Origin of the sequence: Natribacillus halophilus, assembly GCF_900100185.1 — a bacterium.
In the GTDB taxonomy this organism is placed as follows: domain Bacteria; phylum Bacillota; class Bacilli; order Bacillales; family Marinococcaceae; genus Natribacillus; species Natribacillus halophilus.
Genome location: NZ_FNEN01000003.1, coordinates 81,117 through 137,691 on the forward strand (window position 1 = coordinate 81,117; position 56,575 = coordinate 137,691).

Consider the following 56,575-nt stretch of genomic DNA (forward strand, 5'->3'; position numbering starts at 1 on the left):
GGCTCCGCGCACCCCAAAATCAGAGAATCACCAAAATGGGGGGCGATGGCCGGCTCCGCATACCCCAAAATCAGAGAACACCAAAATGGGGAGCGATGGATGGCACCGCAAAACGTTCAAAGGGCTGTCCCCTCTCGGGTGACAGCCCTTATCTTTTACCCTTCATACGTCTGAAAAGCGATCGTGGCGTTGTGCCCGCCAAAGCCGAACGAGTTATTTAACGCGACCGTCGCGTTGATGGGTTTCTTTTCGTTGGCCGCGTAATCGAGATCACATTCCGGGTCAGGGTTGTGCAAATTAATGGTCGGTGCTGCCATCTGAGCCCTGAGGGATTGTATGGTGAAGATGGCTTCGACCGCACCTGTGGAGCCCAATAAATGCCCGGTCATCGATTTCGTGGAGCTCACCACAAGATCGTGGGCATGATCGCAAAATACCTGCTTGATCGCCGTCGTTTCATATTTGTCGTTAAATGGGGTGCTCGTTCCGTGAGCATTGATATAGCCTACATTTGTTTTTTCAATCGCCCCATCGGATATCGCCTCTTCCATTGCTCTGGCTGCCCCTTCTCCATCCGGAGCTGGCGCTGTCATGTGGTAAGCATCGCCTGTGGAGCCATATCCGATAAGTTCGGCATAAATCTTGGCCCCCCGCGCTTCTGCGGATTCCAACGATTCCAGAATAAGAATGCCGGCCCCTTCGCCCATGACAAAGCCATCCCGTTCGGCATCAAAGGGACGAGAAGCTTTCGCAGGGTCGTCCGTAGTCGTAATCGCTTTGGCAGCGGAGAAACCGGCGACCGCCATATTCGTGATCGGCGCTTCCGTGCCCCCGGTAATCATGGCGTCAGCGTCACCTCTTTGTATGACTTTGAAGGCATCGCCGATGGAATTCGTTCCTGATGCACACGCGGTAACGGAACAAGAGTTCATTCCTTTCGCCCCTGTCAGAATCGATACTTGTCCCGCAGCCATATCGGGAATCATCATCGGTACGAAAAATGGACTGACCCGCCTGGCACCTTTTTCCATGAATTGTCGGAATTGTGCCTCATAGGTACCCATGCCCCCAATTCCCGAACCGATCCATACACCCACGCGCTCTGCATTCTGATCGCTAATTTGCAAATCGGCATCTTCCAGCGCCATATAGGCAGAAGCGACCGCATACTGCGTGAAAAGGTCCATTTTCCTGGCCTCTTTGCGCTCCAAATAGTTTTCTACCTGAAAATCCTGGACTTCACCGGCAACGTTAACCGGAAATTCTTCTGCATCCAACCTTGTCAATGGGCCAATGCCCGTTTCACCGGCAAGGGCACGCTCCCAGGATTCATCCAGATGATTTCCGAGTGGATTCACCGTCCCCATGCCCGTGACTACAACCCGATGCTTCATCTTTATTCTCTCCTTTTAGAAAACTTGTCTGATCGTTATAATCCCGAGACTCGGCCTACCGTCCCCAGCGCAGGGCTAATCCGCCCCATACAAGACCGGAGCCGAATCCGACCATCACGACTAAATCCCCATCCTTGATTTTACCACGATTTATCTCTTCAACAAGAGCGATCGGAATTGAAGATGAAGACGTATTTCCATATTTATGCACGGTTGAGGACATTTTTTCCTTAGGCAGTTCCAACCTTTCCCGCGCCGCTTCCATAATGCGAATGTTCGCCTGGTGGGGGACGAGAAAATCGACATCATCTTTTGTAAGATGAGCTTTTTCCAACATATTCATGCATGTATCGCCCATTTGCCGTACTGCGAATTTGAATACTTCACGTCCGTTCATATAGAGGTACGGGTCTGCTTTAATATGCTGGGCGCCACTCCCGTCAGCCCCCAGTTCAAAGGACACCAGCCCGCGATTATCACTTACGGGACCGACGACGGCCGCGCCTGACCCGTCACCAAAAAGAACCGCCGTATTGCGGTCTGTAAAATCCGTAACTTTGGACAATTTTTCCGTACCGACGACGAGGATCCGTTCATAACTACCGGTGGCGACGAATTGGCTGGCGGTAACAACCCCGTAGGCAAAACCTGCGCAGGCGGCACCAATATCCATGGCTGCGGCATTTTTCGCTCCCAGACGCTCCTGAATCAATGCTGATACCGACGGGAATGGATAATCACCGGTTACGGAAGCAACGATGATCAAGTCCAGGTCTTCGGCTCTTTCCTCCGCGTGTTCCAGGGCACGAACCGCAGCAAAATAAGACATATCAGAGGTGTCCACGTCGTCATCGGCAAAAACGCGTCGTTCAATCCCTGTACGCGTGCGAATCCACTCATCACTCGTGTCCAATGTCTCTTCAAACTCTTTATTTGTGACTTCCCGACCTTCAGTATAACTACCGATCCCGTAGATGCCGGCTTGACGCATACTATTCCCCTCCCAGGTAAGATTTTGGGTTCGTATTATGACCTAGTCTTAATTTTAACTTACTTCCTTAGGCTCCGCAACATGAAAAAACCGTGCCTCTTCGACAGAGGGGCACGGTTTTTCGTTTGCTTACCAACCATAAGGCGGGCGGGGAGGTCCGTAACCGGGACCGGGACCGAACCCTGGAGGCGGCTCAGGGACCGCTGGCTTTTTATAAATCGGACCATAGTTGGGCCCATAGTTAGGGCCAAAACTTGGGCCATAGTGTGGCCCGTAGCTGATAGGTGGCGGCGGTCCACCATATCCATATCCGCCAAATGCACCGCTTAGAAGCGGCGCTGCCGCGAGACCGGCAACAAATGGAAGAAAAAAGCCTATTCGTTCTTCCCCGGCATATGGATCCTGGGGGTAAGGACGATAAACAGCGTGTCGATACGGCTCGGCAGGATACAACGGAAGCATCAGTCTCTTCCTTTCTAAAGAAAACTTGGCTTAAGCCTTAGTTGTGCTTATCTGCCAACATAGGCTACTGCCGTAGTTTATGACAGCTGCACGTGGGAGGTGATAGCGCTCAGCGTCTCATTCTGGTTGCGGGCGATATTTCATGTATATATATTCGGCGACAAACGCCAGGATAAGGGCGACGATAACATTGACGGTCTCGGCAAAAGGTGCATAACTTATCAAGGTCAGATAGACGAAGAGTGCCACTACGGTAAAGATCAATACACCAAAGATCAAGTGCATGTCATCAACCCCTCGTATAGTATATTATTGGTTCATTGTAACAAAAAATCCCCTGAAAAGGGGATAACAGATCTAGCGCATCACCGCCTGCAAAATCGCTTTTTGCACGTGCAGACGATTTTCCGCCTGGTCGAAGACGACCGATTGTGGACCGTCAATCACCTCGGCGCTCACTTCCTCGCCTCGGTGGGCAGGCAGGCAATGCATAAAGATAGCTTCTTTTTTAGCCAAAGACATCAACTCTTCGTTGACTTGGTAACGTCTAAATGCCTTGTTTCGTTTATCTGCCTCTTTTTCCACGCCCATGCTTACCCAGACATCGGTATAGACGATATCAGCGTCTTGCAATGCTTCCCGGGGATCGACGACATGCGCCACCTTGCTTCCTGTTTGCTCGGCAATGGCTCGCGCTTCTGCCCAAACATCCGCCTCGCCTTCATATCCTTCGGGCGTCGATAACGTGATGTCCATGCCGAGCTTGGCTGCAATGATCATCACTGAGTGGGCGACATTGTTGCCATCCCCGACATAGACGAGTTTACGCCCGTTCAACTGGTCAAGATGTTCCTGAACGGTCAGCATGTCGGCCAACGCCTGGCACGGGTGATACCAGTCTGTAAGCGCGTTAATCACCGGCACCTCGCTCTTTTCGGCGAGACGCTTCACCTTTTCATGATCGTTGGCGCGGATCATGATGCCATCGACGTAACGGGAGAGCACCTTCGCGGTGTCATCAACCGGTTCCCCGCGCCCGATTTGCAAGTCGGTACTGTTTAAAAACAGCGCGTGGCCGCCAAGCTGGGTCATCCCCACCTCGAAAGAAACCCTCGTCCGCGTGGACGCATTTTCAAAAATCATCCCGAGCGAGCGGCCGGCTAACGTTTGCTGAGTGGCCCCCTGTTGCTGTTGCTCCTTAAGCCGGCGCGCGCTTTCCAGCAGTTGTTCGATTTCGCCCGTGGCATAATCCGCCCACGTTAAGACATCTCTGCCCTGTAAAAATTGGCCCACGACCACTTCCGGGTTTTTTTCCATTTCTGTCACGTCCTTTGTTGGTTGCACTAGAAAGTTGATTTATACTTTCTCATCTGCCAAATCTAACTGCTTCCAGGTTTCCGCGGCCCGCACTTCATGTTTGTTGCTACGGGCTTCTACCAGCTCGTGTAGAGTTTTTGGGTCGGTCACGATCATTTTCCGGCTTCGTTCCGCTGCCAGGCGTTCACTGGCAAATTCCCGGCTGCCGGCGGAAGGAATACTGATATAGAGAAGTCCGTTTTCCTCTTCCAGCCAGTCGTCGAAAGCATAAGTTTCGGTATTATAGAGGGTGAAGCCCATGTCCTCCAACGCTTTAAGCACCGGTTCACAGGCTGCTTGCTGACCGCCCGCAATATGGTAAAAAATGCTGCCTGTTTTCTCGTAAATGGCGGGCATTTGACCATCTTTCCAGGCAAACGCCTGCTTCATCGCTTCTTCTTTGGTTTCGCCAAAGCTGAGCAGCTCGCCGGTCGATGTCATTTCCGCGCCTAGCAACGGGTCCAGGCCCGGTAATTTTTCTGTAGAAAAAACAGGAGCTTTCACGGCATAATAGGACGTCTCCGGCGCCAATCCCCTTTTATCTCCAAACACTTGGACCCAGTCATATCCCAACAACAACTGCACCGCTTGCTCGATGAGGTTATTCCCGCTCGCTTTCGCGAAAATCGGTACCGTCCGCGAGGCCCGGGGGTTTATTTCAATCACATACAAGGTCCCTTCCGATAAAACGAATTGAATATTGAAGGGTCCGACGAAATCCAGCTGCCGCGCCATTTTTTCCGCATAGGTAACGATTTGCCGCTTGTGGGTATCCGAGAGGTCATAGGGCGGGGTGATCGCGATCGAGTCGCCGGAATGAACCCCCGCTTTTTCGATATGCTCAAATATGCCCGGAATATAGACGTTGCTGCCGTCTGTGATAACATCGACTTCCAGTTCCTTGCCGGCAAAATAAGCATCGATAAGAATCGGATAAGCGATTCTATTATCCTCTGCCTCCACATACGCTTGCAATGCTTGTTCCGATGTGAAAATGGACATCCCCTGGCCGCCGATCACATAGGACGGGCGTAATAAAACGGGATAGCCGATGTCCCTCGCTTTAGCCATCGTATCCTCGGCATCGACACCTGTCTGCCCGGGGATATGCGGAATGTGAGCCTTTTGCATAAAATTATAAAAGCGGCCCCGGTCTTCCAGTTGGTCAATGACGTCAAAGGAGGCGCCGTACAGTTTTAATCCTGCGTCTTCAAGCGCTTCCGTCAGGGCGATACTCGTTTGCCCGCCCAGTTGCAGCAAAACGCCTTCCACTTGTTCCCGTTCGGCAACATGAATGACGTCTTCTGCCGTAAGCGGTTCAAAATAAAGCTTGTCGGCGGTCTCGTAATCAGTGCTCACCGTTTCCGGATTGTTGTTCATCATAATCGCTTCGTAACCGAGCTCTTTAACCGCTTGTGCCCCGTTCACCGAACAATAGTCAAACTCGATCCCCTGTCCGATACGAATCGGTCCCGAGCCGACGAGCAGGATACCGGGCTTATGATCGTTAACGCTTACTTCATCTCTCCCGCTATAAGTCGAGTAATAATACGGGGTTTCCGCCTCGAATTCACCCGCGCACGTATCGACGATATGATAGGCCGGAATGATACCTTCCCGGAAACGATAGTCTCGTAACTCGGCTTCTTCCATGCCCCAACACGTGGAGAGCCAGTGATCACTGAATCCGTCCTTTTTGAAAGTGGCCAGCTGTTCGCGCTCGAGCTCGGCAAACGAGGTCGCTTCCGCTCTTTTCTCACCTGCGATCAGGCGCTGGAAATGATCGAGAAAGAAACGGTCGATAGACGTGATCACCGCCAAGTGCTCGCTCGTGTATTCGCGCCTCATTAATTCGAGGATATAGAAAAAACGGCGGTCATCGGCATTCGTCAGGGCCGCTTCGAGATCAGCGGCGGCCATCTCATCGACGCCCGGCCACTTCAAGCCGTCGAGATTGATTTCCAACGATCTTACCGCTTTTTGCAAGGCTGCTTGCATGTTTCGTTCAATCGCCATCACTTCGCCGGTGGCTTTCATCTGGGTGCCGAGCGTCCGGTCTGCGTCCATGAATTTGTCAAAGGGCCAGCGAGGGAACTTGACGATGGCGTAATCGAGGGCAGGCTCGAAGCTGGCGTACGTATGCGCCGTCACCGGGTTTTTCAGCTCATGCAGGCCATACCCGAGCCCGACTTTTGCCGCCAGGCGGGCGATCGGATACCCCGTAGCTTTGGAAGCAAGGGCGGAGGAACGACTCACACGCGGGTTGACCTCGATGAGATAATATTGATCGCTGTAAGGATCAAGGGCAAACTGAATGTTGCAACCTCCGACGATGCCGAGCGCCCGAATCACTTTCGTCGAAGCGGAACGCAACCGCTGATAATCGTCATCGCTTAACGTCTGCGAGGGGGCAACGACGATAGAGTCCCCGGTGTGAATGCCGACCGGATCGATATTTTCCATATTGCAAACGGTGATACACGTATCGTTGGCATCACGCATCACTTCGTACTCGATTTCCTTGAAACCGGCGATGCTTTTTTCCACGAGACATTGCTCGATGGGGCTCGCCTCGAGGCCGCCGGTGACGATCGTTTCCAGTTCGGCTTCATCCTTCGCAATGCCGCCGCCCCCGCCGCCAAGTGTATAAGCCGGGCGGACGATAATCGGATAACCCACCTCCGCGGCAAACGTCACCGCTTCTGCGGAAGTCGTCACAATCGTGCTCTCAGGAACAGGTTCATGCAAAGCCTGCATCAGGCTGCGGAAAGCCTCGCGATCTTCCCCCTGTTGAATGGAAGACATGGGGGTGCCGAGAAGTTCGGTGCCAAAACGTTCCAAAATCCCTGATTCATGGGCAGCAAGCGCCAGGTTCAGGCCGGTTTGTCCGCCCATCGTAGCGAGCAATCCATCCGGACGTTCTTTTTCGAGCACACTTTGCAGGGAAGCGAGTGTGAGAGGCTCAAAATAAACCTTATCCGCACAGGTATCATCGGTCATGACGGTGGCCGGGTTGTTGTTGATGAGGACGACTTCGCAACCTTCTTCCCGAAGTGCCAGACATGCTTGCGTTCCGGCATAGTCAAACTCGGCAGCCTGCCCGATGACAATCGGGCCCGAACCGAGCACGAGGATTTTTCTTAAGCTTGTTTTCTTAGGCATGAATGGTCACTTCTTTCTCCTCTGCGATCATTTGGAAAATCGTTAAAAATAAGTGCTGGCTATCTTCCGGCCCCGGGTTCGCTTCCGGATGATACTGCACGGATTTGATCGGCAACCGCTTATGGGCCAACCCTTCCACGGAGTCGTCGTTGACGTTGACGTGAGTGACGACTAAATCCGTCCCTTCCAGCGATGCTTTGTCAACGACGTAACTGTGGTTTTGCGCCGTCATATCCACGCGGCCCGAAGCCTTCTCCAGCACGGGCTGATTGGCACCGCGATGACCGAATTTCAATTTCGACGTATCTCCGCCGAAAGCGAGCGCGATCAGCTGATGCCCGAGGCAAATGGCGAATGTAGGGTATTGCATGATCGCGGCTTTAATCTCTGGAAGCTGCTCCTCCAGTTGCTTCGGGTTACCCGGACCGTTTGTCAGAAGCAATCCATCGGGTGCAAACGCCTGGATCGTTTTAAGATCTGTATCAAAAGGTACGACCGTCACTTTCGCTCCATGGGCGCAGAGGGCATCCACCATAGCCTTTTTATGGCCAAAGTCCACGAGTACGATATGCGTGTCTCCCGAACCGTGCGTTTCAGTTTCACTCGTGGAGACCTCATTAACGAGCGGCTTCTCTTCGATGGATGTATAATGATTCCAGACGACCGTATCCGGATCGGTCGTCATCACCGCGCCCATCGCCCCCGACTTTCGGATGGTTTTCACGAGGGCACGTGTATCAACGTCTGTGAGAATGGGAACACCTACTTTTTCTGCATGTGAGGCGAGCGTCTCTTCCGACTGATAATGATACCCATCACTCGCGCATTCCCCCATAACGAGGGCGCGGGGATGCCACTCCTCACTCTGGTCCTTCCCGGGATGAACACCGTAGTTACCGATGAACGGGTAAGTGAAGATGACGATTTGGCCGCGGTAAGAAGGATCGGTGGCAACTTCCTGATATCCGGTCATTCCTGTAAAAAATACCGCCTCCCCGAAAACATCCGTCCGTTCCTCACCTATGAATTGTCCCGAAAAAATATCGCCGTTTTCCAGAACGATATACCCTTTCATCGTAACCATCTCCTTTACGCCGTCGTTTTCACCGTTTCTTTAATGGCTTCTGCCACGATTTCCAAACCTGCCGTTAACCGTTCCGAGCTGATCGTAAGCGGCGGTAGCAGCCGAATCACTTTTTCCCCGGCCGGCAGGGCGACCAACCCTTTTTCCTGCATGTTTGTAAGCATGGAAGCGACCGGTTGCTCACAAGCAATACCGATCATTAACCCATCACCGCGAATTTCCGTCACCTCAGCAACGTCTTTCAGCTGCTCGTGCAACGATTGAAACGCGCGTTTGCTCTTTTCTTCGACACTGTCGAGCAGGCCGGGCGTGTTCAAGACTTGTAAAGTACCTGCAACCGCCGCCATCGCAAGGGGATTGCCGCCAAATGTCGTGCCGTGACTGCCCGGACCGAAATGGCCTTCCAGTTCTTTCTTGCCGATCATGGCGGCGACGGGGAATCCATTTCCCAACCCTTTGGCTGTGGTAATGATATCCGGGGACAAGTCAAATTTCTGGTAGGCAAAAGGGACGCCGGTTCGGCCCATGCCCGTTTGGATTTCATCGATGATAAGCAAGGCGCCGTGTTGTTTCGCCACTGCTTCGGCCTTTTCCAGAAAAGCTTTGTGTGCCGGGATGACGCCGCCTTCTCCCTGGATCGTCTCAAGTACGATCGCGGCGGTGTCCTCACTTACATAGGTTTCCAGTTGGTCGCTCTCGTTGAAAGGGGCGTACGTGAAGCCTTTCGGGAGAGGCGCAAACCCTTCCTGGATTTTCGTTTGCCCGGTAGCAGCCATGCTTCCGTACGTCCGACCATGGAACGATTGCGTAAAAGACACAATCTCCGTTCGACCCGTCGCTTTACGCGCAAGCTTGATCGCCGCTTCATTGGCTTCCGATCCGCTGTTGGCGAAAAATACCAAATCCAACGCCGTGATCTTCGCCAGTTGGCCTGCGACTTGTTCTTGTTGTTCATACTGAAAAAAATTGGACCCGTGCCAGCCCCGATGCAGTTGTTTTTCCACGGCTTTGACAATGTCCGGGTGATTGTGTCCCATGTTTACCGTCCCGATGCCGCTCATAAAATCGATAAAGGCCCGGCCATCGGTTGTTGTAATCGTATCTTCATGAGCCGAAGCAAATGTTAAGTTCCAGCGCTTATATGTGGGAAACGTGTGTGTCGCCATCTTTTTCACCTGCCATTGCCTTTACAATTGTCGTTCCGCCTTCTCCTTCACCGCCGATGATCGTTACTTTTTTGACAGAACCTTTAAGAGATTGAATCGCCGCTTCGACTTTCGGAATCATTCCCCCGTAAATCGTGCCTTTCGCGATCATGTCATTTACTTCTTCCTCGCTGATATAGTCAAGTGGCTCGCCATCCTGTAAAATGCCCGGAACGTCGGTCACGAACATCACTTCTTCCGCTTCCAGTGCCTGGGCGTAATGGGCGGCAGCCGTATCCGCGTTCATGTTTAAACGCATGCCGTTCTTACCGGCGACGAGCGGTGAGATCACAGGTGTGAGCCCGATGGCTGTCACTTGCTGAATGAGCGTGGGATTGACTTGCACGGCTTCTCCGACAAGTCCCAGCTTTTTTTCATCGAGGAGTTTCGCTTCGATCATAGGGCCATCGCATCCGGATAAGCCGACGCTATTTAAACCGGCAGCCTGCAGTTTCGCGCAGATCATGGGATTGACTTTACCGTTAAAGACCATATCCGCAACGTTCAGCACTTCCCTCGTCGTTCGCCGCAAACCGTTGACAAACGTCGTTTCCACCTGCATCGTCTCGAGCATTTCATTCACTGCGGCTCCACCACCGTGAACGATCACGGGCGTCTTTCCCTGTTCGCGCAAATGAGCCATTCGTTCGTAAAATTGATCCGAAAGTGTGTCAACCGTCGCCCCGCCACATTTGACAACCACGTAAGATCGGCTCATGTCCGGTACCCCGCGTTAATGCGGACGTAATCATACGTCAGGTCGCAACCCCATGCTTTGCCGGTGCCGTCGCCGAGATGAAGATTGACGTCAATGAAGACTTCATCTTGTTGCAAGTGCGCGGTAACCGCTTCTTCCGAGAAATCGACAGGTTCGCTTTGGGATAGCGTCATATACGGACCGATGGCGATGTCAATCGTTTCCGGGTCAATCGTTACGCCGCTATAGCCAATTGCGCAAATGACACGTCCCCAGTTGCCATCAGTGCCAAAAACTGCAGTTTTTAAGAGATCAGATCCGACGATTTGTTTGGCAATCTTTCCCGCGTCTTCATCCGTCGGCGCCCCTTGAACATTCACTTCCACAAGTTTCGTCGCTCCTTCGCCATCACGGGCAATCTGCTTGGATTGTTCAATGCAGACACATTCGAGGGTCTGCATAAAATGAGTCCAGTCCGGGTGACCCGGATGTAAAGGCTCGTGGCCGGCTTGCCCGTTCGCGAGCGTCAACACCATGTCATTGGTGGACGTGTCTCCATCAATCGTGATGCGATTGTACGTACGATCGGTGATTTCGGAAAGTGCCTGCTGTAAATAGTCAGGAGCGATGTTCGCGTCAGTTGTGACGAAGCTGAGCATCGTCGCCATATTCGGATGAATCATGCCGGAGCCTTTGGCGACTCCGCCGATATGAACCGTTTTACCGTCAATTTCGGTGGCATAACACGTCTCTTTCGTGCACGTATCCGTCGTTAAAATCGACTCGGCAAACGCATTGGCCGCTGCGCGATTCGTCTCCGGCTGCAACTGCGCGATGCCGGGAAGGATGTTTTCCATCTGCAGACGTTCGCCGATCGTTCCTGTTGAAGCGACCGCTACATCGAGGGGATCCAGGTTTAACGCCTGTGCGGTTTGATCCCGCATGTCATACGCATCCGCGACGCCCACTTTACCCATACAGGCATTGGCCTGCCCGCTGTTGGCGACGACCGCGCGTAATGTGTCTCCCGCGGCAATGCTTTCTCTCGTGACATCCAGGGGTGCTGCCTGAATTTGATTCAATGTATACACCGCCGCGGCCGAGGCGGGTACATCAGAGACGATCACACCCAGGTCTTTACGTTTTCTTTTCACTTTTGCATGGAGGCCTGCCGCTTTAAAGCCGGCAGGCGTATGGACGCTTCCATCCGCGATCTTTTGCATGCATCCTTTGACTGTCGTGCTGCTCGCCATGTTCTTTACCCTCCCATTTCTTATGGATAGATCGGAAATTGCTCCAGCCCTTCGGTTGCATCGAACCCTTTCATGATATTGGCATTTTGCAGTGCCTGCCCCGCGGCTCCCTTGACGAGATTGTCAAGCACGGAAACGATGGTGAGCCGGTTTGTACGGGAATCATAATCAAGGAAAATATCACAGTAATTGCTGCCGTAGACTTCTTTTGCCGCCGGAAAGCCTTTTTCACGCACGCGTACGAAAGGGTGACGTTCATATGCATGTTTATATACATCCAGCCATTCCCGTGCGTTCAGTTCCGATGTACATTCAGCATACATCGTTGCCATAATCCCCCGGCTCATCGGAACGAGGTGAGGGGTGAAAGTGATCGCCCCTGCTTCCGGACTCCATTCGGCGAGCAGCTGCTCAATTTCCGGTGTATGCTTGTGCGTATTCACTTTGTATATTTTCATAGATTCATTCATTTCGCTGAAATGCGTGATCGATGACGGGTTTTTACCGGCGCCGGTTGTGCCGGTCTTCGCATCAATGATGACTGATTTCATATTGATGAGCCCGCGTTTCACGGCAGGTGCGAGCCCGAGGAGAATCGCCGTCGGATAACAACCGGGATTGGCGGTAAGTTTTGCGCCGCGAATCGCTTGCTCATTCCATTCCGATAAGCCATAAACCGCCTGCTCGGTGAGCGAGGTATCTGCTGCCTCCCGTCCATACCAGGCTTCATATACACGTTTATCTTTTAACCTGAAATCCCCGGATAGGTCGACGATGGCCGCCGCCCCTTCCAGCAATCCTCCGGCAAGTGTGGCTGCCACCCCGGGCGGCGCCGATAAGAAAACAATGTCATATTCATTGGCCAGCTCGTTTGTATCGATCGGTTGCAAGCGACCTTTATACACATCCTGAAGGTGCGGATAGGTTGACGTTAAAGGTTCTTCCGCCTGCGTGGAGGAGAACACCGAGATCTCAGTGACATGCCGGTGCTGTCGCAATAACCGAATTAATTCAATGCCGCCGTATCCTGTTGCTCCGACAATCGCCACTTTCATAATGTTGCACCCCATTTAATATTTATGCATTTTCATGTATTCATTGTAACGGTGGATAAACATAAATTCAAGTGTATTTTTATAATTTGGGTGGCTTGAACTACTCCACCTTAATTTCTGACGACATTTGAAGATGGAGATTCCTAAAAACACCTTCGTAACCGAAAGTTTTGATTAGGCTATCCCCGCAGTCCCTGCGGTTAATCGTAATGCTTCATTACGAATGTTTTTACTTGCGTTAATATCTCTATCGTGGTGCGTGTGGCATTCGGAGCATTCCCACGTACGCAACGCAAGATTTTTAACGTCTTGGTTTCGATGCCCACAACTTGAACAAAGTTGGCTGGAAGGGAAGTTTTTGGCCACCGTTATCACCTGCTTTCCATACCATTTTGCTTTATATTCAAGCATGGTGCGAAAACGCGACCAACTTACCTCACTAACCGCTTTGGCTAAGTTGTGGTTTTTCAGCATATTCGATACTTGCAAGTCTTCAATACCGATCATGTCGTGGTTTTTGACAATGTCAGTAGAGATTTTATGCAAGTAATCATGACGTGCGTTTTCAATTTTCTCATGAAGCCGTGCAACTTTAATGCGCTGCTTATGCCAGTTAGACGAACCTTTTTGTCGCCTTGCAAGGATGCGTTGCGCTTCGGCTAACTTATTTTCTAATGTACGGAAAAACTTAGGATTCTTGTGAATGGTGCCATCCGAAAGAATGGCGAAGTCTTTAATCCCAACGTCAACGCCAACAGATTCACCTGTTTTTTGTAATTCTTCTGTTTCTGTTTCGGCGAGAACGGAAACAAAATATTTGCCACTTGGTTTACGTTTAATGGTCACGTTGAGTATACGACCTTTGACCTCACGACTTTTGGCGAACTTAACCATACCAAGTTTCGGTAACTTGATTTTGTTATCAAATATCGAAATGTTGCCGTTTGTATGTTTGGTCGTGTAAGATTGCACTTTATTATTTTTGGATTTAAAACGTGGTGCTTCGTTTTGTTTTTTGAAAAACCTCGCATACGCGTTCGCGAGGTTTTTTAGAGAGGATTGAATAGCAATGCTATCCACTTCTTTTAACCAATCCAATTCTTTCTTTAGTTGCGTTAATTGGGAAGAGCAAGCATTGTAGGTTAAGCCCTTTCCAGTTTCTTGGTATTCGCTTTTCCATTTACTCAAAAAATGATTAAACACGAAACGACTGCAACCAATGGTTTTAGCGATTAAAATTTCTTGTTCTTTAGTCGGATAGATACGAAACTTATAAGCTTTATTGACGATCATTGTTGTTCACCCCCCACAAACATTTGTTTGTTTTTATTATACTTTATCCTTTATATTTTGTCTAATTTTTTCGGGCAATAGCCCGAAGGCGATTCATCCCCCACTTTACACTTCGTCAGAAGCAGGGGTCTTCTCGCCTAAAACCGATAAAAAAAATAGAAAGACTTGATTTTGCCGAGAAAAGCGAAAATCATTGTCTTTCTAATGTTATCAGCCAAACCGTTTATTCTTTCTGATCTTGCAAAATTAAACCTGCCCAGGGAATAGCAACCCTCTTACAGGACATCTATTTTTCGTTCCAGCTTACTAATTCTACGGTCATGTTCTCCCCACTTCGTATATTGATACGTTTGCTCTCCCTCAATCTCATGCGTTTTCCCCTTCACCGTCGTCATATCCTCTCGCACAGAGACAAGCTCTTTCGTAATGACATCGGTTTTGCGCTCAATATCAGGGATCCGATCTGCTTTTTCTTTAACTTCTGCTAATGTTATATCCATTCCTTCGACCTTCGTTTCAAGCCCTTTGACCTTCGTTTCTATTCCTGTAACCTTCGTTTCAAGCCCTTCGACCTTCGCTTCTATTCCTGTAACCTTCGTTTCAAGCCCTTCGAACTTTGCTTCCATATGAGACATTCTTTTCCCCGTATCAGTCACTTTTTCCAATATCGTTTCCAGCATTTTTCGATCATCCACCATCCATCGCCCTCGTTTCTTTCAATTTTTATACACGTTCAACAATCTACCTCCATTCTACAATATATCTACTCAATATTGAATAAGATTTCAGCATCCTAATCGTGAAAAAAATCCCAACCCACACGGACAGTGGGATGAGATTATACCCGAACATATACTTTTCCTTTCATAATCAGCCGTGCTGTCCTCTCCAAACCTACATAAGAGACTTCAGTTTCATCGTCGGTCAGGGAGACCATCACTTCCGCGATACCATCCGGATGTCCAATACGTACAACTTCGCTTTGCTGCGTACTTGTCAGTCGGTTGGGAATCGTACCCGGGAGGCGTGTCGATGCAGCAAGATTATACAAACCGCTTCCGGCAAACGTTCGATGCACCTTGCCCATTGATATCATTTTCGCCACGATATCAATATCCTTCTTGTTGATCGTTGTACCCGATGCAGAAACGTAAGTCTGAGGGGGTGCAACGAGCGTTACTTTGGGAACGGCAGGCGCTTTTCGCGCCTCATCAATCGACTCCGCCATGCCGGCCGCAACCGCTGCTTCGCTCCGTACGGTTTCCAGTGCTGCCAACACGTCTTCATTGCCGTTAATCAAATCATTACCTTCCGTCCCATCGAGATGAAAAGCACTTGCTTTCAGGTGGACGAATGGATTGACGAGGTCAACGAATGAATAAGTCCGGTCATTCTCCTTGCGTACATTGCCCAGTGGCAAAGTTTTGCCGGTCTTTCCGCCACCGGGATCGAGAATATGAACGGAATATTTTGCCCCAGGTCTCGCGGTTCCAGGCATTTGATAGGCACCTTGAACTTTAGCCTCATCGTTTGGCGATCGGCACATGAATCGAGATGATTTTTCCAATGTTTGTATTCGATGCTCGAACCGTTACACCAATACCATTGGAGGGATTCACCAGCTGTTCATTGACGGCAAACGCACCGACGGCAGCCATCAAGTTCCCGCACGTCCCCTTATCATCGACGATTTCCTGACCGATGCCAATTTGGTAAAACGTATAGTTCACATCCGCATCTTCTCGTTCAGAAGGAGAAATCACGACAACCTTGCTCGTATGGCTTGTCCCGCTGCCCAGGCCATCAATTTGCGACGGGTTATAGGCATCAACAGCTTCCAGAAAAACCTGCTGTTTCTCCCATTCTTTCGTAGGTAAGTCTTTCTCGTGGAAAAACAGCCCACGGCTCGTTCCTCCACGATAGACACTACAGGAAATGGCATATTGTGCCATCAGCAACCCTCCTGATGCATATATTGTGTTGGTGTCGGCGCGTTTTCATGACTTATTCTGTCACTTTAACATCTGAGTAGATGCTCATAACTGTTAAATGGTATAAATACCCATAAAATAGGCAATGACGAGCATAACGATACTAAAACCCCAGATCCAGAAAAAGGAATACCTAATATGCTGCCCCATATTAGCGCCGGCAAGCCCAATAGCGAGCCATACGGCGGGTGCAAACGGGCTGACGAACGTACCGATAACATTTCCGATGATCATCGCGTAGGCGGTTGAAGCAGCGGGCACCCCGAATTCGGCAGCGGTCGCTTCCACGATCGGCAATACCCCGAAATAGTAAGCATCCGTACTCGTCAGTAAATCCATCGGTACACCGAGGATGCCGACGATGACGTGTATAAAAGGCCCGACAGTTTCAGGAAGAATACTAACCATGGCCAGGGCAATGGAATCAAGCATCCCTGATTCATTCATGACACCGAGAAAGACACCGGCGGCAAGAATGACTGCGGCCATCATCAAGGCAGCAGGTGCATGTGCGCGCACACGGCCCATTTGATCGCTGACGCTTGGATAGTTTATGGGTAGAGCAATCGCTACACCGAGCATGAAAGCAAATTCTGGAGGAACAACATCAAAAAGCATGAGACCTACGACCGCAATGGTCAGCGCAAGGTTGACCCAAATCATGGCCGGGTGCTTCACCGGCTTTTCCTCAGCTGCGTCTGCCTCTTCCTTTTTCCTTCTGGAAAAGTCATCAGCAATGGCTGTCACATCAACACTGTCATTGCTCTCAATTTCTCCGTTTTCCACCCGCTTGGCGATCCGTTTCTTTTCCCGCATACCCAGAAAGGCAGCAAACCCAAGGGCGAGGATAAAGCCGACAATTTGCAAAGGGATTAATGGATACCACAATTGATTGAGGTCGGCGTCAAGAACAGAAGCCGTTCGGGCCATCGGCCCTCCCCAGGGAACCATATTCATGATGGCTGCACTTAACGATACAATCAGCAACAGTAAATACTTGCTCATGTTGAGCTCTTTGTATAATGGAAGGAGCGCCGGGATCGTCAAAAGAAACGTCGTGGCACCGGCACCGTCGAGGTGTGCAAATGTACCAATCACCGCTGTACCCATCGCTACAATGACGACGTTCCCTTTCGTGAGGAGAATCATTCCCCTGACAAGCGGATTAAACAATCCACTATCCTGCATGATACCAAAGAAAATAATGGCGAAGATGAACATGATGACAACATCCATCACCTGTTCGGCACCAGAATCAAAAAATTCCCGTAAATCCTCAAACCCGAATCCTAAAAGCAATGCACCCACAATCGGGATGAGCGTCATGCCTACAATCGGGCTGATTTTCCCCCAGATAAGCAACCCGACGATCGTGAAAATAATCAATAAACCTACGATTGTCAGTGCAACTGAAAAATCTTGTTCCATCTCTCTGTCACTCCCTCATACAGCTGAAAGCGGATACAATCCCCATTTAAAAAAAGCGATGATGCACCCCTTTTGATATATCTACTATCAATAAGTGAAATCTAGCATATATATTTACAGCACAGAAAGATTATACTCATAAGCGATATAATATTCATTATGTTGATTTTGTTCATTTTGTTTAAAAACACACCTTAGCCGAGGTGTGTTTTTCCAAAAATATAACGACGCTCCGGTCTGCCTACATCACCATATTTAAGCTCGGTTTTCACCGCATTGATCGATACCAAATACTCGAGATAGCGCCTGGCTGTTGAGCGGCTCGCTCCTATTTTCTCACCAAGGGTTGCAGCTGTTATACCCTGATCTTTCGTTTTCTTCAATATATCTTCAATGTTATTTAAGGTGATTTCATCAATGCCTTTTGGCAACTCATAATTGGAAGGCTTTGTGGCCTGCTTGCCATCGGCTGATCCGATTAAACGGTCGATGTCTGCTTGATCCATCTCTTCTTTATCGTTGAGCAACTGCCGTTGCCGGTCGTATCGCTCAAGCGTCCATGCAAACCGTTCAAACTCAACTGGTTTTACGATATAATCGAAGGCTCCGCCCCGCATTGATTCTTCAATGATGGACACTTCCTTGGCAGCGGTCATCATAATCACATCCACCTCGTGATAGTGATTGCGGATGGTCCATAATAGCTCCAGCCCTTCAACATCCGGAATATATACATCGAGCAAAATGAGGTCGGGCAGCGTTTGGCTATTATTTAGTTGCTCCATCGTCTCTTCCCCGGTTTTGGCTATCCCAAAGGCCGTGAACCCTTGCATTTTTTCTACAAATTGCCGGTTGATGTCAGCAACCCGAAAATCGTCTTCTACAATGAGCACCTTATAATTCTCTCTCATTCTATTTCCACCTCTATTTAGGGATGGTGACGACGAAACAAGCTCCGCCAAGTTCGCCATCTTCCAGTAAAACAGTACCGCCTATTTCCGAAATCATTTGCTTGCTTAAAGCGAGTCCGATGCCTCTATGCGACCCTTCTTTTGTTGAGAAACCCTGGTTGAAAATTTGATCCCCCAATTCCGTCGGGATGCCGGGACCTGAATCTTCAATTTCAAACACGAGGTCGTCGCCCAAATCCGTAAAGAAAATACTTACTTGCCGTTTTGACTCCGCTTCCGTTTTTACGGCTTCCAACGCATTTTCCAGCAAATTGCCCAATACCGTTGAAAGCGTATCTTTATTCTTTTTTGATAAATGGTACGTTAACTTACTTTCCGGATGGATGGTCATGTCGATGCCCAGTTCATTCGCCTGGTTCAGTTTGCCGAGCAATACAGCACTGATCATCGGATCAGGAACTTTTCGAATCAGGAATTGGATCCATTCTTGTTGCGTATGGCTCTCTTGCTGGATGAGTTCGATCGCTTCTTCTTTTTGATCCAGCTGCAAAAGCCCTGAAATGGTGTACAATTTATTCGAGAACTCATGCGTTTGCGCCCGCAGTGCTTCGGTATATTGTTTGATTCTCCGCAATTCCTGTGTTAAGCGTTCAATTTCCGTCTTGTCCCGAAAAGAGGATACCACCCCAATGATCTTATTTTCATAAAAGATCGGAACGCGATTAACATAAACGTTATGGTTCCCGATCAACATTTCCTGATCATATTGGCTTTCTCCACTTTCGAGCACTTCCGGCATCCTCGTATCCGGCAGAACGTCCCGTATGTGTTTGCCAACATACGATTCTGTCTCTTTTTTGTTTGCCAAAAACAACCGTTTCGCGGTTTGGTTCATTAACGTGATCAGCCCGTTTTGATTGACGGCAATGATGCCTTCATGGGTAGATTGGAGAATGCTTTCTTTTTGCAAAAACAAATGGGAAATTTCTTCGGGTTCCAGGTCAAATAGTGATTTTTTGATATGATGGGCGATCATGACAGCCCCCAAAATCCCCACGGTAACGGTCAGTAATAAAACGTACCATAATTCCTGCGTATAATTTGCAATAATGCCCTGAATGTCGTCCACCATAAACCCGACGGAAACCACGCCGATAATCTCCCCATCGTCTGAAAAAACGGGGACTTTCCCGCGCATGGACGGCCCCAGGGAACCTACGGCTTGAGAGACATAAGACTCGCCGTCAATTAACGCGCGATCATTATCATCACCGACCATTCTTTCCCCGATGCGATCCGGCAAAGGATGGGCATAGCGGATCTCATCCGTATTCCCGACAACGATGAATTCAGCCCCCGTATCCTCTCTGATCGGCTCTACGATCGGTTGAATGGTCGAAGCGGGATCTTCTTCAGCAAATGCTTCGCGTAATTCCGGTATGTTTGCAACACTTTGCGCCACATTTAACACGCGTTCTCCCATTTGGTCTTCCAGGGAGTCGGTAAAAAAATAATGTACAAAAAGACCTACAATCGCAAACATCCCAAGGATCAATGCGCAAATAAGCAATATCATTTTTACCTTTAAATTGATAGTCACTTTTGGTTTGGCAAGATTCTTTTTTATGTGTTTGCTTTTGAGGCTGTTCATATCTATGGCGGGCTCCTTGTGATTAATTCGCTCTAAGACGGATTATACATTGAAGACATCCGAAATGATAACCCTTCGATTTCTGGTATAATAACAAATAAAGGATGAAAGGGATTGATACACATGGCCATGCCAAATCCTGTTAACCGTTACACTTATCGTGATTATTTGCAATGGGATGACGGTGAACGCTGGGAGTTGATCAATGGGGTGCCGTACAACATGTCACCTGCGCCTTCCAGAGTTCATCAAAAAGTACTCGGAGAGATATTCAGGGCATTCGGGAATTACTTGAATGATAAGTCCTGCGATGTTTATTTGGCCCCCTTTGACGTACGGCTCCCTTCGCAGGATCAGGCAGACGACACCGACAACGTCGTACAACCGGACATTTCCATTATTTGCGATCCCGACAAGTTGGATGACAAAGGGTGTAACGGCAACCCGGATTTGATTGTGGAAGTGTTGTCTCCGTCAACGGCAAAACACGACCGTCTCCGCAAATTTGAGTTGTACGAGGAAAATGGGGTACAGGAATATTGGATCGTGGATATCAGCAATGAAACCGTCGAGGTGCTTTCGTTAAATCAAGGCCAATATGAAAGGGATAACGTCTACGGAAATGAGGATGAGATAACCACCCATTTGTTTGAATCTTTTTCGTTGGATTTAGGGGCGGTGTTTTCCTGAACAAACATTAAGCATGGATCAATCCGCGATCCATGCTGCTCTTCCCACATCTAACTCTGCACCGCTCCGATATCTTCCAGAATCGGTTCCGTATCATCTTCCAGGCCATCATATTGGCGAATGACCTGGCCTTCCGGGTCGACTAAATAAAACTGTGTGGAGTGAATGATATCCCCCGATTCCTGGTCCGGTTCGACGACGGATAAAAATGATTCTTCCGCTAAAGTCTCGATCTCTTCTTCTTCGTACCCTGTAAGAAAATGCCAGCTGGAAAAATCGGCATTGTAACTTTCACCGTACGATTGTAATTGTTCGGGATCATCGAACTCCGGATCGACCGTAAAGGACACTAACGTCGTATCCAGACCTTCCGTTTCCAGATCACCCTGCAAGCTTGCCATATTCGGCGTCATGATATTACATACCGTCGGGCAGCGCGAGAACACCATGTTCGCCACCCAATACTCGCCTTCCAGTTCTTCATTGGTCACCGTTTCTTCATGCTGGTTCGTATAGGAAAAATCATTCACATATATTTCCGAGTCTGATAGATCTGTTCCATTCTCCGCTGCACCCGATTGATATAACCATCCGCACCCGCTGCTGAATAAAAGCAGCGCGGCGAAAGCAAGGGTTATTTTTTTCATCTGTTTTTCCTCCTCAACGATCACCTATTCTCACATGTTCCGGGATGTCGCTGATCGATGGCTCCCCGCTATCCTGATGGCTGTCTTTTTGCAGCCACTCCTTAAACGAAACGCCAATCGCCATGGCGTATAAAATTTCCTGAACCACTTTCATTAAAATGCCTGCCAATTGTTGATCGGTATAGGGGGGCAATTGCCCGAGAATGCCCATCCCGCCAAACATATCGGAAGAAACGCCTGCATTCGGAGGCAAACAATACGCCATGACGCTTTGCCAATACTGCATATCCGTGTACGTATCAAAGAGCGCGTAACCCGAAAAAATAATCAGGGCACACGCAGGTGTAATCAAAAGACCGTTTCCGAAAATATAAAAAATCCGGGGAAAATCATGGAGATATTGCTTTGACGGCAACGGCGCGATCATATGCCACCACATCATCCAGGCGGCGATGAACATCGCTATTTCATACAGACTGTGAACACCGGGGTTAAGCATTAAGTAATCAAAAACGACCGGAATATGATAAAAGGAAAAAAGAGCATTAAACACAAACAGACATGTTATCGGATGAAACATGACGTTTCTTAACGTGTAGGCATATTTTCCTAACCCTTCGAAAGCCGCGTGCAAAAACCATTTCGGCAAAGCGATAATCATGAGCGGTACTGTGAAAAAATAGGCACAGACCATTTGAATCATATGGATCGTGATCGTCATATGGCCTATACTGTATAAAGGGCTGCCCCACCCTAAATAAAGGCATAAAAGGGCTAGTCCGAATAAAAAATCATGTTTCGGCCGCGGTTTTTGGCCCCCTTCAAACCGAACATACCACTTACGTGTCAGTATTACATACAGGGCTGCCACGACGGCTAATACGATGATGAGCTCAGGTGTCCATAACGCTCGAAAAGTCAATTGTTCGAACATGTCACCCATCCGAAGACCTCCCAAAGTCCATTTCACGTTATATGATAACACATGTAACGAGCGTAAATTCTGAACAAGTTGTTAACGTTTGCTGGATCGTATAACTTGCAAACCTATGCTAACATAAATTATTGTTTCCATATACAATACGATACATTCGTCATTTACATGGATCATGGGAGGTCAAAGTCGCAATGGAAATATATGAGCTACTGAAAGAACATACGGATGAACATATCCATAAAACAGCCGATCTCCTTATGGGACAGATGGCGTCCATCGGCGGCCCGAACGCCTATGACAACATAATCACTGTCATCCGTGCCTCCATGGCAGAAGGCTCAAAAGCACATACGTTTGTGGCCGAGGATAATGGCAGAATTTTGGGAACGGCTTTTCTGAATGTACAGCTAAGTCTCATGAAAGGCGGAAATTTTGTTTGGTTGAATGATCTGTTTGTCCACGTGGATCATCGAAATCAAGGTATCGCGAAAAAGCTGCTTCTGCATATCGTGCACTGGGCAGAGCAACATGACATGAAAGGGATTGAGCTGGAAACAGGCGTCAATAACCAAGCCACAAAAGCCCTCTACAATTCGCTCGGGTTTTACGATGTCGTTTCCAAAAGATATGGCTTTCAATTTTGAGCTTGATGACGAAGAGGCTTTCGCACAGCAGCGAAAGCCTCTTTCTTTTAGCAAAAGGAATCTTTCGATTTCGGTACCGACAAGCCAAACAGGGGACGTAGATAAAGGGCCAAAAATGTTCCCGCGAGAGCCATAATGCCCCAAATATAACCATGAGCACTGAAGGAAGCAATACCGCTAAAATAAGCACCGATGTTGCATCCAAACGCTAGACGGGCTCCGTAGCCCATCATCAACCCGCCGATGACAGAAGCCGCCGCGTTTTTGAATCTGATTTGCGTAAAGCGAAAGAGCCCTCCGGCCGCTGACGCGAGAAATGCACCGAGGATGACACCAAAATTCAGTACCGTGGTCGTATCCGTAAAAATGGAGGTTTGAAGCGCGGCTTCATCGCCCTGCCAGAAACCCCAGCTCGCCGCGTCAAAACCAAGGGCGTCCGCCGCTTGCGAACCCCACAGCGTAAAAGCGTATGTGACGCCCCACGGGCTTTCACTCGTCAGCAACGTAAGCGCGTTGAGAACAGCCAATACAATCGCGGCTGCGAACAAAGGCCAGGCACCGCGAAAGATTCTCTTCCATCCGGAGATCGTAGGTTTGGGCGCTTCTGTCGGCGGGTTCTTTTTCTTTTCAATGACTTTCGTTAGCCAGGCAATCCCGCCAAAGATGGCCAATGAAACGACGAGCGCTCCGCCATACCCGAGACCCGTGGATGTTGCCAACGAGAATGGTTCCGCGGTCGGCATATCCTCCATCCAGAAGTCAAAATGGGCGGCACCAATGACCGAACCGACGATGAAAAAGAACAACGTAATAAACATGACAGAGCGTCCGCCGCCAACGGCATAAAGCGTGCCTGACGCACACCCTCCACCCAGTTGCATACCGATACCGAACATAAAAGCACCGACAAGCAAGCTTACGCCGACGGGAGAAACATTCCCGGAAGCATCACCGCCAAAAAAAGCAAAACCGGTAGCCAGGATAGGAGCAAACAGCGTACAGGCCACCGCGAGCATCATCATATGTGCGCGTAACGACTGACCGTTGCCAACGGAAGCCAACCGCCTGAATGCGGAGGTGAAACCGAAACGGGCATGAAAAAGGGTGTAGCCAAGCCCGAGGCCAATAATCAGCAGTATAGGCTGGACGATATGTTGCGTGACAAGAAGGAAAGTCGCCAACGCCAACGTAACAATGAGTCCGCCGATCACCAATTTGCTCTGCGGCCGGTTGAGAGCAGGCGCACTTTTGCTTTTAACGACCGATTGCTGCTCTGAAATGGGTTGAGCATAAGTCGACATATATTAAACCTCTTTTTCTTATTAATTTAATCAGGATTATGATCATACTATATGAGCGAAATGAAAAAATGTCAACCCTTAAAACGCTCGTTAAAATCCTTATATAATCGTTTATGTCGTCCGGGGGACACTTTTGAAGTTGTACTTTGATCAGCGTGTTCCTCCCGGAGTGCTCGACCTACGTTTGAGGGATTACAACGCGCTTCTGATCCCTCTCGGGGGAGCTCGACCTCCGTTTGAGGGATCACAACGCGCTTCTGATCCCTCTCAGAGTAGCTTGACCTCCGTTTGAGGGATCACAACGCGCTTCTGATCCCTCTCAGAGTAGCTTGACCTCCGTTTGAGGAATCACAACACGTTTTGGGCGCAAATCTTCTTGAGTTCCTCATGATTATGGCCGATGCCTAACCGCTCCCTAAAAGAAGAACGCGGGTCATCAACCGACGTCTCCTACATTTCAATCGTAAACGAACCGGAAGGTTTTGATGGAGAATCATCCTCATCGACCCTCGCGACCGTAACAGCCACGTCCCCTTTATATCTTGTCCCTTCCGTGAGATACAGCGCGGGGATGTCTTCGCTGAAGTTCGTTTCTTCCCCCGGATCCAGCATTAACGTCCCGATGACCTGATTGTACATCATCTCGCGGGAAGAGCGGTAAACCGGTTGATCCTTCTTGCCTTTTTCATACAACCTTACCTCGATGCGCTGGGTTGTATTGAACGTAAGCTCAACAGGATCATCCTCTCCGTTTCCAAGCGTAGCTTCAACGTTGATCCCGCCCTTGTCTTCACTAGCCGCCACTTCAACATAAAGACCTTCTTCCATCGTTTCTTCCCCTCCCCCCTGCGATGGCTCTCCCTGGTCACAAGCCGCGATGAACAACACCGCCGCGACGGTGAATATAAACCGCATCCTCCCCCTCCTCGGTTAATCATCTTTTCTAAACGAACCGACAATATCAGACGTGGGGACTATATTTGTAAACGCTTCGGGGTCAGTTGCTTCTGTGACCTGTCGCAACGTATAAAGTTCATAACGGGTAATCGTGATCATGAGCACTTCTTTTGCAGACTCGTCATACCCCCCTTTAGCGTTCATGCGCGTAATCCCCCGGGTCACATGGGCATGAATCGCTTCCCGTAACTCATCTGCTTTTTTCGTGACGATAAAGGCTGTACACTTGACGTGTCTCGTATGTACCATATCGATGATTCTGGATGTGGCGTAAATGGAAACAAGTGTAAACAATGCCTGATCCCAATTATATGCAAAACCTGCAGCAACGATAATCAGAGCATTTAAACTAAAAAAATAAACACCGAGGGGACGGTCGCTCATCCTTGCCAGCACAAGGGCGATAATGTCAAGGCCGCCGGCCGAGGCTCCGTACCTTAACGGCAATGATATACCAACCGCCGTGATGATCCCGCCAAAGACAGCATTGAGCATAATATCCTCGGCAAGCTGCTGGAACGGCACCACTTCCAGGAAAAACGTCGTTAAAGCCACATGCAAAAAACTATAAAAAGTAAATAGACGCCCGACCTTCTTCCAGCCGAGAATAGCGACGGGAATATTCAATAATAGCAGCATAACCCCGGTGGAAAGGGGTAGGAACCCGGAGGCAAGCTGCGCAACCCCGGTCATACCGCTCGCGAATAAGTTCGACGTCTCCAGGAAAAAATTAAGGCCAATCGCTACAGTAAAGGCACCAAAGATAATGATGCCGATTTTCTGCAGTTCCATCCATAGGGTCGTTTGTCTCGTTATCACTTTCGGACACCTCGTGTATCATTATTCGGGTACACACCCCAAATAAGCAAGGGTAACCCCTTGCTTACAACTCTGTATCCATGACCTTAATGATGGCGTTGCACTTGCTCATTGTCAAGTGATCCCGGTTGGCCGTCCTCGGCGTGTTCCTGATTATAGTAATCAACAGCATAAGTGGAACCTTCCGCAACCATTTCGTTATCGTCGATATCCATAGGGTTAGGATGACCGATACGTTCCTCTAAAGGAACTTCCTCTCCTTCCTGTCCGGTCAGCTTCGCCCATTGTTGCTTCGCGGCGCCCGTAAGTTTCGCCCGTTGATCCGGATTTTTCATTAAATAACCCGCACTTACAGCCGCGGCCGCGGCCGCACCCCAAAATATCTTTCCTTTAGCCATAATCTTCATACCCCTTTCTGAATCGTTTGTATATCTAACCTTTCCCTACTATTGAAAGATTAAACGTCAAATCAAGAATTTAAGAAACCGCATCCCCTTAAGAGATGCGGTTATCGGACACCTATTTATACAGATCAGTGGTATCCTGCACGCGTTTTTCCTCGCCTGTCTTCGTTTCCCCTTCCCAGGAGAGCATGCCGCCGTCAAAATTAATGGCTCTCTCAAGTCCCTGTTCGTTGGCATAGCGGGCCACCTTTTGACTGCGCCCTCCGCTTCGGCAAATAAACACATGCGTTTTGTCTTTATCCATCTGCTCAATATGGTCCGGAATTTCACCCATGGGCAAAAGCGGCACGCCCGGGATATGTCCCCGATCGTATTCATCGGGCTCACGGACATCGACAAAGGCGATGCTCTCATCATTCAGCTTTTTCGCTACTTCATTATGATCCCATTGGGGGATTCCATCTTTTTCACTTCTCATTTCATAACCACCTTTTTTCTAGGTTTCTTCCCCATTTTCCTGATAACGCAAGCGAATGAGGCGGTACGTGTGCATGACGATCACTTTGCCGACAGCGTATGCCGGAACCGCCAACAGCAAGCCGACAAAACCGGCGATATTGCTGGCGACGAGCAAAACGAAAATCACTGTCACCGGATGGATTTTTAACTTGTGACCCATGACCTGCGGAGAAATGAAGACACTCTCAAATTGCTGGATGATGACGACAGCTCCGACGACCAACAAGGCTGTTAACCAGCCATCGAAAATAGCCACAATCACCCCGGGCGCCGTTCCGATCCACGGCCCGATAAACGGGATGAGATTCGTTAACATCGCGATGATCGCCAGAATGAGTGAATAATCCAGGCCGATGATTAAATAAGCGATGTATACGAGCACCCCTACACAAAAACTAACAATAATTTGGCCTTGAATAAAGGAAGCCAACGCTGTGTCCATGTCGCCGAGAATGCGCTCGCCTTCATCTTCCTGTTTGCTCGGCAACAGGCGCAAAATCTGCTTCGGCGCCTTTTCCCCTTCTTTCAGCATATAGAAAAGCACAAACGGCACGATGACGATCACGATGACCACGCTCGTCACTGTGCCCACGACATTCATGATATTATCTCCGATGTTTCCCAGAGAATCGGTGATGTAACTTCCGATCGTTGATGCGATCTCCTCGAGATTAATCGTTTCATCTTCCAGGATGTTTTGCACGAGCTCCGTTTGCATAATCGTGTTGAACCATCCCTGCATTTCCTGAAAAAACAGCGGGGCTTGCTCTACGAGACTGTTAAACTGGTCCTGGATTTCAGGTCCAATCAAAAAAGCAAACAACGTGACAAGACCGATAAACGCTAAGTATATGAGCAAAATCGCTATGCCTCTCGGCATCCAACGATGCAACACATTCACGATCGGGCGGAATAAATAGAATAGCACCCCTGCGACCGCTATCGGAGCAAAAACCGTTTGCAGAAATACGACAATCGGTGAAAAAATAAAGTCAACCAACGTACCCAGATAAACGATCAGTAAAATCAGCGCAATCGCATAACCGATCCTGAAGTATTTCCCCTGCGGCATAACATCACCACTTCTTCCCCAACAAGATTATTTTCTCCCCGTAAACGTTTGCTATTATGCATTATACGCTTATCCACGAACACTAACAACTTTGGCAGACAAGAACTAAGTTGAAAAGAGCACAAAAGGTGCTATTTTCCGGAATAAATCCTTTGACTTTTATGTTACATTTTGATTAAATTAAAAGGAACTATATGATAAAAAGGGGGAAGTTGACTATGAAAAAGAACAGGCTCTTGATGACCATGTTCCTGGTACCGGCCTTGGCCCTGGCCGCTTGTAATGGCGAAGGAGAAGCGCCGGAAGTGGACGATGGGGATCTTCCTGACGGTGACGGCGACGCCGAAACCGATAACGGTGATGATGGTGACGAAGAGGACGGCGGTGAAGAAGCTGCCAATGGTGACGCCCTGCAAATGGGGACCGGTTCTACCGGCGGAACGTACTACGCCCTTGGCCAGGAAATGGCGAACGTCATGAATGAACATACGGACCAACAAGTCAACGCGGTGGCCACGGACGCATCAGTGGAAAACATCGCGAGGGTCTCCGATCAAGATCTGGAGTTGGGTATGACGGTGCATATCCCTGCCATTGACGCCCTTGAAGGAGAAGGTGATTTTGACGGCCAAGTAATGGATAACTTCGGTTTCATGGGCTACATCTATCCGGAAACGAATCAAATCGCCGTTCTTGCCGATGAGGGGATTGAATCTATCGAAGATCTGGAAGGGGAAAGGGTTAACGTTGGTCCCCCGGGTTCTGCTTCCCATGCAGCCTCTGAAATGATCCTTGAAGCAAATGGCCTCGAAGAAGGAGACTATGAAGCCTATGAAGAAGGCTTCGGCGACGGTGCCAGCATGTTGCAGGACGGAAACGTAGATGCCACTTTCGGCTTGCTCGGTCTCCCGGCCGCCAACATTGAAGAATTGGCAACACAGCAAGATATTGATTTACTCGGCATCGATGACGAAGTCCTCGATGATATTGAAGCGAACAGCGAATACGAGCGCATTACCATTGAGTCCGATGCTTACGACTTCCTTGAAGAAGACATCGAAGGCATTGCCGCCTACGCGGTGCTCATCGGGTCCCTGGATGATGTCGATGAAGACACTGCCTACGAGATCGTCGAAGGCTTGTATGAAAATGCAGACGACGTCTCTCACGCTCAGGCTGAGCATATGACGATGGAAGACATCATGCTTGGTTCAGAAGATCTGCCACTGCACCCGGGGGCTGAACAATATTTCGAAGAAAATGATCTATTGGATCAATAAATCATTATGTTAAAGTTGAAGGGCTGGGCAAGCTGCCCGGCCCTTTCTTTAACTTCATAATCATCTCCGGCAAAGGCAGAATACATACTCAGCCTTTAAAGAAAACTTGGCTTATCGCCAAGCCTGGCGAAAGCCTTAGTTGCACTTATGCATGATAAGAAAGTTATACACAACCATTATTGGAGCAGCGCAAACCAATCAGTATAACCAACATATGTCACGATTATACTTTTTGCGCTAAATCAGTTGTTTTCATGGTAGATGGTGGCTACCGGCAGCGTAGCCACATTGTTTCTTATCTGCCAAAAAAGGTGGTGTTTTCCGTGGCCGATCATACACATACTGATCATGAGGAACTGACTGAAGAAGAAAAGCGAGAGCTCATGGAGAAATATGATAAAGAATCCAACAATCGTTACGAACTCGGTAAGTGGATTTGGGTTATCGCGATTCTTGGTATATCATTAACCTCTTTTCACCTGTATACAGGACTAACGGGCTCTTATGGCGCGTTGATCCAGGGGGCTATCCACCTCGGCAGCGCACTTTCAATGATCTATATTTTGTACCCTGCCAATCGACAGGCGAAGAGAAAACCCGGTGTTCCCTGGTATGACGCACTTTTATCCATTATAGCCCTTTTCTCTTACCTCTATGTCGTCTGGAATTATGATCGCCTCGTCAGCGATGCTCTGATCTTCGGCTTTGAGCCATTGGACATGGTTATCTCACTCTTGGCGATTGTTCTCTTACTGGAAGCAACCAGGCGCGCGGTAGGCATGCCGATCGTGATCATCGCGATTTTGGCGCTGTTATACGGCGTGTACGGAAGTGCCAACTGGCTGGGCGTTTTTTCTCACGCCGGCTTTTCCTGGACGGGCATGTCCACACAGTTACTGTACTCGACAGAAGCGATTTTCGGCACACCGATTCAGGTGTCCTCGACGTTTATCTTTCTGTTTCTCTTTTTCGGTGTTTTACTCGTTCGCACGAATATCGGCCAGTTTTTTAACGATATTGCTTTCCGTTTGACGGGGCGCTATACCGGCGGGACCGCGAAAGCGGCAGTGGTGGCCAGCGGTCTACAGGGGATGGTTACCGGCAGTTCGGTTGCGAACACGGTAGGTTCAGGGTCCTTTACGATTCCGATGATGAAGCGGGCAGGCTTCAAGCCGGAATTTGCCGGGGCCAGTGAGGCGACCGCCTCCACGGGGGGGCAGCTCATGCCTCCGATCATGGGAGCGGCCGCGTTTATTATGGCTGAATATGTAGGTATCCCATATAATGAAATTATCGTGTATGCGATCATCCCTGCCGCCCTCTATTTTCTCGGTGTGTTTCTCGGAATCCATTTTAACGCCAAAAAAGATGGCATCGTCGGCCTGCCAAAATCGGAGCTGCCTTCGATCGCTTCCTTTGCGAAACGTTTTGATATGATCGCTCCCCTGGTGACGATTATCGGACTTCTTTTGGCCGGCTACACGCCTACATATGCCGCACTTTGGGGCATTGGGGCTGCATTTGTTATCAGCTTTCTGCGCAAGGATACACGCCTCAGCCTGCTCGGCATTCTACAAACGATGGAGCAGGGCGCACGCGTAGCGCTCCCGGTCATCGCTGCCTGTGCCAGCGCCGGCATCATCGTTGGCATCGTCGTGTTCACCGGACTCGGTGGCATACTCGCTAATGGGATTATTCAAGTCGCCGGCGGGAACTTCTTCCTCGTCTTGTTCTTGACGATGATCGCCTGTATCATTCTCGGAATGGGATTGCCGACGACAGCCAATTATGTCGTGACCGCCTCGGTCGCTGCACCCGCGATCCTGGCATTTGACGTTCCTCCGGTTGCCGCGCACATGTTCGTGTTTTATTTCGGCATTGTCGCCGATATTACACCGCCGGTCTGTCTGGCAGCTTACGCCGGAGCGGGGATCGCGCGAGCCAATCCGATGAGAACAGGTGTCACGGCCTTCAAGTTGGCGATCGCAGCGTTTATCATTCCGTATGTTTTCGTCGCGAACCCCGTTATTGTGCTACAGGGCGACTGGACATTTGCAGAACTGGCCGTGCCTTTGCTCACCGCGATGATCGGTATGATAGCCGTTAGTGCTTCATTAATGAATTACTTTTTTGCTGTACCTACAATCATTGAACGTCTGGTCATTTTTGCAGCCGGTATTATGGCCGTCTATCCGCTCGATATCTGGATTTCGCTTGCCGGCATAGCGATTTTGGTGCTTATCGCTGTCATCCAGCATTTCCGCAAGAAACGTCAGGGACAAGATCCGGAAGCAACGAGCGCTTAAAAAAAAAAAGCCAGCCCTGATGAATAACGAGGGCTGGTTTTTTCATTCCTGGAAAACATCAAAGGCTTCCCACAGATGCTCAAGCTGTTCGAGCCTTTTTTCCACTTTTTCATGTTCGGATCGCGTAATCGCGGTGATCAGCGCGCTTACGATGCTTTGCGGTGCCGCAAATGAATCGATGAACGAATTAATCTCCGTGACCGCCAGTAATTTCCGATCCCCGTAAGGCGTGAGCGGGGAAAGCATGTGATCGGTGATCACGAGTGTTTTGGCCCCTTTTTGTTTCACATATTTCAACACTTCAACCGTTCGTTTCGTATACCGGGAAAATCCGAAGGCGATGACGAGATCATTTTCCTCGATGTCGAGTATATGCTCCGAGACCCCATCCGCCGAGCGCACCATTTCCGTATTTTGCAAAACAAGATCAAGGTAAAATTCCAAAAAAAGCGCCACGCTCGTCGCGCTTCGATACGCGATAATATAAATTCTCTCGGCGGCGATAATGTCTTCGACAGCGCCCTGAAAATCTTTCTTGTCCATCTGCTGCAAGGTTTGTTGGAGGTTGTTTAAGTCATCCGACAGCACTTCACTGACCGTGTCTTCCGGTTTATCCCCGCGTTCGGTCGTCCGTGCAAACACTTCCGCCGACGTCCATTTTCGTTGCAACGCTTCCTGCATATGCCGTTGCAGGTCAGGGTAACCTTCGTAATTTAAAAAAAAGGCAAAGCGTACGACGGTCGCTTCGCCCACTTCGGCATTTTTTGCAAGTTTGGAAGCTGTCAAAAAAGGAGCCGTTTCCTGGTTGCTAATCAGATAATTGGCGATCTTTCGTTGCGATTTACTCATGTCCTGCCGCCTGGCAATCATCTCGTCATAAATGTCATTGGGAGCCATAGCGTTCACCCTCTCTCGAGAGGCAGGTATCTTTACAAAAGTGCTTCCGGAACCACTCTGTCGTAGGCTTGAAGGGTTTGCATCAGTGCTTGATCATCATGGGCGACGGAAAGGCTATAGCGATTCCCCGGCTTTGTATAGACACCTGCTTCAAATAGTGATTTGTCCAGTTTTTTTCTTGAATCATGATCACACGCCTGCATATCGCGGTAGTGATTGATCTCGTTTCTTTCCGTCAATAGTACACTAAACATTGCCCCGCTGCCAACCGTTTTCATGGGAATACCGTGTTTTTTAAATATACGGGAAAGTTCTTCCCTGAATCTGTCTGTACGCATGACAAGGGATTCAAACTCGGATTCCAGTATATCCAGGGTCGCCAACCCTGCCGCCAAAATAAGGGGATGACCGTTGTACGTGCCGCTGTGAAACAGCGCTTTTTCGCACGGTTGCTGCTCAGGGGAAGACTCCCCGGCAAAAATATCGCTTCCGCGCAAGGGTGAACTTCGTTCCATAATCTCCGCTTTCCCGCCGACGACACCGAATGGAAAGCCTCCGCCGACCACTTTTCCTATCGTCGTTAAATCGGGGGTGACGTTATAGATCCCTTGTACGCCCTCCATGGCTGTTCGAAACGCCGTTTTTACTTCGTCAAAGATGAGCAGGATGCCCAGTTTTTCCGTGATCTGCCGCAACTTTTGCAGGAAATGGGATTTGGGAGCGATCACGCCGCCTTCCATCGGCTCGATAATAACGGCTGCCAATTCGTCTTTGTGTTGTTCCAGAATGCGAGCACAACTTTTGGCATCATTAAACGGAAGGATGATCGCATTGTCAACGACCTCGGAAGACATGCCGCCTGAATCAGGGACAGCGTGGGGGCCTTCGTGGAAACCGGCATCGGTTTGCGGAGGGTGAACACTCACAAGCAGCGAGTCAATAGCCCCATGATAATGGCCTTCAAACTTCGCGATTTTATATTTACCTGTCCGCGCCATCGCTAATCGTGTCGCCAGTAAGTTCGCCTCCGTTCCCGAATTCGCGTAACGGATTTGCTCCATGGAAGGAAAATATTTCTGAATACGTCGGGCCATGGTGACTTCGCGCTCATGGGGCGTTCCGAATAACCACGTGCCGTCTTCTTCAATTTGACGCATCATCGCTTCACGAACGTGGGGATGGCCGTGCCCGAGGATTAATGACCCGTATCCCATTAAATAATCGATGTATTCATTGCCATCCATGTCATAGAACCTGCATCCTTCTGCCCTTTGTATGGCTAATGGGTAAGGTGTGAAATGCTTGATGTTGGCGGTCATCCCGCCCGGCATCACTTCCCGTGCCCGTTCCATGTGTGCCAAGGATTCTGTCGTCCGTTCCGTGTAAACCTCGTCAGGATGTACTACTTTGGGGATTGTCATCGTCTTTTTATGCCTCCGTAAAATTTTTATTTCATTATTTAAGTTTATGAATTTCTTATTTCATTATACGGGGAAGACGCATGTTTGTGAACCCATTATTTCATTTTTATTTTAATGAGAAATTATTGATTCATAATTTAAACCGCACCCTTTTTTCGGACAATATCGCGGGTTTCGGATTTCCATTTGTCCGATTTTTAACCTCATTTGGACACTTGGAATGGTTGTCGATTCCTCTTTTGTCCGAATGAATCCTGGATTCGGACAGGTGCAACGGTTTCATCGGTCTTTTTGTCCGAATTCCACATTTGATTTGGACACTTACATCATTCGACACAACATCATACATAATAGGCATTTTTTGTGGTACCGATACGCTTAAAATGCTTATTTAAAATCCTTCTGATATTTTTTCGGCCATTTTGAATCGAACACCAATCGCATATCGCTTTGGTCGTCAATTTGTTTTCCGGAAAAAGAAATTTAAATTCATCGACGGCTCTTAAAACTGCTTCTTCAAACTTTTCAATATGTCCGCATTCATTGCATACCCACTTACTTTCCTTGAAATCTAGAAATGATGGACAGACGGAGCAAACAATACCTTTTTTTAACTGATGGTAACTATAATTGGGCACGCGGGTAAACCGTAAATCGTCTTGGTGACGGGAAATTAAATGAGTAGCAAGCTGTTCCTGCTTTTGATTAATTTTTGCGGGGGACTCATTTAGCTTTTTTATAAAACGATTAAGTTGATTTGAGAAAATAACGGGAAGGCTCATAGAAGCATTGTACAGATAAAATTCGAGGTTGATAAAAACAAGGCGGGCATTAACATTCAGAGGGGATTGCAACCTGTGAAACTGTAGCAATTGTCGAAAGGAGGATTCACTACGGTTTATTTGTTGGAGAGGGTCCTTTATTTCATTACCGGAGATGCCATGCCATCGATCTTCGATCGTATAAAAATCACCTTCGAAATTTTTCACCTCGATAACATAGTTCACGTTCTGAAAAAGTAACAGGGAGTCAATCTGAAAGGCTGTTTCATTATGTTCCAGTAACAAACCATTGATAACGAGGCAATCTGCTTTGAGATCTTTCCGTAACCGGCGATCAAATTGTTTCTCACCTTCAAATCCTTTTTTAACTTTCAAGTATTTTCGTTTTTCTTCTGCCGTAAATGTTTTTCGCGGTTCCAATAATCTGAAATATTTCAATTCAGAAGGTTCTTCACGTTCTTTTCTTATTTGGATTATCTTCACTCCCTTTTTTACTTGTCTTAGTTTAATATTAAGTGAAAAGACGTGTAATAACAAGTTTCAACCTTCTTTTTTCCCAGTTCTGATTCTCCATTTGGGCAAATTTACCCTTGATTTGGACATTTTCACCACATCCATCGCTCCTTTTGTACGAATCCTCCACTCTTTCGGACACTTTAACTCTTCCGGCTCTCTTTTTGTCCGAAAGATCCACCCTTTCGGACACTTTCACCGCATCCGTCCGCTCCTCAGGTCCGAATCCCCCCTCTTTCTCCGTGAAGCGTATCTTTCATACTTTATAGTTTTTTGAATCTTATAATTCTTTTTTGACCTGTAGAATAGCTGCTGCTATACTGGTGTTGGATGTGGGTCCATATTTTTCATCTTGAAAGGAGCGGTTGATATGGCTCAGCCAAAGTACATTACGAAAATTGATCAAATAAAGGAAATTCCCGAGGATGAACGGGAACGTTTAAGGCCAATTACGGAAAAATTTGTGTTCCGTGTCAATGAATATTACTTACAACTCATCAATTGGGAAGATCCTGATGATCCGATTAAAAATCTCGTGATCCCCAATGAAAACGAACTTTCCGAGTATGGGCGCTGGGACGCTTCTGACGAGGATACGAACTACGTCGTTCCGGGGTGTCAACATAAATATGAAACGACGGCCTTGCTCATCTGTTCCGAAGTGTGCGGTGCCTATTGTCGTTATTGCTTCAGAAAGCGGTTGTTCCGGAATGACGTCAAGGAAGCGATGTCTGATGTCGACCCCGGCATTGAATACATCCGTAATCATCCCGAGATCAACAATGTCCTTTTGACGGGGGGCGATCCCTTGATTCTGGCGACGAAAAAACTTCGCTATATCATTGAGGAACTTCGTTCTATCCCTCACGTAAAGATTATTCGTATCGGCTCCAAGCTGCCGGTGTTCAATCCGATGAGAATTTATGAAGACGAAGAGTTGCTCGACTTATTCAGAGAGTATTCAACGCCTGATAACCGTATCTATGTGATGGCACACGTGAACCATCCGCGGGAGCTGACCGCTGAAGCCAAACGAGGATTTCAGGCACTACATGATGCAGGTGTGATGGTCGTCAACCAAACGCCAGTATTAAAAGGGATCAATGACAATCCGGATGACTTGACCGAACTGCTCGATGAACTCTCCTGGGCAGGGGTCACCCCTTATTACTTCTTCATTAATCGGCCTGTCGCCGGGAATAACGACTTTGTACTCACGCTTAAAGAAGCCTATGAAGCGGTCGAGGAAGCCAAGGCACGTACGAGTGGTCTCGGAAAACGCATCCGCCTTTCCATGAGCCATACATCCGGTAAAATCGAAATCCTCGCCATCGAAGACGGAAAAGCGTATTTAAAATACCATCAGTCCCGTGACGGCAATTACGGAAAATTTATGGTTCTCGATTGCCCCGACGATGCGACCTGGTTTGATGAGCTCCCCGGCAATGAAGCTTATTGGAAGATGCCGACGAAGAAAACCGAAGATGTTGTGTCTGTCAATCAAATGTCCGACATGCCCCAAAAAGGACAGCGACGGGCCCCGCGAAAACAACAGACTTCCTGACCGGAAGTCAGAAAAAAAGCGAGTGAAGGGCTCAACCTTCACTCGCTTTTTATTCCGTCATCTTGTTCCGGAGCGTTCCGACCAAGGGCAGATGAACGGACACTTCATCCCCGGCGCGCAAGTATTGCGGCGGCTCCATGCCTTTGCCGACGCCCGCCGGTGTGCCGGTCGCGATGATATCCCCTGGTTCCAATGTCATTCCCCGGGAAATAATATGGATCAAGTCAGGGATGTCAAAAATCATATCCGTCAAGGGTGCCGATTGTCGTGTTTCTCCGTTTACTGTTACCGTAAGATGCTGCTTTGCCAACGTCCGTTCATCTACATCTGTCACGATTACCGGGCCCAGCGGGCTAAACCCGTCCAACCCTTTCCCGAGAAAAAATTGCTTATGACGGGCCTGCAAATCCCGTGCTGTTACATCATTCAACAAGGTAACACCGAATACATGATTCCATGCTTCTTCACGCTTGATTTTCGTCCCTTCGCGGCCAATCACTACGGCCACTTCCCCTTCATAGTCAACCTGATCGGTTACTTCGGGATGGATGCTCACCGGCTGCTCATGGCCGACGATGCTCGTGTGCGGTTTTGTAAAAATGAGCGGGTGTTCGGGAAGGTCGGCGTCATGATCGAGCTCAAGTGCGTGGGCGGCATAATTTTTTCCGACACACATAATATTCTTCGGCGGCTTCGTGATCGGCGCTCGCCGCTCAACCTCATCGATTTTAACCCAAAATGCCTCGTCCTCCCCCTTCGCCAGCGCCTGTTCCATCACTTCTGCCGCGCTATTCAGAAACGACTCGCCGCGTTGGATCGCCGTGCTCATATCGACGGGACACTCGGTGCCCGGCTGTAATTGCCGAAAAGCGTCTGCGAGCACTAAAATTCTCTCCCCATCTTCACTTTCAACCCCGAGCTGTTCTTTATCGTTATGTTTCATGGAAAGGAGTCGCAGCATGTTGATCTCTCCCTCTCATCATTGAAAATATTCCGGATATTGACGCACTTGCGCAAACATAGTCTCCCGCTCGTCTTCATCGGCAAGCACCACATATCCCAAATGCAGTGGTCTCACTTGCCTGAATCCGCAAAAATCACTGATCGCTTTTTTAAATAGATTTTCCATCCATTCCTTCTGGCCGCTTCTTTCCCATACTTCTTGAGGAGCCCCCGTCGTATAAATCATTCCCAACGGCTTCTCCGCCATTTTCGGTATCGGTGTTTCACCATCCAACTCAAAAGCAAATCCAAAAGATAAGACACGATCAAGATAGCCTTTGCCTATCGCGGGTAAACTCCCCCACCAGACAGGAAAAATAAAGGTCACACCCGCGGCTCGTTCTATGTATCGATGTTCGGCGATAATATCTTCCTGATAATGATAATGCTGGGATTGTTCGTACTCGGTCCAGGAAAGGAGGGGGTCAAACGCGAGCCGGTATAAATCACGAACGACCACTTCTTCCCCTCGGGCCTCCCAAGCCGCTCGGTATTCGTCAAGAAGCGCGCGGTTAAAGCTATCTTCACTTGGGTGCATGTAAATGATCAGATGCATATCGCCCTCAACCTGTCTTTACGAGAAACAGCGGCTGGCCATAATCGACAAGTTCTCCGTTCTCGACGAGGATTTCTATAATTTCTCCTTCGGTTTCCGCTTCTATCTCGTTCATGAGCTTCATCGCTTCCACGATACAAACGACAGACGATTCACCAATTCGATCCCCGACCTGAACATAGGAATCCGCGTCCGGTGAAGGGCCCCGGTAAAAGGTTCCCACCATGGGTGATGTGATTTTCTCGGCATTTTCATCTGTAGACGCTCCCGTCGTATCAGCACGGGGCGTCTCCGCTTGCTCTTCTGGTTGGGAACGTTCGGTAGGTGCGGCCACCTGTACCGGCGGCGCCGGTGCTTGCTGCGCGACTGTTTTCGATTCTTTTCGGATGACCACTCCGGAATGGTCCTCGCCGGTGACTTCCAATTCAGCAATGCCGGACTCATCAACGGCCTTGAGTAATTCCTTGATTTCATCGATACTATACATGATGATTTCCTCCTTTTCCTAAAGGTTCTCCTTTTCTGCCAGGAAGGTCGTATCAAATACCCCTGCCCGAAAGGCCTCATTGTCCATAAGCTCAAGGTGGAAAGGGATCGTCGTCTCCACACCTTCTACGACAAATTCTACAAGTGCCCGTCTCATCCGTGCAATCGCCTCTTCGCGGTCAGCACCATGGACGATCAATTTCGCCACCATCGAATCATAATAGGGCGTAATCGTATAGCCGGTATAAACCGCGCTATCGACCCGAACCCCCGGCCCCCCAGGCGGGAGATACATCGTCACTTTTCCCGGGGAGGAACGGAAATTTTTCGTCGGATCTTCTGCATTAATCCGACACTCAATAGAATGACCGCGTACAGAGACATCCACTTGCTCTATCGATAACGGCTGTCCGCTCCCCGCGCGGATTTGCTCTTTAATAAGATCCGTGCCCGTCACTTCTTCGGTCACCGGATGCTCCACCTGAATGCGCGTATTCATTTCCATAAAATAAAAATTGTGATGCTTGTCAAGCAAAAATTCTACCGTGCCCGCGCCTACATAATCGACCGCTCTGGCCGCTTTTATTCCAGCTTCGCCAATCTGTTGCCGCAGCTTTTCATTTAATGCCGGCGAAGGGGCTTCTTCCACCAGTTTTTGATGGCGACGCTGAATGGAACAGTCCCTCTCCCCAAAGTGAACGACATCTCCAAACCGGTCGGCCATAATTTGAATTTCAATATGTCGGGGTTCTTCGATATATTTTTCTAAGTATAAGCCCGCGTTGCCAAAATTGGTCTCTGCTTCCCGATGAGCCGTCTTTAACGAACGGAGCAGATCATCGGCGTCATAGGCAACGCGCATACCTTTCCCCCCGCCCCCCGCGGCGGCTTTCACCATAACGGGATAGCCGATGTCCTTTGCGGTTCTAAGCGCTTGTTTTTCATCGTCAACGAGGCCATCGCTTCCCGGAACGATCGGGACCCCTGCCGCTTGCATCGTTTCACGCGCCTGTGATTTTTCACCCATTTGGTCAATCGCCTCCGCAGACGGGCCGATAAAAGTAAGGCCGTGATCCGCACAAATGTCAGCGAATGCTGCATTTTCAGCTAAAAAACCATAGCCGGGATGAATCGCGTCTGCCCCCGTTTTCGTGGCGGTTGCAATCAAGTTCGTTTTGTTTAGATAACTGTCGGTCGCAGCGCTTGGACCAACGCAATAAGCCTCATCAGCGATGAGAACATGCAATGACTCCTCGTCTGCTTCTGAATACACAGCCACCGTTTCTATGTTTAACTCACGACATGCGCGTATAATGCGGACGGCAATTTCACCGCGATTGGCGATCAAGACCTTATTAATCATGCCTGAAGCGTCTCCCTTCCCTCATTTCATGCTAGGAACCGACCCTTTTGTCCGTCCTCTTAAATTCTAAATAAAAACATATCGACCGTCAACGTTTGCGAGTCCTGTCATTTTCCCACATTATCAAATAGCGAGGGCATTCAGTGTCGAAGCAAGGTATAACGGCGCCACGATTTTTCCCCTTTTTCCCAAGCGATTAGACAAAGAAGGGTTTGTCATCTACACTAAACAGGTATAGACAAAAAGGAAATCTTATGGAGGTGATGATTCATGGCAGATGTAAAGAAAGAAGCAGAACGCTTGGAAGGTTGGACGCTGGAAGGGGAAAAGATTTCGAAAACCTTCTCCTTTGACGGATATCTCGAAGGGATCGCTTTCGTGAAAAAGATCGCGGTCTATGCCGAGGGTGTCCAGCATCACCCGCATGTCACCATCGATCATACGAACGTCACTGTACTATGGACAACGGTAGACCAAGGCGCGCTCACGGAAAAAGATATCGCAGCCGCACGGGCAACAGACAATTTGTTAAAGAGTGACCACGTATAAAATCAGGGGGAGAGACGTGTGCCCTCGCCTCCCTCATTTTGCCATTGAACGCTGAAAGGAGAATCCATAATATGGATTTGTTGGGAATAGCTGCTATCATCGCTGCGCTCGCGTTCGCGGTGCTTGTCATCTATTTGGCGAGAGCGCTCGGCAATTTAACAAATGTGCTCGCCAAGACCGAAGTCACCGTGGAGAAGCTGCCGGAGCAACTGGATGGCATAACAAAGGAAACGGGAACAGTGCTTCATAACACAAATGAAACGCTCCTGGACGTAAACGAGAAAATCGCCACACTGAATCCACTCTTTGAGATGGTCGGAGACGCCGGCGAGGCTTCCCGTAAATTATCATCCTCGCTCGTCGACATGACCGCTTCCTTTAAAAAAGAATCACATGAGGCAAACGACACCTCTCAGCAAAAAGGATTGAGCGGCTTTTACGGACTCGCGGCCTTCATCTATCTTTTAAGGCAAAAAAGGAAAGAAAAAGGCGATTAGAGTGTAGAAAGGTCTCTGCACTCTTTTTTTTTTAAAAAAAGATGAAGGCGAATGATGCGTTGCCTTCATCTCTCTATATATAATACAGGGGGGTATTGTATATGATTTCCTTTTTCCGCTCATTTTAAACCTGTATCATTCATTTCATTGTAAAACCCTGGTCTTTCAAAAACTTCGTCACTTGCTGGCGCCTGGGTTTGCCGAGCAGATTGACCATATTCGCGCCCCAACCGTCTGTTTTGCTGCCTTTCGTCCGTCGCTCATAATAATCACTCGTCTCGCGTTCATAGTCGTCCAGCCCTTCCTGGTAGCGAGAAGCTTCGTAACGATCCTCGTGCAAAATCATCGGCTTCGGAAAGCGCGGCTTCTGGCCGGGGTCCTGGTCCGGATAGCCGAGACAAAGGCCCATGACCGGAAACGTATGCTTTGGAAGCTCCAGCACTTCCGCGACGCGGTGCAAATCATTGCGGACACCCCCGATCATCACTCCGCCCAACCCGTAGGAACGGGCCGCAAGCAATACATTTTCGGCGGCGAGGGCTACATCCACCGCACCGACGAGCACATTTTCCGTTTCTTCCAGCTGAATGTCGGCATTAAATTTTTCACTGTTGATGACATGCTTATGCCAATCGGCTACAAAAACGAGAAAGAGCGGGCTTTCACGCACGTATTTTTGATTGGCCGCGACCTCGGAAATAGCGTCTCGCTTTTCCTGATCGTTGACGCGGATGATCGTATAAGACTGGACATGACTGGATGTCGGTGCCCAGCGGGCCGATTCCACCAGATCGGTCACGATTTCTTCCGAAACAGCGGTATCCTTGAATTTACGAATCGATTGATGCGTTTGCATCAGAGCGCGTGTATTTTCATGATTCATCATTGATCCCTCCCGGTGTCACGAGTTCTCCGTTGCATGCTTCATTTACAATCTCGCCATCCTGCATCACCGTTCGCCCCGAGACGACCGTGCGAACGGGCCACCCTCTTATCGAGCGCCCATCGTACGCGCTGATTTTACTTTTGCTGTGCAGCGCTTCTTTCTGAATGGTGCCCGTTTTTGCCATATCTACGATCGTCACATCTCCGTCGCTGCCCGGGGTAAACGTCCCTTTCCGCTCGGCAATGCCGTAGAGATGGGCGGGGTTTTCGGACATGAGTGCCACGAGACGGTTTAACGTCAGTTTTCCTTCATTCACCACATTAAGCATGAGCGGCACCATCGTCTCGACCCCGCACATGCCGGCGGGAATTTCACTCAGCTTCCCTTCGTATTTTTCTTCTTCTGTGTGCGGGGCGTGATCGGAACAGACGACGGTAATCGTCCCGTCATTCACGCCCTCCCAGATCGCTTTTTGATCTGCTGCGGTTTTTACGAGAGGGAAAATTTTCATATCTTTGCCGACCGTCTCATAATCTTCTTCGTTTAAAAATAAATAGTGGGGGCACGTTTCCACACTCACCCTTTGCCCGGCCGCTTTAGCCCGGCGCACGGCCGCAACACTTTCGGCAGCGGAAACGTGTAAAACATGAAAATGGACACCGGCCGCTTTCGCGAGTGTCAGCCCTGTTTCAACGGTCAACTGCTCGGCGACCCCGGGCCTTGACGCGAGTAAAGCCTGATACGAGTCATCATCCGGGTCTTTTTCTTCCCCGAGCCGGCGAATCAGTTCATGGTTTTCCGCGTGCACCGCGAACAATTGCCCGGTGTTGGCTACTTCCTTCATCATCGCGTACACTTCACCGTCGTCATAAGGCTGAATGATCTCCTCGCTGTCTTCACTCACATTGTAATAGAGTTGAAACGTCTCGCGGTGGATCCCGTAACCCCAGAAATATTTAAACCCGATAACACCTTTTCGATGCATGTCCACAAAATCGGCCCGGTTCAACGGACCGAGACAAATGCCCCAGAGCCCGAAATTCACCGCTGCCTTCGGTTGCAAGTTTTGCACCTGCGCGTCAAAACTTGCCGCATCACGCACCGGCGGCGTCGTGTTCGGCATTTCAAAGACCGTCGTAATGCCGCCGGCCGCGGCTGCCCGCGTCGATGTCGCAAAGTCTTCCTTATGGGTCGGGCCGGGATCGCGGGAATGCACATGGGTGTCGATCAAACCCGGAAGGACGTACTGTCCGCTGGCATCAATTACCTCGCGGGCCTGCTCATTGCTGCCCGGCGCTGTCACCGCGGCCACTTTTCCATCTTGAATGAAGAGCGTTCCCGGGAAAGTTTCTTGACTTGTCACCAGGTAGCCGTTTTCAATTTTTACATCGTACATGCCCATCACCTCGCTTAATCAATATCATCATAAGCACGGCTCCCGCCGGCGCGACGTTGTTTTTGATACTTGCCGTCGTAGGGAGTCGCGGCTTTTTGATCCATTCGGGCAAAAACGAGCTGGGCAATCCGGCGCCCGGATATTAAGCGAATCGGCAGACGATTGGCGTTAAAAAGTTCGAGCGTGATCTCGCCTTCAAAGCCGGGGTCCACCCAGCCCGCGTTTTGGATAAATAACCCCATACGTCCGATGGAACTGCGCCCTTCCACAAAGGCTGTTAAATTTTCCGGTAGTTTTATGTACTCGTTCGTCGTCGCGAGCAAAAAGGAATTCGGCGGAATAATCACTTCATCGGACTCAAATTCGACATATTGGGCCGGAGTATCCAACGCGACCGACTCAATCGCGTTTTCATCAAGTTTTAAATAATGATTCCCAAGGCGAATGTCAACGGACGCGGGCTGAATCTGCACATCATTGACCGGCTCGATGATGAGCTCACCCCGCGCCATCATGGCTTTAATGGTAGCATCTGATAATATCAAAGAGGTTCCTCCTGAACGACAATTTCACTCCCAAGTATAACCGATTCGACAGCGGTCGCCAAGGGACACGCGTTTCAGCCTCCTGCGCCATCCGTTGGAACGTAAAAAGGGGTAAGCTAACCGAAAAAGTGCTCCAACCGAACCGGTTGGAGCTTCAATCGCGTGCTTTTCCCACCTCTCACTTCTCACCTCTAGTCAGCTGTCGATGTTGATTTTCATATCCTCAAAGTTACATTCCATCTCATAGCCGTGTTCCGAAACCGTACACCCCGATCGATACTGGGCGAGCCATTCGTTATATTGCTGGCTCAACATGTCGAAACGTTTTTTATCCCTGGCATCCAGTGCTTCATCAATCAGCCGTTTAAAACGGGCTTTCGTAAATTCATAGACGGAGTACTCCAGCATCATGCGCGCATAAAGCGCTTGCAAAACTTGCCTGGGTGCCCGATAACCCTTGCGGATCCCCTTTAACTTTTCAAACAGTTCACTTTCGTATGTTGAGGCTGTCATTGTGATCCCCCCTGGTTTGCCTCTCCCAAGGCTTCTAAATTTTAAAATGGGTCCACTGACGCTATTGCTTTTTTATTTTTCTTATACCCGGTTGGCCTCACTTCTAAACTTTAAAGAAAACTTGGCTTATCGCCAAGCCTGGCGAGCGTAGCCACATTGTTTCTTATCTGCTAAAGAAAAACTTTCTTCTTGCATGTACGAACATTCATTCGATATACTTACAGCAAAGAGGTGACGACATGTTCTTACGTAAAAAGGATGCTACGCTCATTCATTACGCCGTGATTTTGCCGTTGGTGAAAAAAACGTTTGAAAAAGACCATCTGCATTTGGAACAATACGTACACAGCAAGGCCCCCTACATGATTCTCGTTCACGAAGCGCTCACTTCCCTGCATAATGACCTCCGGCAACTCAAGCGTGTCCAGAAACAACGGGAGATTCGCGTCTACCTGGTCAATGCCGACGAGACATTTTCCACTTATGGTTATGTATGCAATCGCTACGAAGGGCAGAACCGCTATGTAAATGCCAATTTACAACGGCAAACCGAACGCTGCATGACCCGCTACCTTCAGGGCGCCCGGTTTTTCACGGACGAAGGGGCTTTACGGGAAAACCAGCGATAAAGACCATACATCCCGAAAAATACGATAAGCGCCACGCCCTGCAGAGCAAAAATATAGTATGGCCAGGGACCGAACCAGTCAAACGGCGACGGACCCGGCGGTTTTTCCATTAAATACATGTAGTTGCCGCCTACCCCCAGATTAAACAGAAACATGAGCGCCGCGTACCCGTTTAAATACAGCCACACCCAAAAGACCGAACGAAAACGGACCTGCATCTTTTCCACGGCCATCATATAGACGACAGCCACGATCACGAGGGCATGGGTAATAAAAAAATGCAGAAAACGAAAATGGGGAAAACCGTAATCGCCAACATCCGGAGTCAAAATCGTCAGGAACGCACTGCCCGCGCCAACGAAAAACGTGATCTCAAACCACGTCTGGCCGCGGGTGAGTAACATGAATATCGCCATGATCCAGGCAATACTGCTTAAATGAAAGGGCAACGCGAATGAAACGTCCCACACATCCCCTTGAATATACCACATCTGCAAAAGAACTTCCCCGACGATGAAAATTGCGACACAGCCAAAGCGCAAGAGATTTTGCCTTCCGGTTGAGCTTTGGAACCAGTTTCGCGCCAGCACAATCAACACGCAGACACCGACTAATGAAACGATCACACCTATATGCGCCGGCCCGAACATAGTAAACCCCGGCCCGTCATGGGTATACGCCCACCACCACATACAAATCCCCCTCCCTGGTGAAAAAGCGCCTGCAAGGGCTATTGCAGACGCCGAGGGTCAACCCTTGCTAACGCCGCCCCGTGATCATTTGGAAAATAAGAACGACCAGAGCGATCACGAGCAAAAGATGAATCAGCCCACCGGTCCCGCCGATAAACCCGAGCAGCCAAAGCACAACCAACACCGCGATAATTGTCCATAACATTTGCGCTTCCCCCTTGTCCCTGAATGATACAAGTATATTATGAAAGCGCCGTTAATATTAGCATTATTTTGTCCATTCCCCGCGGGGAGCCTGATTAAACGCATCCCTCATAGAAAAGAAAAGTAGTTGAGTTTGTTATAGGTCCTACCACATAACCATCAAGCACGGTTCATTTCACGTTGCAGTATTTCAAAAAAAGACGACACATGATAGGCATCTACGGTTGCATGATGAACCTTAATATTCACCGGCATTAGCAACTGTGAACCAACTTTTTCGTACTTTCCAATGGTAATCATTGGTGTTAAATTATTTTTGATAGCTCCCGGATGAGATGAAAAATGCTCAAAATGCGTCCAGGGAATTGATGAAATATTCACCACGTTGGGTGGAACATCTCCCATTGGTGCGATATCTGTTGTATTTGCATAGTCTTTTATAAGCCTTTTATACTCACGGTCAACGGATTGATAATCTGGTAATCCTTCCATCCATAAAGTATAAAATAACTCTGTTTCCTGATTAAGGTTTGTAAACGTTGGCATTAATGCTTGCCATTCTACTAATTGCTCATCTAGGTGGGCATACCTCAAATTCGGGATCTCGTTAACCGATTTAGTCAAATGAAAAATGGAGTAAGCGTAAAAACTTATAGACTCTGCTTTGCATTTATTAACTGCTCGAGTAACATCAATCTTTACTGTCATTTCAAACATTGTGTCTGTCGCCATAAAATACTCATAATAGCTTCTTCTTGAAAAATTCTCTAAATCAATGACTTGATAAGTCGTCATCTATTTCAACCTCTCATTTATTTCAACAATTTTCCCGATTTTGGTACAACTTTTATTCAATTATTCTTTTGATTCGCCTGTTACAAAACGTTTTCCTTTACCTCTTTATGACTCTGTGGCCAATTCCATATAAACACGTTCCTTAAAGCCTTTCATGAAAATCCTAGTTTTGTATATAATCGATAGGCGCTTTCATTCGTATCTAGTGGTCATTCCTCTAAATTATCCTTTAATTGCTTCGATTGGTGCAATATTCGAACTACTTCAATGTATTCTTCATGTATTCTATAGATAACCCTGTAGCTTTTTATTATTTTTTCTCTAATAAACTCAGAATTATACTTTGGTACCATTCTACCCGAATATGGGAATGCGGGGATTGAATCAACCATACCTACAATTTCCTGAGCAATGATCCTTGCATACCTCCCTGAATCCTTTTCAATATACAAACAAATGTTTTCTAAATCCTCAGCTGCCAATAATGACCATCTCAACTCAACCACTTACCCATACGCTCCTTCACTTGATCATGAGTAAGGTGCTTTCCTTCATCAAGTTGATTTAATCCGGCGTCAATTTTAGATTGGGCAAATATTTCCTCCATAATATCCTCATAAGTGACATCGTTGGGAAGTTCGTTTATCGCTTTTATAACCTCTTCTTTTATACTCATTTTCTCACCTCAGTTATTGATCTTTTCATTATTATAACTGATTTGGATCATCATTTCAGCGATCTGATCTCCTTGAAGTATTCCACAAAAGCGCCTGTTAGTTGTATAGAAAATGACTTTTACATTTTACCTATTCCGTGGGCAAGAATACTAATCTCAATTTCAAAAGTAAAAGAACCCAGCGCTTCTGCACTGGACTCCGGAAATCGTTCATTATTTTTTCTTTTTAATGCCCATAGGTTGATTGGCCGAGGCGGGCCAATCATCTCGTGCGAGAAGAGGTAGCCTGCTAACCGCTTCGTTCACTTTTTCCGGAAACGGGGCGGGGCGACCTGAATCCTGATCCATCCCCATGGTCATTTGCTCGCTCGTGGCGATCGTATCGTCTTGATCATTTTTCATGACAAACCAGAGATGCATGCGTTTAGGATCAAGGTCGAGAAGCGTTACAAACACTCGAAGCATTTGACCTTCTGTGGCCTCTGCTAAATACTTGAGATGCGTCTCCAACGTGAACATCGTATAGCCCTCTTCGAATCTGCCTTTTTCATCAAGGCCGATATGATCCATGAGGGCGTCCAAAGCTGTACTAAATACCTGTGCATAAGCTGCATCATTCATGTGCCCGTTGTAATCAACCCATTCGGCAAGGACAGTACCGTTCCAAACTTCCTTAGGATTCATTGCGCACCAACCTTTCCGAAGGCCAAAATCCCTCATCTTCCAGCAATTGCATCAGTTTGATCAAAAAGGAATCACGGCGATGTTCCATCTCCCGAACACTGCTTTCCCCGCTTTGGGCGCTCGTGCCCTCAATCACTTTTTGACTTAATTCTTCCGTGAGCTCGGGCGCTACCAAGCGTGTCCACGGAAGTTTAAGCGCGGGGCCGAACTGCTCCAGCATGTGGGACATCCCCTGATTTCCTCCTGCTAGATGAAGCGTTAAAAACGGACCCATGAGCGCCCAACGCAGGCCCGGGCCATAAACAATAGCTTTATCCACTTCTTCTGTCGTTGCCACGCCGTCATTCACAATATGAAGACTTTCCCGCCAAACAGCTTCCATGAGACGGTCCCCGATATGACCATCAATTTCGCCGGACATGACGAGTGGCTTCATGTTTAATTCATCATAAAACCCACGGGCTTTTTCCAATATCAAGCGCTCCGTATGATCTCCCCCTGCCAGCTCTACGAGAGGGATCAGGTAGACAGGGTTGAAGGGATGTGCCACGATCACCCGTTCCGGATGCTGCTCGCATGCTTTTTGCAGGACAGAAGGCTTGTATCCGGATGTGCTTGACGCGATAATAGCTGAAGCAGGTGCTACCGCGTCAATGTGAGCGAGTACTTGTTTTTTTACATCTTCTCGTTCCGGGACATTTTCTTGAATGAGATCCACGTGTTGAACGGCTGCTTCCAGCGTTTTTGTAAATGTCAAGTTTTCGAGGGAAGCCTGGTCGTTGATACCATGGGCGATAAGCGTTGGCCAGACCTTATCTAAATACTCTCTCGTCTCTTCCTCGGTTCCAGGAGCGGGGTCAAAGGCGAAAACCTTGTGTCCGTTGGCGATAAAACGGGCAATCCAGCCGTTTCCGATCACGCCTGTCCCAACGACAGCCATTGTTTTTTGTGTCATAAAGCACCTCTCTACTTTTCGAACGTCCGAAGGTTTAAAGATTCACGCGCTTCTTGAGGCGTCATGGGTTCTACGTTTATGTTCTGAAGAATATCCACGGCCTTGTCCACCAATTGAGCGTTCGTCCCCAGCACACCTTTTTCGAGATACAGGTTATCTTCCAGACCGACGCGCACATTTCCGCCAAGCAAAGCGGCCTGAGCCACCATCGGCAATTGCAAACGTCCGATACCAAAAGCTGACCAGCTTGCGCCTTCGACGATGCGATCCCGCATGTAGGTGATGGTTTCGGCATCTGCGGCTGCCCCCCACGGAATGCCCAAACAGAATTGATACATCGGGTCTCCATCGACCAATCCTTCTTGAATCAGCTGATTGGCTAATCGAAGCTGGCCTGTATCAAAAATCTCAAGCTCCGGCTTCACACCGCTTTCCTGGATCAGCGCAGCGTGCTCCCGCAACCAACCGGCCGGCCCCAGGTACACTTGATCGCCAAAATTGATGCTGCCGCAGTCAAGTGTACATATTTCCGGGAGTAACGTCTTCACAGGTTCATGGCGTTCCTTCGGCGTCTGGATATCAGTTCCCGCTCCTCCCGTAGTCGGATTGTCGAGGTCAGGAACGAAGTCCCCGCCACCACCGGCCGTGATATTAATGACCACATCCGTCTCCGAGTCGCGAATACGATCCACAACTTCCCGGAATAACTCCGGATCATGACTTAACCCCCCTGTTTCCGGATCACGTACGTGAATATGAGCGATCGCTGCGCCTGCTTTGGCCGATTCGATGGCCGCATCCGCGATTTCCTTAGATGTGATCGGAACATGAGGGCTTTTTTCAGTCGTCTCTCCTGCCCCAGTCACTGCTGCTGTAATCATCGTTTTTTTAGCCATTGATGTTCCTCCCTTTCCCTCTCTTTGTTCGTCGATTAACGGCTACCCAAACTGAGAATAGAGGAGAAATTAGTGTAACCGGACAATCGGAATTTAATTATACCCAGCAAATGCTAAAGTCCATTACTCCTTTTATATTAGTTCACTGAATGAATGATCTACTATTACTGATATCTCGATAGCTATCAGGTTTCCTATTTTTCATATACTGTAATTCAGGATCTAAGTTCTGCTTAATGGGTACGTTGACTGTTTTTATACCTGTGTGTTCGCCCATTTTAATATAATTTTGGCCAAAAGCATCATAAATAGCACTTTCTCCGAAATAGATGCTATCTCCCTCAAAACCCGTTCGATTACATATCGCTACGGGAATTTCATTTTCCATCGAGCGACTTTTTAAATAGGTTTCCTGATATGCTTGATATGGTTTCATATTAGCAGTGGAAACTAGTATAATATCTGCTTGATTAACTTTTAATGTTCTCATGGACTCTGGAAAATCTAGATCATAACAAATAATGAGACCTATTCTTCCAATCTCTGTGTCAAACACTTTAAAAGCATCACCGGCGAAAAACGTTTGTTTTTCTGGGCCCCAAGGGTGTACTTTTCTGTACACCCCCAGAACTTCCCCTTGGTTAGAAATAAGGCATGTCGAATTATAAGTTTTTCCGTCTTCGCCTAGCTCAGGCCATGCAAAAACACTATATATTTTCAACTCTTTACACCATTTTTGCATCTGATTCATGCTTTCTCCATGAACTGGTTCTATAAGCTTTTTAGCTTTAGCATGGATGTTACATCCAGTTAGACTTAATTCAGGGAAAAGGATTAAATCAGCATTTTGCTCAACAGCATTTTTCATTAATTGATTCATCTTATTTAAGTTCTGTTTTTTATTTCCTAACTCTGGGTTGAATTGCCCTAATGCTACCTTGATAATATGCCTCCTCGATGACCCCGTTACTCTATACCAACAAACTTATTCTCCCATCATCTCATCTACTCGGTCCTGATTGTTATCAATCCATTCACGGGCTACTTCCTCAGCGTCTCGATCTTCATTTTCGATTTGTACAATCATCTCTTCAATGTCTTCGATTGGGATGCTCCAGTTGCTTAACATATCATGAGCCTCTGGCGTATTAGCCTCCAGTTCATGATGAGCCACTACAAGTACAGTAGAGCCGCTAAATACCTCTGGGGTTTCTTCATTGGTTAGTATTTTAGCGTCTAAAAGATTGAACATGGTATGAGGCTCCCAACCATAAAACAGAACAGGCTCCTCATTTTCAATGTGTCGGGTTGCTTCAGCAAGCATAGCACCTTCGGAAGAATTGACTTGTTCAATATCCAAATCATACTCTTCGATCATCATATCAACACTATTCGTAGCTGGGTCACCCTCTTCAATTGAATACATCTGGTTATCAAAGAGCTCCTCATTACCTGCTATATCTCCAACATCATTGATATCTTCCATATACTCAGGTACAACCATGCCTGAATCAGCATCTTCGTAACTCACCGTAACCTGCTCAATCGTCTCTGAATATTCATCTAAATAATTTTCTTGATTTGGAAGCCAGGAGTCCATAAATACGTCTATATCTCCATTTGACATGCCAGTATAGACAGCACCGGCATCCGCTTCAGTTACTTCTGTTTCATATCCCATGTCTTCTAAAATCAGCATAGCAATTTCTGTAGGAGGTACTGTACTCGTCCATGGTGTCATGCCAAATGTTATTGTTTCATCTGCTTGTTCATTCGAGTTTTCCTCATTGCCATCTGCGTTACAACCTGAAATAATACTTCCAACTAGCACTATGGCAATAAAATTAAATGCTCGGTTTCTCATCGTATGACTCCCCTTATTTATAGTTTTTTGCCTATTCCTTGTGTTAACCGATCTAAAATAATGGCTAATACTACAATGGCTAATCCACCTGTTAATCCCTGTCCAACATTAACCTGGGATATTCCTGTTAATACTGTGGAACCCAACCCTGGTGCACCAATCATGGACGCTACGACTGCCATTGATAAAGCTAACATGATCGTTTGGTTAATCCCAGTCATGATCGATGGAAGGGCTAGAGGAAGTTGAATTTTGAATAAAAGTTGTCTTGACGTAGATCCAAATGCTGTAGATGCCTCTACCACTTCTTTTGATACTTGTCTAATACCTAAATTCGTCAATCTTACAGCAGGAGGCATGGCAAAGACAAATGTAGCAATAACTGCTGGTACACCTCCAAGCCCAAACAATAAAATGGCTGGAATAAGGTAAACAAATATGGGTAATGTTTGCATGAAATCTAATATTGGACGAATTAATTTATCTACAGTATTATTTTTTGACCCTAAAATACCTGTAGGTATTCCTATTATGATGGAAACAATTGTTGCAACAATAACAATGGATAGTGTCTCCATTGACTCCACCCAGAGGTCAACCGAACCTATGAACAGAAATCCAATGAAAGCGAACAAGGCTATCCCTTTCCCCGACAACCACCATAAAAGAAGAATGAATGTAATGGCTATCACTTCTGGAGGAATACTAGTCAGCATCCCTGTCACAATATCAACGAATGATTGTAGGATAGCACTTATCCCATCGAAAAAACCACCCAATTGAGGAAGTAACCAATCATAGACAAATGTATTGGTCCACTCTTCCAATGGCAGTTCAAAATAATTCATGGTGCTACCTCCTCGGCATCCTTTTTACCAAGTACTAATCCCGAGAGGATCGATACACGAGAAATAATGCCTAGAAACCTACCCTCATTCACTACTGCAATGGGGTATTTGGCATCAATAGCCATGCCGATTAAATCATCCAATGCCGTTTCGGAAGAAACAACGTGTACATCTTCGATTTGAACACTCTCCACTGGCATTTGTTCATTATAAGCTTTAATGGCATTATCAATGGTCAATAGCCCTTCAAAATGGTTATTTTTATTAACAACAAAGATACTAGAAGCGCCTACTTCCTCCATTTTTCGGACAGCTACACGTGGTCCATCCTTGTAATTATGAAGGACTTCAGGTGTATGCATCACCTGCGAAGCTTCCAAAATCTTAGATCTATTCACATCTTTAACAAATGTAGCAACATAATCATCTACAGGATTCTCTAAAATCTCTTCAGCTGACCCTATTTGGACAATCTTTCCATCCTTCATCACAGCTATACGATCTCCCAATTTAAGGGCTTCATCTAAATCATGTGTAATAAATAATACTGTTTTACCTAATTTGTTTTGTAATTGGATCAATTCATCTTGCATTTCTTTACGAATGATAGGATCCAACGCACTAAAAGCTTCATCCATTAATAGAATATCCGAATCATTCGTTAGGGCACGGGCTAAGCCAACACGTTGTTGCATCCCTCCACTTAACTCTTCTGGATAGCTGTTTTGATGACCACTTAAACCTACATCTTCTATAACTTTTTTTGCTACCCTTTCACGTTCTTCCTTATTTACGCCCCGTAGCTCTAACCCGTAAGCTACATTGTTAATAACCGTTCGGTGGGGTAATAAACCAAAGCCTTGGAAAACCATCGCTATCTTTTGACGCCTTGTTTTAATCAGCCCTGAATGGTTCATGGTTTTAATATCTTCGCCATCAATATATACTTCACCATCTGTAGGCTCAATCAACCGATTTACTAACCTGATTAATGTAGACTTTCCACTTCCTGATAGACCCATGATAACGAAAGTCTCTCCAGACTTGACTGAAAAAGAAACTTGATTTACACCTACGGTTTGCCCAGTCTTCTCAAGAATGTCATCTTTGGTTTCTCCGTTGTTCAGATATTCCAAACCTAGTTTAGGCCGAGACCCAAAAATTTTCGTTAAATGATTTACTTCAATTTTGTTCATGTCAAATTGAACTCCTCTTACACAAAAGTAAAATGCTGTATGTCTATTCATCGACCTACAGATCTGTTTTAAACTTCACATCCCCCTTTATACTGAAAATTTGGCGGCCGTTAGAATTACTTTTTTTTATCCTGTGATTCCGGACTTTTTACCGGCACTGCCTTTAAGATTTCCCCACTCTCAAAAAAAGCGACTAGTCGATTGATCCAATCATAATAAGCTGCCCAATCGTCAAGCTCTTGCTTTAATCTACTGATTTTTTCCTGTATCTCCGGAGATGGATCATCTTCCAAATTTTGTTCAAGTTTTGTTATATGATCACGTAAACGACGTTCCAAAGTTATATTTCTGCTTACAACCTCCTTCCAATTCGTTGTAAAAAGAGAAATAAAGGTCTGGATATAATTCGATTCGACTGTGTAATGCTCTTTGCGACTTCCTTTCACAAATTCTTTCTCTGCAATATTGAGTGCCATCATCTGCCGCATAACCTGACTCATACGTGTTTTGCTCATTCCTGTGCTCTCAGCAAGTTCATCAAGTGTCATTGGTGAACGATTCATATAAATAATTCCTAGTACTCGCCCGACTGTTGAAGACACCCCAAATGTCTCCATATTATCTGCGATCCGATCTGATATTTGGTTTTCAGCTTTCTCAACTTCCTTTAAAATTTCTTCGTTCGAATTTGGATGCATAGAATGCCTCCCTCTTACTTTTAGATCCAAGTGATACGTTACCATTCCATAGATTAAATACAAAATATCATTTCAGGGTCATATGAAGAGGATAAGGGCGAAATTTAGAGTTAAATCCGGTTATAAATCTTATAAACCTAAAATTTCATAGATTTTACGGATTGAACACTCCCTCTTTTATTACTAATATTTTAAATAATTAAAATTTTATTGTCGTACTTATACCCACCGATAACCGGAAAATGAGGATCAGTTATCCCGCTTTCCGGTGGTTTTTTTCTTTCCTGCACAGTAAAAAGTTTTGATCACTAAGAAGCTAGTGAATCATCCTCAAAATCAGGCGTTTCCTGCTTAGATTGAATTATTTGTGTTATGGATAAATGCGGATTTCGGGCAAACATGCGAAAAATAGATCGGTGCAAATAAGCCATAGCTGTGGCTTCGGAGACGATATCCTTCGACGGCGTCCGCAAATAGCGAAAGAAGAAGTTTGGCACACGATGGGAATAATGCACCGCGATGAGCTGCAAGAGACCCATAGCAATACAACTGCACATGACGAAGCCTTCAACGGCCTTGATCATCAAACGTATGTTTTCCTTGTCCTTCTCATTGACCACTTGCTCTAGGGGATGGGGCTCTTCTTTTTTTCGAAACCGGTTCAACTTGGGCATGGCTTTACTCCAAAACCGGTAGCTAAACCCACCGATGGCCTGTTTCATTTCACGGAACGTCCCCTCGATCTTGAACCGGTATCCATACAGGTGAATAATGTCCGTGGCAGCAAACGTGCGGTCAGTGCTCACCAGAATAACCAACTTCCCGTTATGGTTGACCAAGACAAAGCGTAGTTCCTGATAAAGCCCTTTTCCCCATAGCAAATCCAAGCAGAGATAGTGTACCGTCTCTTCCTTGCCGTACAGGGTGACGGTGGCGGTTTCAAACTCGGATGCGCGGGTTTGTAATAGCTCCTTCAATTTGATGACAGCACCCTTCTTCCGCGGACGGCCCCGCCCTCCCTTCCGGGCGGGAGGTGCTTCATAAGCCACCGCGTTTGACTTGGCTTGGGTTACAATATGCATATGGGCGTCTTCGGACTGATTCCACTGGATCCACCGTTTAAGCGCCGGCACGGTCAGAAAGTAGCGATCTAACAACAGCAGTGTTTGATCGAACGTTTTTGTCGCCGCAAAACCCTGATCAATCATCTGCACGACATATGAATCCTGCCGCTACAATGAGGCTTCGTTCCAGCCGAAAATGGTTTTCACCCCATCTTGGAGGTTCATGAACAATGGCAAGCAGAACCATTTCTGCGCGTTCCCCATGAGAACGCCGGTGGCACCAAATAAATGGCCCGAAGATGTACGCGACTTTGGAGGAATTTTCGGATTCCTGATGGAGTTTTTTAACGCCGGGCATGTGACGAGCTTCCTTGCCCAGTTTCATCCCGTCTCCTACAAGGGCGACCCTCCCATTGAGACGGAAAAGGGGGGCGATGCGTTTGACCACCTCAAGCCACTTCAATCGCAGGGATTCCAACGACCACGCGGTGGAGCGAAAGAAATGCATCAGCGTTTCGTAACGCTGAGCGGGTAGCAAGAGATCGCGCATGACAGAGGTAACACCCAGATGATCCGAGCGCAGCATCAAACCCATGATGACGATGACGAACCAATGGTAGGTTTTCTCCCGGGTAAAGCACGGACGAAATTCACAAAGGATAGCATTGATATATTTTAGCATGAGTATGGTCAATCGCCTGAAAATAGGGTACACTTTCACTATAACCCTTTCAGCGATCTGATCTCCTTTCTGGCTTGTTAGGATATCAGTACCTTCGCCGGAAAGGGTTATTTTTCCTGGTAAAAACTGATAGAACTTTTCACTGTCCAGTTCTTTCTATAAAAATTGCAGCAACATCGTGGCGATCGAGAAATAAATCGTAATCGACACGAC

At 47.8% G+C, this 56,575-nt stretch carries 60 protein-coding genes and 2 pseudogenes (1 of these 62 running past the window's edge); 8 read left to right on the top strand and 54 right to left on the bottom strand.

Annotated features, from left to right (window positions below):
* Positions 1-155: 155 nt before the first annotated feature.
* The 18 genes from fabF to BLS58_RS04870 form a co-directional block, all read right to left on the bottom strand.
* Positions 156-1,394, bottom strand: coding sequence for a beta-ketoacyl-ACP synthase II (gene fabF, locus BLS58_RS04795; protein ID WP_176764620.1), 1,239 nt, complete (start codon positions 1,392-1,394; stop codon positions 156-158).
* Between the two features lie 55 nt (positions 1,395-1,449).
* Positions 1,450-2,385, bottom strand: coding sequence for a beta-ketoacyl-ACP synthase III (locus tag BLS58_RS04800; RefSeq protein ID WP_090396556.1), 936 nt, complete (start codon positions 2,383-2,385; stop codon positions 1,450-1,452).
* Between the two features lie 129 nt (positions 2,386-2,514).
* Positions 2,515-2,847, bottom strand: a complete 333-nt coding sequence (locus BLS58_RS04805; RefSeq protein ID WP_090396558.1) for a hypothetical protein — start codon at positions 2,845-2,847, stop codon at positions 2,515-2,517.
* Between the two features lie 117 nt (positions 2,848-2,964).
* Entirely contained in the window at positions 2,965-3,132 is a 168-nt protein-coding gene (locus BLS58_RS17450) for a hypothetical protein (RefSeq protein WP_176764621.1), read from the bottom strand.
* Positions 3,133-3,204: 72 nt separating this feature from the next.
* Positions 3,205-4,164, bottom strand: coding sequence for an ornithine carbamoyltransferase (gene argF / locus BLS58_RS04810; protein WP_090396560.1), 960 nt, complete (start codon positions 4,162-4,164; stop codon positions 3,205-3,207).
* 39 nt (positions 4,165-4,203) lie between these two features.
* Positions 4,204-7,365, bottom strand: a complete 3,162-nt coding sequence (locus BLS58_RS04815; protein ID WP_090396561.1) for a carbamoyl-phosphate synthase (glutamine-hydrolyzing) large subunit — start codon at positions 7,363-7,365, stop codon at positions 4,204-4,206.
* Positions 7,358-8,440, bottom strand: coding sequence for a carbamoyl phosphate synthase small subunit (locus BLS58_RS04820; RefSeq protein ID WP_090396562.1), 1,083 nt, complete (start codon positions 8,438-8,440; stop codon positions 7,358-7,360). Before BLS58_RS04820 ends, BLS58_RS04815 begins: the two co-directional genes overlap by 8 nt.
* Before the next feature lie 14 nt (positions 8,441-8,454).
* A complete protein-coding gene (locus tag BLS58_RS04825) occupies positions 8,455-9,615 on the bottom strand; it encodes an acetylornithine transaminase (RefSeq protein ID WP_090396564.1) in 1,161 nt (386 codons plus the stop codon).
* On the bottom strand, positions 9,587-10,372 hold the full coding sequence (gene argB / locus BLS58_RS04830) for an acetylglutamate kinase (protein ID WP_090396566.1): 786 nt from the start codon (positions 10,370-10,372) through the stop codon (positions 9,587-9,589). The genes BLS58_RS04825 and argB overlap by 29 nt, the downstream gene beginning before the upstream one ends.
* Positions 10,369-11,604, bottom strand: coding sequence for a bifunctional ornithine acetyltransferase/N-acetylglutamate synthase (gene argJ, locus BLS58_RS04835; RefSeq protein WP_090396568.1), 1,236 nt, complete (start codon positions 11,602-11,604; stop codon positions 10,369-10,371). The genes argB and argJ overlap by 4 nt, the downstream gene beginning before the upstream one ends.
* 20 nt (positions 11,605-11,624) lie before the next feature.
* Entirely contained in the window at positions 11,625-12,659 is a 1,035-nt protein-coding gene (gene argC, locus BLS58_RS04840) for an N-acetyl-gamma-glutamyl-phosphate reductase (RefSeq protein WP_090396570.1), read from the bottom strand.
* Between the two features lie 174 nt (positions 12,660-12,833).
* Positions 12,834-13,952 (bottom strand): IS200/IS605 family element RNA-guided endonuclease TnpB, encoded by a 1,119-nt coding sequence (tnpB, locus tag BLS58_RS04845; protein ID WP_090396572.1) that lies wholly within the window; start codon positions 13,950-13,952, stop codon positions 12,834-12,836.
* A 275-nt stretch (positions 13,953-14,227) separates the two neighbouring features.
* Positions 14,228-14,650 carry a hypothetical protein gene (locus tag BLS58_RS04850; protein ID WP_090396574.1) on the bottom strand — a complete coding sequence of 141 codons (423 nt, stop codon included), beginning with the start codon at positions 14,648-14,650 and terminating at the stop codon, positions 14,228-14,230.
* Positions 14,651-14,790: 140 nt separating this feature from the next.
* Positions 14,791-15,450, bottom strand: a complete 660-nt coding sequence (locus BLS58_RS18145) for a PrpF domain-containing protein (RefSeq protein ID WP_281240990.1) — start codon at positions 15,448-15,450, stop codon at positions 14,791-14,793.
* 25 nt (positions 15,451-15,475) lie between these two features.
* Positions 15,476-15,904 (bottom strand): PrpF domain-containing protein, encoded by a 429-nt coding sequence (locus BLS58_RS18150; protein WP_281240991.1) that lies wholly within the window; start codon positions 15,902-15,904, stop codon positions 15,476-15,478.
* 93 nt (positions 15,905-15,997) lie between these two features.
* Positions 15,998-17,371 (bottom strand): CitMHS family transporter, encoded by a 1,374-nt coding sequence (locus BLS58_RS04860; protein WP_090396576.1) that lies wholly within the window; start codon positions 17,369-17,371, stop codon positions 15,998-16,000.
* Positions 17,372-17,565: 194 nt separating this feature from the next.
* Complete coding sequence (locus tag BLS58_RS04865; protein ID WP_090396578.1) at positions 17,566-18,282, bottom strand: response regulator; 717 nt, start codon at positions 18,280-18,282, stop codon at positions 17,566-17,568.
* A 13-nt stretch (positions 18,283-18,295) separates the two neighbouring features.
* Positions 18,296-19,933, bottom strand: a complete 1,638-nt coding sequence (locus tag BLS58_RS04870; protein ID WP_090396580.1) for an ATP-binding protein — start codon at positions 19,931-19,933, stop codon at positions 18,296-18,298.
* A gap of 123 nt (positions 19,934-20,056) precedes the next feature.
* On the opposite strand from BLS58_RS04870, the gene BLS58_RS04875 reads away from it, so the two are divergent.
* A complete protein-coding gene (locus BLS58_RS04875) occupies positions 20,057-20,623 on the top strand; it encodes a Uma2 family endonuclease (RefSeq protein ID WP_090397040.1) in 567 nt (188 codons plus the stop codon).
* A gap of 50 nt (positions 20,624-20,673) precedes the next feature.
* Here the strand turns inward: BLS58_RS04875 and BLS58_RS04880 are convergent, their stop codons facing one another.
* Complete coding sequence (locus tag BLS58_RS04880) at positions 20,674-21,270, bottom strand: SCO family protein (protein WP_090396581.1); 597 nt, start codon at positions 21,268-21,270, stop codon at positions 20,674-20,676.
* Between the two features lie 13 nt (positions 21,271-21,283).
* Positions 21,284-22,213, bottom strand: a complete 930-nt coding sequence (gene ctaG / locus BLS58_RS04885; protein WP_090396584.1) for a cytochrome c oxidase assembly factor CtaG — start codon at positions 22,211-22,213, stop codon at positions 21,284-21,286.
* 185 nt (positions 22,214-22,398) lie between these two features.
* Here ctaG and BLS58_RS04890 point away from each other — a divergent pair, with 185 nt between their 5' ends.
* A complete protein-coding gene (locus tag BLS58_RS04890; protein WP_090396585.1) occupies positions 22,399-22,851 on the top strand; it encodes a GNAT family N-acetyltransferase in 453 nt (150 codons plus the stop codon).
* 47 nt (positions 22,852-22,898) lie between these two features.
* Here BLS58_RS04890 and BLS58_RS04895 read toward each other — a convergent pair whose 3' ends face one another.
* The 6 genes from BLS58_RS04895 to BLS58_RS04920 form a co-directional block, all read right to left on the bottom strand.
* Positions 22,899-24,152 (bottom strand): YeeE/YedE family protein, encoded by a 1,254-nt coding sequence (locus BLS58_RS04895; RefSeq protein ID WP_090396587.1) that lies wholly within the window; start codon positions 24,150-24,152, stop codon positions 22,899-22,901.
* Positions 24,153-24,602: 450 nt separating this feature from the next.
* Positions 24,603-25,067, bottom strand: coding sequence for a BsuPI-related putative proteinase inhibitor (locus BLS58_RS04900; protein ID WP_090396589.1), 465 nt, complete (start codon positions 25,065-25,067; stop codon positions 24,603-24,605).
* Positions 25,068-25,082: 15 nt separating this feature from the next.
* Positions 25,083-25,928, bottom strand: coding sequence for a YitT family protein (locus tag BLS58_RS04905; RefSeq protein ID WP_245723056.1), 846 nt, complete (start codon positions 25,926-25,928; stop codon positions 25,083-25,085).
* 86 nt (positions 25,929-26,014) lie between these two features.
* The gene (locus tag BLS58_RS04910; RefSeq protein ID WP_090396590.1) at positions 26,015-26,326 is read right to left on the bottom strand and encodes a hypothetical protein; all 312 of its coding nucleotides are present in this window, start codon (positions 26,324-26,326) and stop codon (positions 26,015-26,017) included.
* Positions 26,327-26,447: 121 nt separating this feature from the next.
* Positions 26,448-26,810 carry a rhodanese-like domain-containing protein gene (locus BLS58_RS04915; protein WP_090396592.1) on the bottom strand — a complete coding sequence of 121 codons (363 nt, stop codon included), beginning with the start codon at positions 26,808-26,810 and terminating at the stop codon, positions 26,448-26,450.
* A gap of 18 nt (positions 26,811-26,828) precedes the next feature.
* The gene (locus BLS58_RS04920) at positions 26,829-27,923 is read right to left on the bottom strand and encodes an AI-2E family transporter (protein ID WP_090396594.1); all 1,095 of its coding nucleotides are present in this window, start codon (positions 27,921-27,923) and stop codon (positions 26,829-26,831) included.
* Positions 27,924-28,141: 218 nt separating this feature from the next.
* Here BLS58_RS04920 and BLS58_RS04925 point away from each other — a divergent pair, with 218 nt between their 5' ends.
* Both BLS58_RS04925 and BLS58_RS04930 read left to right on the top strand, forming a co-directional pair.
* On the top strand, positions 28,142-29,203 hold the full coding sequence (locus BLS58_RS04925; RefSeq protein WP_090396596.1) for a TAXI family TRAP transporter solute-binding subunit: 1,062 nt from the start codon (positions 28,142-28,144) through the stop codon (positions 29,201-29,203).
* Between the two features lie 383 nt (positions 29,204-29,586).
* Positions 29,587-31,509, top strand: coding sequence for a TRAP transporter permease (locus BLS58_RS04930; RefSeq protein WP_090397044.1), 1,923 nt, complete (start codon positions 29,587-29,589; stop codon positions 31,507-31,509).
* Positions 31,510-31,551: 42 nt separating this feature from the next.
* On the opposite strand, the gene BLS58_RS04935 is transcribed toward BLS58_RS04930, so the two are convergent.
* The 3 genes from BLS58_RS04935 to BLS58_RS04945 all read right to left on the bottom strand — a co-directional run bounded on the left by BLS58_RS04935 (position 31,552) and on the right by BLS58_RS04945 (position 35,146).
* Positions 31,552-32,406, bottom strand: a complete 855-nt coding sequence (locus BLS58_RS04935; RefSeq protein ID WP_090396598.1) for a MurR/RpiR family transcriptional regulator — start codon at positions 32,404-32,406, stop codon at positions 31,552-31,554.
* Between the two features lie 32 nt (positions 32,407-32,438).
* Positions 32,439-33,827, bottom strand: a complete 1,389-nt coding sequence (locus BLS58_RS04940) for an aspartate aminotransferase family protein (protein WP_090396600.1) — start codon at positions 33,825-33,827, stop codon at positions 32,439-32,441.
* 341 nt (positions 33,828-34,168) lie between these two features.
* Positions 34,169-35,146: a nuclease-related domain-containing protein gene (locus tag BLS58_RS04945; RefSeq protein ID WP_090396602.1), complete on the bottom strand. Its 978-nt coding sequence runs from the start codon at positions 35,144-35,146 to the stop codon at positions 34,169-34,171.
* A gap of 346 nt (positions 35,147-35,492) precedes the next feature.
* Between BLS58_RS04945 and BLS58_RS04955 the strand changes: the two genes are divergently transcribed.
* Positions 35,493-36,686 (top strand): KamA family radical SAM protein, encoded by a 1,194-nt coding sequence (locus tag BLS58_RS04955; RefSeq protein ID WP_090396606.1) that lies wholly within the window; start codon positions 35,493-35,495, stop codon positions 36,684-36,686.
* Between the two features lie 49 nt (positions 36,687-36,735).
* Here the strand turns inward: BLS58_RS04955 and BLS58_RS04960 are convergent, their stop codons facing one another.
* From BLS58_RS04960 to accC, 4 genes are read right to left on the bottom strand one after another with little or no spacing between them, the layout of a single operon-like run.
* Positions 36,736-37,647 (bottom strand): fumarylacetoacetate hydrolase family protein, encoded by a 912-nt coding sequence (locus tag BLS58_RS04960; protein WP_090396607.1) that lies wholly within the window; start codon positions 37,645-37,647, stop codon positions 36,736-36,738.
* An 18-nt stretch (positions 37,648-37,665) separates the two neighbouring features.
* Complete coding sequence (locus tag BLS58_RS04965; RefSeq protein ID WP_090396609.1) at positions 37,666-38,244, bottom strand: NAD(P)H-dependent oxidoreductase; 579 nt, start codon at positions 38,242-38,244, stop codon at positions 37,666-37,668.
* Positions 38,245-38,251: 7 nt separating this feature from the next.
* Positions 38,252-38,731: an acetyl-CoA carboxylase biotin carboxyl carrier protein gene (gene accB / locus BLS58_RS04970; protein WP_090396611.1), complete on the bottom strand. Its 480-nt coding sequence runs from the start codon at positions 38,729-38,731 to the stop codon at positions 38,252-38,254.
* Between the two features lie 18 nt (positions 38,732-38,749).
* The gene (accC, locus tag BLS58_RS04975; RefSeq protein ID WP_090396613.1) at positions 38,750-40,093 is read right to left on the bottom strand and encodes an acetyl-CoA carboxylase biotin carboxylase subunit; all 1,344 of its coding nucleotides are present in this window, start codon (positions 40,091-40,093) and stop codon (positions 38,750-38,752) included.
* A 270-nt stretch (positions 40,094-40,363) separates the two neighbouring features.
* Between accC and BLS58_RS04980 the strand changes: the two genes are divergently transcribed.
* Both BLS58_RS04980 and BLS58_RS04985 read left to right on the top strand, forming a co-directional pair.
* A complete protein-coding gene (locus BLS58_RS04980; protein ID WP_090396615.1) occupies positions 40,364-40,642 on the top strand; it encodes a 4a-hydroxytetrahydrobiopterin dehydratase in 279 nt (92 codons plus the stop codon).
* Positions 40,643-40,713: 71 nt separating this feature from the next.
* Positions 40,714-41,139 carry a DUF948 domain-containing protein gene (locus BLS58_RS04985; protein ID WP_090396617.1) on the top strand — a complete coding sequence of 142 codons (426 nt, stop codon included), beginning with the start codon at positions 40,714-40,716 and terminating at the stop codon, positions 41,137-41,139.
* Between the two features lie 139 nt (positions 41,140-41,278).
* Here the strand turns inward: BLS58_RS04985 and nfsA are convergent, their stop codons facing one another.
* From nfsA to BLS58_RS05005, 5 genes and pseudogenes are all read right to left on the bottom strand, one after another.
* Positions 41,279-42,022 (bottom strand): oxygen-insensitive NADPH nitroreductase, encoded by a 744-nt coding sequence (nfsA, locus tag BLS58_RS04990; protein ID WP_176764624.1) that lies wholly within the window; start codon positions 42,020-42,022, stop codon positions 41,279-41,281.
* The gene (allB, locus tag BLS58_RS04995) at positions 42,012-43,421 is read right to left on the bottom strand and encodes an allantoinase AllB (protein WP_090396621.1); all 1,410 of its coding nucleotides are present in this window, start codon (positions 43,419-43,421) and stop codon (positions 42,012-42,014) included. The genes nfsA and allB overlap by 11 nt, the downstream gene beginning before the upstream one ends.
* A pseudogene (locus BLS58_RS18320) lies at positions 43,402-43,482 on the bottom strand (hypothetical protein); the annotation flags it as partial. The gene allB and the pseudogene BLS58_RS18320, both read right to left, overlap by 20 nt.
* Positions 43,445-43,966: pseudogene (gene dcd, locus BLS58_RS05000) on the bottom strand (dCTP deaminase); the annotation flags it as partial. The pseudogenes BLS58_RS18320 and dcd, both read right to left, overlap by 38 nt.
* A gap of 195 nt (positions 43,967-44,161) precedes the next feature.
* Positions 44,162-44,479: an IDEAL domain-containing protein gene (locus tag BLS58_RS05005; protein WP_090396624.1), complete on the bottom strand. Its 318-nt coding sequence runs from the start codon at positions 44,477-44,479 to the stop codon at positions 44,162-44,164.
* Positions 44,480-44,718: 239 nt separating this feature from the next.
* Here BLS58_RS05005 and BLS58_RS05010 point away from each other — a divergent pair, with 239 nt between their 5' ends.
* Entirely contained in the window at positions 44,719-45,108 is a 390-nt protein-coding gene (locus BLS58_RS05010) for a YhjD family protein (protein WP_090396626.1), read from the top strand.
* Here the strand turns inward: BLS58_RS05010 and BLS58_RS05015 are convergent.
* From BLS58_RS05015 to mgtE, 16 genes are all read right to left on the bottom strand, one after another.
* Positions 45,054-45,800: a YwaF family protein gene (locus BLS58_RS05015; protein ID WP_090396627.1), complete on the bottom strand. Its 747-nt coding sequence runs from the start codon at positions 45,798-45,800 to the stop codon at positions 45,054-45,056. The genes BLS58_RS05010 and BLS58_RS05015 overlap by 55 nt on opposite strands.
* Positions 45,801-45,867: 67 nt before the next feature.
* On the bottom strand, positions 45,868-46,005 hold the full coding sequence (locus BLS58_RS17185; protein ID WP_143018869.1) for a lmo0937 family membrane protein: 138 nt from the start codon (positions 46,003-46,005) through the stop codon (positions 45,868-45,870).
* 158 nt (positions 46,006-46,163) lie between these two features.
* Positions 46,164-46,799, bottom strand: a complete 636-nt coding sequence (locus BLS58_RS05020; protein WP_090396629.1) for a CatA-like O-acetyltransferase — start codon at positions 46,797-46,799, stop codon at positions 46,164-46,166.
* Between the two features lie 209 nt (positions 46,800-47,008).
* Positions 47,009-47,305, bottom strand: coding sequence for a type II toxin-antitoxin system RelE/ParE family toxin (locus BLS58_RS05025; protein ID WP_090396631.1), 297 nt, complete (start codon positions 47,303-47,305; stop codon positions 47,009-47,011).
* Entirely contained in the window at positions 47,293-47,475 is a 183-nt protein-coding gene (locus BLS58_RS05030) for a hypothetical protein (protein WP_090396633.1), read from the bottom strand. Before BLS58_RS05030 ends, BLS58_RS05025 begins: the two co-directional genes overlap by 13 nt.
* Before the next feature lie 213 nt (positions 47,476-47,688).
* Positions 47,689-48,159, bottom strand: a complete 471-nt coding sequence (locus tag BLS58_RS05035; RefSeq protein ID WP_090396635.1) for a thioesterase family protein — start codon at positions 48,157-48,159, stop codon at positions 47,689-47,691.
* Positions 48,149-49,114 (bottom strand): 3-hydroxyacyl-CoA dehydrogenase NAD-binding domain-containing protein, encoded by a 966-nt coding sequence (locus BLS58_RS05040; RefSeq protein WP_090396637.1) that lies wholly within the window; start codon positions 49,112-49,114, stop codon positions 48,149-48,151. The genes BLS58_RS05035 and BLS58_RS05040 overlap by 11 nt, the downstream gene beginning before the upstream one ends.
* 11 nt (positions 49,115-49,125) lie before the next feature.
* Positions 49,126-50,010 carry a beta-keto acid cleavage family enzyme gene (locus BLS58_RS05045; protein WP_090396638.1) on the bottom strand — a complete coding sequence of 295 codons (885 nt, stop codon included), beginning with the start codon at positions 50,008-50,010 and terminating at the stop codon, positions 49,126-49,128.
* Between the two features lie 142 nt (positions 50,011-50,152).
* Positions 50,153-50,956 (bottom strand): nitrilase-related carbon-nitrogen hydrolase, encoded by an 804-nt coding sequence (locus tag BLS58_RS05050; RefSeq protein ID WP_090396639.1) that lies wholly within the window; start codon positions 50,954-50,956, stop codon positions 50,153-50,155.
* Between the two features lie 39 nt (positions 50,957-50,995).
* Positions 50,996-51,874 carry a glycine betaine ABC transporter substrate-binding protein gene (locus BLS58_RS05055; RefSeq protein WP_090396641.1) on the bottom strand — a complete coding sequence of 293 codons (879 nt, stop codon included), beginning with the start codon at positions 51,872-51,874 and terminating at the stop codon, positions 50,996-50,998.
* 17 nt (positions 51,875-51,891) lie between these two features.
* Positions 51,892-52,722: an ABC transporter permease gene (locus tag BLS58_RS05060; protein WP_090396642.1), complete on the bottom strand. Its 831-nt coding sequence runs from the start codon at positions 52,720-52,722 to the stop codon at positions 51,892-51,894.
* Positions 52,719-53,918: a quaternary amine ABC transporter ATP-binding protein gene (locus BLS58_RS05065; RefSeq protein ID WP_090396643.1), complete on the bottom strand. Its 1,200-nt coding sequence runs from the start codon at positions 53,916-53,918 to the stop codon at positions 52,719-52,721. Before BLS58_RS05065 ends, BLS58_RS05060 begins: the two co-directional genes overlap by 4 nt.
* Positions 53,919-54,034: 116 nt before the next feature.
* Positions 54,035-54,616: a GbsR/MarR family transcriptional regulator gene (locus BLS58_RS05070; protein ID WP_090396644.1), complete on the bottom strand. Its 582-nt coding sequence runs from the start codon at positions 54,614-54,616 to the stop codon at positions 54,035-54,037.
* Between the two features lie 308 nt (positions 54,617-54,924).
* Positions 54,925-55,824, bottom strand: coding sequence for a transposase (locus tag BLS58_RS17800; RefSeq protein WP_218126167.1), 900 nt, complete (start codon positions 55,822-55,824; stop codon positions 54,925-54,927).
* Positions 55,817-56,362: a transposase gene (locus tag BLS58_RS17805; protein ID WP_218126147.1), complete on the bottom strand. Its 546-nt coding sequence runs from the start codon at positions 56,360-56,362 to the stop codon at positions 55,817-55,819. The genes BLS58_RS17800 and BLS58_RS17805 overlap by 8 nt, the downstream gene beginning before the upstream one ends.
* 156 nt (positions 56,363-56,518) lie before the next feature.
* On the bottom strand, positions 56,519-56,575 hold the end of the coding sequence (gene mgtE / locus BLS58_RS05080) for a magnesium transporter (protein ID WP_090396645.1). It continues 1,308 nt past the right edge of the window; the window shows 57 of its 1,365 coding nt (coding positions 1,309-1,365); its start codon lies off the right edge, out of view — the gene reads right to left on this strand; its stop codon occupies positions 56,519-56,521.

What these genes read in the sequence shown, in the direction of transcription:
- fabF (WP_176764620.1), bottom strand. Translation starts at nt 1,394, where the DNA reads ATGAAGCATCGGGTTGTAGTCACGGGCATGGGGACGGTGAATCCACTC.
- BLS58_RS04800 (WP_090396556.1), bottom strand. Translation starts at nt 2,385, where the DNA reads ATGCGTCAAGCCGGCATCTACGGGATCGGTAGTTATACTGAAGGTCGG.
- BLS58_RS04805 (WP_090396558.1), bottom strand. Translation starts at nt 2,847, where the DNA reads ATGCTTCCGTTGTATCCTGCCGAGCCGTATCGACACGCTGTTTATCGT.
- BLS58_RS17450 (WP_176764621.1), bottom strand. Translation starts at nt 3,132, where the DNA reads ATGCACTTGATCTTTGGTGTATTGATCTTTACCGTAGTGGCACTCTTC.
- argF (WP_090396560.1), bottom strand. Translation starts at nt 4,164, where the DNA reads ATGGAAAAAAACCCGGAAGTGGTCGTGGGCCAATTTTTACAGGGCAGA.
- BLS58_RS04815 (WP_090396561.1), bottom strand. Translation starts at nt 7,365, where the DNA reads ATGCCTAAGAAAACAAGCTTAAGAAAAATCCTCGTGCTCGGTTCGGGC.
- BLS58_RS04820 (WP_090396562.1), bottom strand. Translation starts at nt 8,440, where the DNA reads ATGAAAGGGTATATCGTTCTGGAAAACGGCGATATTTTTTCGGGACAA.
- BLS58_RS04825 (WP_090396564.1), bottom strand. Translation starts at nt 9,615, where the DNA reads ATGGCGACACACACGTTTCCCACATATAAGCGCTGGAACTTAACATTT.
- argB (WP_090396566.1), bottom strand. Translation starts at nt 10,372, where the DNA reads ATGAGCCGATCTTACGTGGTTGTCAAATGTGGCGGGGCGACGGTTGAC.
- argJ (WP_090396568.1), bottom strand. Translation starts at nt 11,604, where the DNA reads ATGGCGAGCAGCACGACAGTCAAAGGATGCATGCAAAAGATCGCGGAT.
- argC (WP_090396570.1), bottom strand. Translation starts at nt 12,659, where the DNA reads ATGAAAGTGGCGATTGTCGGAGCAACAGGATACGGCGGCATTGAATTA.
- tnpB (WP_090396572.1), bottom strand. Translation starts at nt 13,952, where the DNA reads ATGATCGTCAATAAAGCTTATAAGTTTCGTATCTATCCGACTAAAGAA.
- BLS58_RS04850 (WP_090396574.1), bottom strand. Translation starts at nt 14,650, where the DNA reads ATGGTGGATGATCGAAAAATGCTGGAAACGATATTGGAAAAAGTGACT.
- BLS58_RS18145 (WP_281240990.1), bottom strand. Translation starts at nt 15,450, where the DNA reads ATGCCTGGAACCGCGAGACCTGGGGCAAAATATTCCGTTCATATTCTC.
- BLS58_RS18150 (WP_281240991.1), bottom strand. Translation starts at nt 15,904, where the DNA reads ATGGCACAATATGCCATTTCCTGTAGTGTCTATCGTGGAGGAACGAGC.
- BLS58_RS04860 (WP_090396576.1), bottom strand. Translation starts at nt 17,371, where the DNA reads ATGGAACAAGATTTTTCAGTTGCACTGACAATCGTAGGTTTATTGATT.
- BLS58_RS04865 (WP_090396578.1), bottom strand. Translation starts at nt 18,282, where the DNA reads ATGAGAGAGAATTATAAGGTGCTCATTGTAGAAGACGATTTTCGGGTT.
- BLS58_RS04870 (WP_090396580.1), bottom strand. Translation starts at nt 19,933, where the DNA reads ATGAACAGCCTCAAAAGCAAACACATAAAAAAGAATCTTGCCAAACCA.
- BLS58_RS04875 (WP_090397040.1), top strand. Translation starts at nt 20,057, where the DNA reads ATGGCCATGCCAAATCCTGTTAACCGTTACACTTATCGTGATTATTTG.
- BLS58_RS04880 (WP_090396581.1), bottom strand. Translation starts at nt 21,270, where the DNA reads ATGAAAAAAATAACCCTTGCTTTCGCCGCGCTGCTTTTATTCAGCAGC.
- ctaG (WP_090396584.1), bottom strand. Translation starts at nt 22,213, where the DNA reads ATGGGTGACATGTTCGAACAATTGACTTTTCGAGCGTTATGGACACCT.
- BLS58_RS04890 (WP_090396585.1), top strand. Translation starts at nt 22,399, where the DNA reads ATGGAAATATATGAGCTACTGAAAGAACATACGGATGAACATATCCAT.
- BLS58_RS04895 (WP_090396587.1), bottom strand. Translation starts at nt 24,152, where the DNA reads ATGTCGACTTATGCTCAACCCATTTCAGAGCAGCAATCGGTCGTTAAA.
- BLS58_RS04900 (WP_090396589.1), bottom strand. Translation starts at nt 25,067, where the DNA reads ATGCGGTTTATATTCACCGTCGCGGCGGTGTTGTTCATCGCGGCTTGT.
- BLS58_RS04910 (WP_090396590.1), bottom strand. Translation starts at nt 26,326, where the DNA reads ATGGCTAAAGGAAAGATATTTTGGGGTGCGGCCGCGGCCGCGGCTGTA.
- BLS58_RS04915 (WP_090396592.1), bottom strand. Translation starts at nt 26,810, where the DNA reads ATGAGAAGTGAAAAAGATGGAATCCCCCAATGGGATCATAATGAAGTA.
- BLS58_RS04920 (WP_090396594.1), bottom strand. Translation starts at nt 27,923, where the DNA reads ATGCCGCAGGGGAAATACTTCAGGATCGGTTATGCGATTGCGCTGATT.
- BLS58_RS04925 (WP_090396596.1), top strand. Translation starts at nt 28,142, where the DNA reads ATGAAAAAGAACAGGCTCTTGATGACCATGTTCCTGGTACCGGCCTTG.
- BLS58_RS04930 (WP_090397044.1), top strand. Translation starts at nt 29,587, where the DNA reads ATGGAGAAATATGATAAAGAATCCAACAATCGTTACGAACTCGGTAAG.
- BLS58_RS04935 (WP_090396598.1), bottom strand. Translation starts at nt 32,406, where the DNA reads ATGGCTCCCAATGACATTTATGACGAGATGATTGCCAGGCGGCAGGAC.
- BLS58_RS04940 (WP_090396600.1), bottom strand. Translation starts at nt 33,827, where the DNA reads ATGACAATCCCCAAAGTAGTACATCCTGACGAGGTTTACACGGAACGG.
- BLS58_RS04955 (WP_090396606.1), top strand. Translation starts at nt 35,493, where the DNA reads ATGGCTCAGCCAAAGTACATTACGAAAATTGATCAAATAAAGGAAATT.
- BLS58_RS04960 (WP_090396607.1), bottom strand. Translation starts at nt 37,647, where the DNA reads ATGCTGCGACTCCTTTCCATGAAACATAACGATAAAGAACAGCTCGGG.
- BLS58_RS04965 (WP_090396609.1), bottom strand. Translation starts at nt 38,244, where the DNA reads ATGCATCTGATCATTTACATGCACCCAAGTGAAGATAGCTTTAACCGC.
- accB (WP_090396611.1), bottom strand. Translation starts at nt 38,731, where the DNA reads ATGTATAGTATCGATGAAATCAAGGAATTACTCAAGGCCGTTGATGAG.
- accC (WP_090396613.1), bottom strand. Translation starts at nt 40,093, where the DNA reads ATGATTAATAAGGTCTTGATCGCCAATCGCGGTGAAATTGCCGTCCGC.
- BLS58_RS04980 (WP_090396615.1), top strand. Translation starts at nt 40,364, where the DNA reads ATGGCAGATGTAAAGAAAGAAGCAGAACGCTTGGAAGGTTGGACGCTG.
- BLS58_RS04985 (WP_090396617.1), top strand. Translation starts at nt 40,714, where the DNA reads ATGGATTTGTTGGGAATAGCTGCTATCATCGCTGCGCTCGCGTTCGCG.
- nfsA (WP_176764624.1), bottom strand. Translation starts at nt 42,022, where the DNA reads ATGAATCATGAAAATACACGCGCTCTGATGCAAACGCATCAATCGATT.
- allB (WP_090396621.1), bottom strand. Translation starts at nt 43,421, where the DNA reads ATGTACGATGTAAAAATTGAAAACGGCTACCTGGTGACAAGTCAAGAA.
- BLS58_RS05005 (WP_090396624.1), bottom strand. Translation starts at nt 44,479, where the DNA reads ATGACAGCCTCAACATACGAAAGTGAACTGTTTGAAAAGTTAAAGGGG.
- BLS58_RS05010 (WP_090396626.1), top strand. Translation starts at nt 44,719, where the DNA reads ATGTTCTTACGTAAAAAGGATGCTACGCTCATTCATTACGCCGTGATT.
- BLS58_RS05015 (WP_090396627.1), bottom strand. Translation starts at nt 45,800, where the DNA reads ATGTGGTGGTGGGCGTATACCCATGACGGGCCGGGGTTTACTATGTTC.
- BLS58_RS17185 (WP_143018869.1), bottom strand. Translation starts at nt 46,005, where the DNA reads ATGTTATGGACAATTATCGCGGTGTTGGTTGTGCTTTGGCTGCTCGGG.
- BLS58_RS05020 (WP_090396629.1), bottom strand. Translation starts at nt 46,799, where the DNA reads ATGACGACTTATCAAGTCATTGATTTAGAGAATTTTTCAAGAAGAAGC.
- BLS58_RS05030 (WP_090396633.1), bottom strand. Translation starts at nt 47,475, where the DNA reads ATGAGTATAAAAGAAGAGGTTATAAAAGCGATAAACGAACTTCCCAAC.
- BLS58_RS05035 (WP_090396635.1), bottom strand. Translation starts at nt 48,159, where the DNA reads ATGAATCCTAAGGAAGTTTGGAACGGTACTGTCCTTGCCGAATGGGTT.
- BLS58_RS05040 (WP_090396637.1), bottom strand. Translation starts at nt 49,114, where the DNA reads ATGACACAAAAAACAATGGCTGTCGTTGGGACAGGCGTGATCGGAAAC.
- BLS58_RS05045 (WP_090396638.1), bottom strand. Translation starts at nt 50,010, where the DNA reads ATGGCTAAAAAAACGATGATTACAGCAGCAGTGACTGGGGCAGGAGAG.
- BLS58_RS05055 (WP_090396641.1), bottom strand. Translation starts at nt 51,874, where the DNA reads ATGAGAAACCGAGCATTTAATTTTATTGCCATAGTGCTAGTTGGAAGT.
- BLS58_RS05060 (WP_090396642.1), bottom strand. Translation starts at nt 52,722, where the DNA reads ATGAATTATTTTGAACTGCCATTGGAAGAGTGGACCAATACATTTGTC.
- BLS58_RS05065 (WP_090396643.1), bottom strand. Translation starts at nt 53,918, where the DNA reads ATGAACAAAATTGAAGTAAATCATTTAACGAAAATTTTTGGGTCTCGG.
- BLS58_RS05070 (WP_090396644.1), bottom strand. Translation starts at nt 54,616, where the DNA reads ATGCATCCAAATTCGAACGAAGAAATTTTAAAGGAAGTTGAGAAAGCT.
- BLS58_RS17800 (WP_218126167.1), bottom strand. Translation starts at nt 55,824, where the DNA reads ATGATTGATCAGGGTTTTGCGGCGACAAAAACGTTCGATCAAACACTG.
- BLS58_RS17805 (WP_218126147.1), bottom strand. Translation starts at nt 56,362, where the DNA reads ATGCTAAAATATATCAATGCTATCCTTTGTGAATTTCGTCCGTGCTTT.